The organism is Bacillus sp. FSL M8-0350 (assembly GCF_038593345.1).
Taxonomy (GTDB): Bacteria; Bacillota; Bacilli; order Bacillales; family Bacillaceae; genus Bacillus; species Bacillus safensis.
Map to the genome: position 1 here is coordinate 57672 of NZ_CP151985.1, position 57671 is coordinate 115342.

At 44.0% G+C, this 57671-nt stretch carries 45 protein-coding genes, 11 tRNA genes and 6 rRNA genes (2 of these 62 cut by a window edge); all 62 read left to right on the forward strand.

Annotation, left to right across the window (positions count from 1 at the left end; translation table 11 throughout):
* A protein-coding gene (gene ridA / locus NSS80_RS00310) for a 2-iminobutanoate/2-iminopropanoate deaminase (RefSeq protein ID WP_317222394.1) crosses the window boundary here: on the forward strand, window positions 1–247 show its 3' portion. Its footprint begins 131 nt before the window's first position; 247 of the gene's 378 nt are visible here — the last part of the coding sequence; the start codon falls outside the window, past its left edge; it ends in the stop codon at window positions 245–247.
* A gap of 223 nt (window positions 248–470) precedes the next feature.
* Window positions 471–767, forward strand: a complete 297-nt coding sequence (gene spoVG, locus NSS80_RS00315) for a septation regulator SpoVG (protein ID WP_008357439.1) — start codon at window positions 471–473, stop codon at window positions 765–767.
* A 198-nt stretch (window positions 768–965) separates the two neighbouring features.
* The gene (gene glmU, locus NSS80_RS00320; RefSeq protein ID WP_041115202.1) at window positions 966–2336 is read left to right on the forward strand and encodes a bifunctional UDP-N-acetylglucosamine diphosphorylase/glucosamine-1-phosphate N-acetyltransferase GlmU; all 1371 of its coding nucleotides are present in this window, start codon (window positions 966–968) and stop codon (window positions 2334–2336) included.
* Between the two features lie 22 nt (window positions 2337–2358).
* The gene (locus NSS80_RS00325; protein WP_024425641.1) at window positions 2359–3312 is read left to right on the forward strand and encodes a ribose-phosphate diphosphokinase; all 954 of its coding nucleotides are present in this window, start codon (window positions 2359–2361) and stop codon (window positions 3310–3312) included.
* A 138-nt stretch (window positions 3313–3450) separates the two neighbouring features.
* Window positions 3451–4077, forward strand: coding sequence for a 50S ribosomal protein L25/general stress protein Ctc (locus NSS80_RS00330; protein ID WP_034284155.1), 627 nt, complete (start codon window positions 3451–3453; stop codon window positions 4075–4077).
* Between the two features lie 140 nt (window positions 4078–4217).
* A complete protein-coding gene (gene pth / locus NSS80_RS00335) occupies window positions 4218–4784 on the forward strand; it encodes an aminoacyl-tRNA hydrolase (RefSeq protein WP_317222392.1) in 567 nt (188 codons plus the stop codon).
* A 55-nt stretch (window positions 4785–4839) separates the two neighbouring features.
* A complete protein-coding gene (locus NSS80_RS00340) occupies window positions 4840–5070 on the forward strand; it encodes an anti-sigma-F factor Fin family protein (protein ID WP_003217967.1) in 231 nt (76 codons plus the stop codon).
* 68 nt (window positions 5071–5138) lie between these two features.
* Complete coding sequence (gene mfd / locus NSS80_RS00345; RefSeq protein ID WP_317222389.1) at window positions 5139–8672, forward strand: transcription-repair coupling factor; 3534 nt, start codon at window positions 5139–5141, stop codon at window positions 8670–8672.
* Between the two features lie 139 nt (window positions 8673–8811).
* Window positions 8812–9348, forward strand: a complete 537-nt coding sequence (gene spoVT / locus NSS80_RS00350) for a stage V sporulation protein T (protein ID WP_034284159.1) — start codon at window positions 8812–8814, stop codon at window positions 9346–9348.
* Between the two features lie 187 nt (window positions 9349–9535).
* On the forward strand, window positions 9536–11137 hold the full coding sequence (locus tag NSS80_RS00355; RefSeq protein WP_342498390.1) for a polysaccharide biosynthesis protein: 1602 nt from the start codon (window positions 9536–9538) through the stop codon (window positions 11135–11137).
* The gene (gene mazG, locus NSS80_RS00360) at window positions 11127–12611 is read left to right on the forward strand and encodes a nucleoside triphosphate pyrophosphohydrolase (RefSeq protein ID WP_317222387.1); all 1485 of its coding nucleotides are present in this window, start codon (window positions 11127–11129) and stop codon (window positions 12609–12611) included. Before NSS80_RS00355 ends, mazG begins: the two co-directional genes overlap by 11 nt.
* Window positions 12608–12868 (forward strand): RNA-binding S4 domain-containing protein, encoded by a 261-nt coding sequence (locus NSS80_RS00365; protein ID WP_008341839.1) that lies wholly within the window; start codon window positions 12608–12610, stop codon window positions 12866–12868. The genes mazG and NSS80_RS00365 overlap by 4 nt, the downstream gene beginning before the upstream one ends.
* Window positions 12869–12941: 73 nt before the next feature.
* Window positions 12942–13250, forward strand: coding sequence for a sporulation protein YabP (gene yabP, locus NSS80_RS00370; RefSeq protein ID WP_024425646.1), 309 nt, complete (start codon window positions 12942–12944; stop codon window positions 13248–13250).
* Complete coding sequence (gene yabQ, locus NSS80_RS00375; RefSeq protein ID WP_041115217.1) at window positions 13247–13885, forward strand: spore cortex biosynthesis protein YabQ; 639 nt, start codon at window positions 13247–13249, stop codon at window positions 13883–13885. Before yabP ends, yabQ begins: the two co-directional genes overlap by 4 nt.
* Before the next feature lie 18 nt (window positions 13886–13903).
* Window positions 13904–14278, forward strand: coding sequence for a septum formation initiator family protein (locus NSS80_RS00380; RefSeq protein WP_003217952.1), 375 nt, complete (start codon window positions 13904–13906; stop codon window positions 14276–14278).
* 82 nt (window positions 14279–14360) lie between these two features.
* A complete protein-coding gene (locus tag NSS80_RS00385; protein ID WP_008357409.1) occupies window positions 14361–14756 on the forward strand; it encodes a S1 domain-containing RNA-binding protein in 396 nt (131 codons plus the stop codon).
* Window positions 14757–14935: 179 nt separating this feature from the next.
* A tRNA-Met gene (locus NSS80_RS00390) sits at window positions 14936–15009 on the forward strand.
* Between the two features lie 25 nt (window positions 15010–15034).
* Window positions 15035–15106, forward strand: a tRNA-Glu gene (locus NSS80_RS00395).
* A gap of 203 nt (window positions 15107–15309) precedes the next feature.
* The gene (gene spoIIE, locus NSS80_RS00400; RefSeq protein WP_317222384.1) at window positions 15310–17793 is read left to right on the forward strand and encodes a stage II sporulation protein E; all 2484 of its coding nucleotides are present in this window, start codon (window positions 15310–15312) and stop codon (window positions 17791–17793) included.
* Between the two features lie 76 nt (window positions 17794–17869).
* Window positions 17870–18607 (forward strand): VWA domain-containing protein, encoded by a 738-nt coding sequence (locus NSS80_RS00405; protein WP_034284249.1) that lies wholly within the window; start codon window positions 17870–17872, stop codon window positions 18605–18607.
* Window positions 18591–19598: a serine/threonine protein kinase gene (locus tag NSS80_RS00410; RefSeq protein ID WP_080701255.1), complete on the forward strand. Its 1008-nt coding sequence runs from the start codon at window positions 18591–18593 to the stop codon at window positions 19596–19598. Before NSS80_RS00405 ends, NSS80_RS00410 begins: the two co-directional genes overlap by 17 nt.
* 97 nt (window positions 19599–19695) lie before the next feature.
* Entirely contained in the window at window positions 19696–21099 is a 1404-nt protein-coding gene (gene tilS / locus NSS80_RS00415; protein WP_111926613.1) for a tRNA lysidine(34) synthetase TilS, read from the forward strand.
* Between the two features lie 15 nt (window positions 21100–21114).
* The gene (hpt, locus tag NSS80_RS00420) at window positions 21115–21654 is read left to right on the forward strand and encodes a hypoxanthine phosphoribosyltransferase (protein WP_008357399.1); all 540 of its coding nucleotides are present in this window, start codon (window positions 21115–21117) and stop codon (window positions 21652–21654) included.
* 95 nt (window positions 21655–21749) lie between these two features.
* Window positions 21750–23651, forward strand: a complete 1902-nt coding sequence (gene ftsH, locus NSS80_RS00425) for an ATP-dependent zinc metalloprotease FtsH (RefSeq protein ID WP_034284252.1) — start codon at window positions 21750–21752, stop codon at window positions 23649–23651.
* Between the two features lie 163 nt (window positions 23652–23814).
* Entirely contained in the window at window positions 23815–24591 is a 777-nt protein-coding gene (locus tag NSS80_RS00430) for a type III pantothenate kinase (RefSeq protein WP_024427185.1), read from the forward strand.
* A gap of 14 nt (window positions 24592–24605) precedes the next feature.
* Entirely contained in the window at window positions 24606–25481 is an 876-nt protein-coding gene (hslO, locus tag NSS80_RS00435) for an Hsp33 family molecular chaperone HslO (protein ID WP_041105733.1), read from the forward strand.
* Window positions 25482–25527: 46 nt separating this feature from the next.
* Window positions 25528–26436, forward strand: a complete 909-nt coding sequence (locus NSS80_RS00440; RefSeq protein ID WP_342498391.1) for a peptidyl-prolyl cis-trans isomerase — start codon at window positions 25528–25530, stop codon at window positions 26434–26436.
* Between the two features lie 77 nt (window positions 26437–26513).
* Entirely contained in the window at window positions 26514–27437 is a 924-nt protein-coding gene (gene cysK, locus NSS80_RS00445) for a cysteine synthase A (protein ID WP_024425655.1), read from the forward strand.
* A gap of 124 nt (window positions 27438–27561) precedes the next feature.
* Window positions 27562–28980: an anthranilate synthase component I family protein gene (locus NSS80_RS00450; RefSeq protein WP_335370923.1), complete on the forward strand. Its 1419-nt coding sequence runs from the start codon at window positions 27562–27564 to the stop codon at window positions 28978–28980.
* Between the two features lie 13 nt (window positions 28981–28993).
* Window positions 28994–29587 (forward strand): aminodeoxychorismate/anthranilate synthase component II, encoded by a 594-nt coding sequence (gene pabA / locus NSS80_RS00455; protein ID WP_024425656.1) that lies wholly within the window; start codon window positions 28994–28996, stop codon window positions 29585–29587.
* Window positions 29584–30432, forward strand: coding sequence for an aminodeoxychorismate lyase (pabC, locus tag NSS80_RS00460; protein WP_101676977.1), 849 nt, complete (start codon window positions 29584–29586; stop codon window positions 30430–30432). Before pabA ends, pabC begins: the two co-directional genes overlap by 4 nt.
* Window positions 30433–30441: 9 nt before the next feature.
* Window positions 30442–31299, forward strand: coding sequence for a dihydropteroate synthase (gene folP, locus NSS80_RS00465; protein WP_342498392.1), 858 nt, complete (start codon window positions 30442–30444; stop codon window positions 31297–31299).
* Window positions 31292–31654, forward strand: coding sequence for a dihydroneopterin aldolase (gene folB, locus NSS80_RS00470; RefSeq protein WP_144496864.1), 363 nt, complete (start codon window positions 31292–31294; stop codon window positions 31652–31654). Before folP ends, folB begins: the two co-directional genes overlap by 8 nt.
* On the forward strand, window positions 31651–32154 hold the full coding sequence (gene folK / locus NSS80_RS00475) for a 2-amino-4-hydroxy-6-hydroxymethyldihydropteridine diphosphokinase (protein WP_326254492.1): 504 nt from the start codon (window positions 31651–31653) through the stop codon (window positions 32152–32154). The genes folB and folK overlap by 4 nt, the downstream gene beginning before the upstream one ends.
* Entirely contained in the window at window positions 32106–32339 is a 234-nt protein-coding gene (locus NSS80_RS00480; protein WP_024425661.1) for a helix-turn-helix transcriptional regulator, read from the forward strand. The genes folK and NSS80_RS00480 overlap by 49 nt, the downstream gene beginning before the upstream one ends.
* Window positions 32332–33333, forward strand: a complete 1002-nt coding sequence (dusB, locus tag NSS80_RS00485; protein WP_024425662.1) for a tRNA dihydrouridine synthase DusB — start codon at window positions 32332–32334, stop codon at window positions 33331–33333. Before NSS80_RS00480 ends, dusB begins: the two co-directional genes overlap by 8 nt.
* Before the next feature lie 90 nt (window positions 33334–33423).
* Window positions 33424–34923, forward strand: a complete 1500-nt coding sequence (gene lysS, locus NSS80_RS00490; RefSeq protein ID WP_034284259.1) for a lysine--tRNA ligase — start codon at window positions 33424–33426, stop codon at window positions 34921–34923.
* 342 nt (window positions 34924–35265) lie between these two features.
* A 16S ribosomal RNA gene (locus tag NSS80_RS00495) occupies window positions 35266–36814 on the forward strand.
* A 182-nt stretch (window positions 36815–36996) separates the two neighbouring features.
* Window positions 36997–39927 (forward strand): 23S ribosomal RNA (locus NSS80_RS00500).
* A gap of 61 nt (window positions 39928–39988) precedes the next feature.
* Window positions 39989–40104, forward strand: a 5S ribosomal RNA gene (gene rrf / locus NSS80_RS00505).
* Window positions 40105–40902: 798 nt separating this feature from the next.
* Window positions 40903–40978 (forward strand) — tRNA-Val (locus tag NSS80_RS00510).
* A 33-nt stretch (window positions 40979–41011) separates the two neighbouring features.
* A tRNA-Thr gene (locus tag NSS80_RS00515) sits at window positions 41012–41087 on the forward strand.
* A 37-nt stretch (window positions 41088–41124) separates the two neighbouring features.
* Window positions 41125–41200 (forward strand) — tRNA-Lys (locus NSS80_RS00520).
* 8 nt (window positions 41201–41208) lie between these two features.
* A tRNA-Leu gene (locus tag NSS80_RS00525) sits at window positions 41209–41291 on the forward strand.
* Between the two features lie 30 nt (window positions 41292–41321).
* Window positions 41322–41393 (forward strand) — tRNA-Gly (locus NSS80_RS00530).
* 12 nt (window positions 41394–41405) lie between these two features.
* Window positions 41406–41491 (forward strand) — tRNA-Leu (locus tag NSS80_RS00535).
* A 10-nt stretch (window positions 41492–41501) separates the two neighbouring features.
* Window positions 41502–41578, forward strand: a tRNA-Arg gene (locus NSS80_RS00540).
* A 7-nt stretch (window positions 41579–41585) separates the two neighbouring features.
* Window positions 41586–41662, forward strand: a tRNA-Pro gene (locus NSS80_RS00545).
* A gap of 8 nt (window positions 41663–41670) precedes the next feature.
* A tRNA-Ala gene (locus tag NSS80_RS00550) sits at window positions 41671–41746 on the forward strand.
* Window positions 41747–41871: 125 nt separating this feature from the next.
* A 16S ribosomal RNA gene (locus NSS80_RS00555) occupies window positions 41872–43420 on the forward strand.
* A 182-nt stretch (window positions 43421–43602) separates the two neighbouring features.
* A 23S ribosomal RNA gene (locus NSS80_RS00560) occupies window positions 43603–46533 on the forward strand.
* Between the two features lie 61 nt (window positions 46534–46594).
* Window positions 46595–46710: ribosomal RNA gene (rrf, locus tag NSS80_RS00565) — 5S ribosomal RNA — on the forward strand.
* The 16S, 23S and 5S rRNA genes sit together here with 9 tRNA genes alongside, the layout of an rRNA operon.
* A gap of 177 nt (window positions 46711–46887) precedes the next feature.
* Window positions 46888–47352, forward strand: a complete 465-nt coding sequence (locus NSS80_RS00570) for a CtsR family transcriptional regulator (RefSeq protein ID WP_003217184.1) — start codon at window positions 46888–46890, stop codon at window positions 47350–47352.
* Window positions 47353–47366: 14 nt separating this feature from the next.
* Complete coding sequence (locus NSS80_RS00575) at window positions 47367–47924, forward strand: UvrB/UvrC motif-containing protein (protein ID WP_024425862.1); 558 nt, start codon at window positions 47367–47369, stop codon at window positions 47922–47924.
* Between the two features lie 4 nt (window positions 47925–47928).
* Window positions 47929–49020: a protein arginine kinase gene (locus tag NSS80_RS00580; protein ID WP_024425579.1), complete on the forward strand. Its 1092-nt coding sequence runs from the start codon at window positions 47929–47931 to the stop codon at window positions 49018–49020.
* The gene (clpC, locus tag NSS80_RS00585) at window positions 49017–51452 is read left to right on the forward strand and encodes an ATP-dependent protease ATP-binding subunit ClpC (protein ID WP_007496263.1); all 2436 of its coding nucleotides are present in this window, start codon (window positions 49017–49019) and stop codon (window positions 51450–51452) included. The genes NSS80_RS00580 and clpC overlap by 4 nt, the downstream gene beginning before the upstream one ends.
* A gap of 93 nt (window positions 51453–51545) precedes the next feature.
* A complete protein-coding gene (gene radA, locus NSS80_RS00590; protein ID WP_024425580.1) occupies window positions 51546–52925 on the forward strand; it encodes a DNA repair protein RadA in 1380 nt (459 codons plus the stop codon).
* 2 nt (window positions 52926–52927) lie between these two features.
* The gene (gene disA / locus NSS80_RS00595) at window positions 52928–54007 is read left to right on the forward strand and encodes a DNA integrity scanning diadenylate cyclase DisA (RefSeq protein ID WP_024425581.1); all 1080 of its coding nucleotides are present in this window, start codon (window positions 52928–52930) and stop codon (window positions 54005–54007) included.
* Between the two features lie 153 nt (window positions 54008–54160).
* Window positions 54161–55261 carry a PIN/TRAM domain-containing protein gene (locus NSS80_RS00600; protein ID WP_024425582.1) on the forward strand — a complete coding sequence of 367 codons (1101 nt, stop codon included), beginning with the start codon at window positions 54161–54163 and terminating at the stop codon, window positions 55259–55261.
* Window positions 55262–55274: 13 nt separating this feature from the next.
* On the forward strand, window positions 55275–55964 hold the full coding sequence (gene ispD, locus NSS80_RS00605; protein WP_024425583.1) for a 2-C-methyl-D-erythritol 4-phosphate cytidylyltransferase: 690 nt from the start codon (window positions 55275–55277) through the stop codon (window positions 55962–55964).
* Between the two features lie 3 nt (window positions 55965–55967).
* Entirely contained in the window at window positions 55968–56444 is a 477-nt protein-coding gene (ispF, locus tag NSS80_RS00610; protein ID WP_003216928.1) for a 2-C-methyl-D-erythritol 2,4-cyclodiphosphate synthase, read from the forward strand.
* Window positions 56445–56538: 94 nt separating this feature from the next.
* Window positions 56539–57671 carry the 5' portion of a glutamate--tRNA ligase gene (gene gltX / locus NSS80_RS00615; protein WP_025092232.1) on the forward strand. 319 nt of this gene lie beyond the right edge of the window, so only the first 1133 of its 1452 coding nucleotides appear in the window; it begins with the start codon at window positions 56539–56541; the stop codon falls past the right edge of the window.

Sequence of the window (57671 nt, forward strand, 5' to 3'; positions counted from 1 at the left end):
AGATATTAAAGAACAAACACATCAAGTATTCCGTAATCTTGAGGCTGTACTTGAAGCAGCAGGTGCTTCCTTTGAAACGGTCGTGAAAGCAACTGTTTTCATCAAGGATATGGAACAATTCGCTGAAGTGAATGAAGTGTACGGTGAGTATTTCCATACACATAAGCCAGCTCGTTCATGTGTGGAAGTGGCAAGACTTCCAAAGGATGCGCTTGTAGAAATAGAAGTAGTTGCATTAGTGAAATAAACAGGCACTCTCAATGAAAGCCGTTTGGTTTCATCATATGCAGGGAAAGACATCATCATGATGTCTTTTTTTATGCTGAGAATGTAAGCGTCGTCACGAATATGACAAATAATGTATAAATATCCCGATATTTCAAAAAAGTTTAAAAAAAGAGCAGGAGAATCACCACGATCGTTGAATACCTAAGTAATGCTTTTATATTGGGAAAAGGTGGTGAACTACTGTGGAAGTTACTGACGTAAGATTACGCCGCGTGAATACCGATGGTCGCATGAGGGCGATTGCATCCATCACGCTGGACCACGAATTTGTTGTTCATGATATTCGTGTGATTGATGGAAATAATGGGTTGTTTGTTGCAATGCCTAGCAAACGCACGCCCGATGGAGAGTTTCGCGACATTGCACATCCAATTAATTCAAGCACTCGGGGTAAAATCCAAGATGCTGTATTAAATGAATATCATCGCTTAGGCGAAGAGGAAGAAACAATTGAATATGAAGAAGCTGGAGCTTCTTAATCATACGTGAACCTAAAAAGACAGCTTTAAGAGAAAATGAATGTTTTCTTTTAAATGCTGTTTTTTTTGCGTTCTTTCTCTTGTTTCTTAAGTCTTTCATCTGTTAGAAAATTATTGTACTTCCTTATGTATCCTTGAAATCAGTCTTTATTTAGGATATATTTTTCTATGGATAATAGGGATATTGGAGGCCAATCAATGGATAAGCGGTTCGCAGTGATTTTAGCAGCGGGAAAAGGAACGAGAATGAAGTCAAAGCTATATAAAGTACTTCATCCAGTTTGCGGAAAGCCAATGGTCGAGCATGTGGCAGATGAAGCGTTAAAGCTTTCTTTAGCCAAGCTAGTGACGATTGTCGGTCATGGTGCAGAGGACGTGAAAGAGCAGCTTGGAGACAGAAGTGAGTATGCACTTCAAGAAGAACAGCTGGGAACAGCCCATGCCGTTAAACAAGCAAAGTCGTTCCTCGCGCAGGAAAAGGGAACAACCATTGTCATTTGTGGTGATACGCCATTATTGACAGCGGAAACAATGGAAGCCATGTTAAGCGAGCATCAAAAACATCAAGCGAAAGTCACTATTTTAACAGCACATGCGGATGATCCAACAGGCTATGGCCGTATTATTCGTGACGAAACAGGTGCTGTCGTGAAAATTGTGGAGCATAAAGATGCGAACGATGCAGAGCGTCAAGTGAATGAAATTAATACAGGGACTTATTGCTTTTCAAATGAAGATCTCTTCCGTGTGATTGAGCAAGTGTCGAATGAAAATGCACAGGGTGAATACTACTTGCCAGACGTTATTGAAATTCTAAAAAATGAAGGGCAAACAGTTGCAGCTTATCAAACACCGCATTTTGAAGAAACACTTGGAGTCAATGACCGTATCGCTCTATCACAAGCAGAGCAATTCATGAAGCGACGTATTAATCATCAGCATATGAAGAATGGTGTGACCTTGATTAATCCTGAGAACACGTATATTTCGCCAGATGCTGTCATCGGTGAAGATACAGTTATTTATCCTGGGACGGTCATCAAAGGGAATGTAAAAATCGGTGCAGACGCCACTATTGGGCCAAACACTGAAATTGTTGACAGCATCATCGGAGATCGAACAGTTATTAAGCAATCTGTCGTCTGCGATAGTGAGGTTGGAGTTGATGTGACAATTGGACCGTTTGCTCATATTCGCCCATTGTCGAAAATTGGCGATGAAGTAAAAATCGGAAATTTTGTCGAAATCAAGAAAACAGTTTTTGGAGACCGCAGCAAAGCATCTCATCTAAGCTACATTGGAGACGCAGAGGTCGGAACTGATGTAAATCTTGGCTGTGGTTCCATTACAGTCAACTATGATGGGAAAAACAAATTCTTAACGAAGATTGAAGACGGCGCATTTATTGGCTGTAATTCAAATCTCGTTGCACCAGTCACTGTCGGAAAAGGGGCATATGTTGCAGCCGGTTCAACGGTTACAGAAGATGTACCGCAGGATGCATTGTCTATTGCTAGAGCAAGACAAGTCAATAAAGAAGATTATGTGAAAAATATTCATAAAAAATAATCCAAATACCCGGAGGTTTACCATGTCTAATCGTTATGCTGATGCGAATTTAAAGATATTCTCTTTGAATTCAAACCCTGAACTTGCCAAAGAAATTGCCGATCGTATCGGAGTTGATGTAGGAAAGAGCTCTGTTAAACGCTTTAGTGACGGTGAAGTCCAAATCAATATTGAAGAAAGTATCCGCGGCTGTGATTGTTATGTTATTCAATCAACAAGTGCGCCAGTCAATGAGCATATTATGGAACTGCTCATTATGGTGGATGCGCTAAAACGCGCTTCTGCGAAAACTGTCAATATTGTGATCCCTTATTACGGATATGCACGTCAAGATCGTAAAGCAAAACCTCGTGAGCCAATCACTGCGAAGCTTTTTGCAAACTTGCTTGAAACAGCAGGTGCTACACGTGTGATTGCGCTTGATCTTCATGCGCCGCAAATCCAAGGTTTCTTCGATATTCCAATCGATAACTTAATGGCTGTGCCAATCTTAACAAACTATTTCGAACAGAAGAATTTGAATGATATCGTTGTTGTGTCTCCTGACCACGGTGGTGTGACACGTGCGCGTAAAATGGCAGACCGCCTGAAAGCGCCAATCGCAATTATCGACAAACGCCGTCCAAAGCCAAACGTTGCTGAAGTCATGAACATTATTGGTAACATTGAAGGCAAAACGGCGATTCTGATCGATGATATTATTGATACGGCTGGTACTATTACACTTGCTGCAAATGCGCTAGTCGAAAATGGAGCAGCTGAAGTATATGCTTGCTGTACGCACCCAGTCTTGTCTGGACCAGCAGTAGAACGCATCACAAACTCTAAAATTAAAGAATTAGTTGTAACAAACAGTATTCAATTAACTGATGACAAGAAAGTTGGAAAATTCATTCCGCTTTCAGTTGGGCCTTTGCTTGCAGAAGCCATCATCCGTGTACATGAAGAAGAATCTGTGAGCTACCTTTTTAGCTGATTATCTGATTAAAAAAGGCCCTAGGCATCAAGCTTAGGGTCTTTTTGCTATCATCATTCACGGCAAATAGGTTTAAAATGATTCGGTTATGGGTAATTATGAGAGTAGTGACAAAAAAGAAATAGGATGGTGCTGAATATGGCAACTTTAAAAGCAAATAAAAGAACTGATTTCAAACGTTCCACACTGCAAAAAATCCGTCATTCAGGACACGTTCCTGGTGTCATATACGGAAAAAATACAGACAATCTGGCTGTTTCATTAGACAGCATCGATTTATTAAAAACCTTACGTGATGAAGGGAAGAATACAATCATCACCTTAGATGTGGGTGGTGAAACGAAATCTGTGATGGTGACAGAATTACAAACAGATCCGCTGAAAAACGAACTTGTTCATGCTGATTTCCAAGTCGTTGACTTACAGCGTGAAATTGAGGCAGATGTACCAATACAGCTGATTGGCGAGTCTAAAGGGGTAAAAGATGGCGGTGTGCTTCAGCAGCCACTATTTGAACTATCTGTTACAGCGAAACCAAAAGATATTCCGCAGAATATTGAAGCTGATATTACAAACTTAGAAGTCAATGATGTCTTAACAGTTGCTGATCTGCCTGTTCAGTCATCTTATCAAATCAATAACGATCCAGAAGAAGTCGTTGCCTCCATTCTGCCGCCTCAGCAATCAGAGGTTCCTGAGCCAGATAGCGAAGAAGAGCCGCAAGAGCCTGAGGCCATTAAAGAAAAGGATGACGATGGAGAATAACTGGTCATTTAGAGACGTAACCCTCCCGCGGTTGCGTCTTTTGTGCTAGAATGAAAAGAATTCATACGTTTTTACATGAGGCAATCTGATTGGCTCATTTTTTAGGCGTGTGCTGTGTGACAAAGGAGGTTATTGGTTTCATGATTGCATTCGTTGGATTAGGCAATCCAGGAAAAGAATATGAAAAAACAAGACATAATGTCGGGTTTATGACAATAGATGAATTATCGAAAAAATGGGACATTCCTTTAAATCAATCAAAATTCCATGGACAATTTGGAACTGGGTTTGTTTCGGGGCAAAAGGTTCTACTTGTAAAGCCGCTTACATATATGAACTTATCAGGAGAATGTGTGCGTCCGCTGTTGGACTATTACGATATTCCCCTCGAACATTTGAAAGTGATCTATGATGATCTTGATTTGCCAACTGGACGGATTCGCTTACGTACAAAAGGAAGTGCAGGCGGGCATAATGGAATCAAATCATTGATTCAGCATTTAGGCTCACCTGAATTTGACCGATTCCGTATCGGCATTGGACGTCCTCAAAACGGCATGAAGGTCGTTGATTACGTACTAGGACGTTTCTCAGAAGAAGAACAGCCTGACATCGCATCAGCCATTCAATCGTCTGTCGAGGCCTGTGAAGCGGCTTTAAAAAAGCCGTTTTTAGAAGTGATGAATGATTTTAACAAGAAGGTATAAGAATGATAAGCGAAGCACATACTGATCATAAAATCTCAGCATGGGAGGATCACGTATGGCTTTGCATTATTACTGCCGCCACTGTGGTGTAAAGGTTGGCAGTCTAGATGAATCCGCTGTCCAAAGTGAAGCACTTGGATTTCATCACTTAACAAATGAGGAAAGAAACGATATGATTTCTTATAGGGAAAATGGTGATTTACATGTACAAACCATTTGTGAGGATTGCCAAGAGGCGCTCGAAAGAAATCCTGATTACCATCAGTATCATACTTTTATTCAATAAAAAAGCTTTGGTGTAGATATTAGACCAAAGCGTTTTTCTGTTTTAAACAAACAGGGAGGAGGAGCCAAATGAAAAACATACAATCATTTATCAAACAAAGTGATGATTTTCAGTCCATTTTTAATGGGCTAAAGGAAGGGTTAAAAGAACAGCTGCTTGCCGGACTATCAGGCTCCGTCAGATCTTTATTTACAGCCGCGATATCAGACGAACTGAAGCGGCCGATGTTTATTGTGACTCACAATTTATATCAGGCGCAGAAGGTTACAGATGATCTAGCAAGTGTGATGCCAGATCGCTCGGTTCTTCTTTATCCTGTCAATGAACTCATCGCTTCAGAAATTGCAGTGGCAAGTCCTGAGCTGAGAGCACAGCGTTTGGATGTCTTGAATCGACTTGCGAATGGAGAAAACCCCATTATCGTCACTCCCGCTGCTGCGGTTCGCAGGATGCTTCCGCCAGTTGAGCTCTGGAAGGAGAGTCAGATCCATTTAAAGATCGGTGAAGAAATTGATTTGGAGGCGTTTTCAAAACAGCTCGTACAAATTGGTTATGACCGGACGTCGATGGTTGCAGCGCCCGGAGATTTTAGTGTGCGCGGAGGAATTATCGACATCTATGCGTTAACGGAAGATCATCCAATCCGTATTGAACTGTTTGATACAGAAATAGACTCGATTCGAACGTTTCATTCGGATACACAGCGTTCATTAGAAACCCTTCAAGAAATCAAAATAGGTCCTGCAAAAGAGTTAATTGTGAGAGGTCCTGAACGAGTGAGAGCCATTGAACAGCTTGATCAAGGGCTGGCGAAGAGCTTAAAGAAATTCAACTCAGATCAGCAAAAAGAACTGCTTCATCAAAATATATCTGCTGATCGCGAGAAGCTGTTAGAAGGCATCGTGACACAGGAAATGACGAAGTACCTGTCCTATTTCTATGAAAAGCCTGCTAGTTTGCTAGATTACACATCGCAGGATACGATTATTATTTTAGATGAAATCAGCAGAATTCAGGAGATGGAAGAACAGCTTGAACAGGAAGAAGCCGATTGGACAATTAGTCTGCTTGAAGAAGGCAATATTCTTCATGATTTATCTCTATCTTTCCCGTTCCAAGAACTGATCAATCAGCAATCGAGATCCATTCTGTACTACTCTTTGTTCCTGAGACATGTCCAGCAGACAAATCCGCAAAATATCGTCAATGTATCTAGTAAGCAAATGCAGAATTTCCACGGACAGATGAATGTGCTGGCGAGTGAAATTGAACGCTATAAAAAACAGCAATACACGGTTGTCTTCTTAGGTGCTGATGAAGAGCGGACAGAAAAGCTGTCGTCTGTTCTGCATGATTATGACATTGAAGCCGCTCTTGCTAAACCGGACGCTGAGCTTGTGAGCAGACAGGTGTATATTTTACAAGGTGAGCTGCAAACAGGCTTTGAACTGCCGTTATCAAAAATTGCTGTAATCACAGAAGGTGAACTCTTCAAGAAACGTGTGAAAAAACAGGCGCGTAAGCAAAAGCTGACCAATGCAGAGCGGATCAAGAGCTATTCAGAGCTTCAAGTCGGCGATTATGTGGTGCACATTAACCACGGGATCGGTAAATATTTAGGAATTGAAACGCTTGAAATCGGCGGCATTCATAAAGATTATTTAAATATTCATTATCAAGGAAGCGACAAGCTTTATGTACCGGTTGAACAAATTGATCAGGTGCAGAAATATGTAGGATCAGAAGGTAAAGAACCAAAGCTGTACAAACTAGGCGGCAGCGATTGGAAACGCGTGAAGAAAAAAGTTGAAACATCTGTACAGGACATCGCAGATGATCTGATTAAACTGTACGCAGAACGCGAGGCAAGCAAAGGATATGCTTTCTCGCCTGATCATGAGATGCAGCGCCAGTTTGAATCTGCGTTCCCTTACCAGGAAACAGATGATCAAATCCGTTCGATTCACGAAATTAAACAGGATATGGAGCGGGAACGTCCAATGGACCGTCTGCTTTGTGGAGATGTGGGTTACGGAAAAACGGAGGTGGCTATTCGTGCGGCCTTCAAAGCGATTGCTGACGGAAAGCAGGTAGCCCTGCTTGTTCCGACAACCATCTTAGCACAGCAGCATTTTGACACAATCATGGACCGATTCCAAGACTACCCTGTCAAAATTGCGCAGCTGAGCCGTTTCCGTACAAGAAAAGAAACAACTGAAACGTTAAAAGGGCTGAAAAACGGAACGATCGATATGGTTATCGGCACACACCGCCTTCTTTCAAAAGACATCGTCTACAAGGATTTAGGACTGTTGATCATTGATGAGGAACAGCGTTTTGGTGTGACGCATAAAGAGAAAATTAAGCAGATGAAAGCCAATATTGACGTACTGACATTAACAGCTACCCCAATTCCGCGTACGCTTCATATGTCCATGCTTGGCGTACGGGATTTATCAGTGATTGAAACACCGCCTGAAAATCGATTCCCTGTTCAAACCTATGTGGTCGAGTACAATGGCGCTCTAGTCAGAGAAGCGATTGAGCGAGAATTAGCACGCGGCGGTCAAGTGTACTTCCTTTACAACCGTGTTGAGGATATTGAACGAAAAGCAGACGAAATCTCCATGCTAGTCCCAGACGCAAAAGTCAGTTATGCGCACGGGAAAATGAGTGAGAACGAGCTTGAATCAGTGATGATCAATTTCCTTGAAGGTGAATCAGATGTATTGGTCAGTACCACCATCATTGAAACGGGAGTCGATATTCCAAATGTGAACACGCTCATCGTCCACGATGCCGATAAAATGGGGCTCTCTCAGCTGTACCAGCTAAGAGGACGAGTCGGGCGTTCGAACCGTGTCGCTTATGCTTATTTCACGTATCGAAAAGATAAAGTTCTTTCTGAAGTTGCGGAGAAAAGACTTCAAGCCATTAAAGAATTCACAGAGCTCGGATCTGGGTTTAAAATTGCGATGCGTGATTTAACAATTCGAGGAGCAGGGAACTTACTTGGTGCTCAGCAGCATGGCTTCATTGATTCGGTTGGATTCGACCTCTATTCTCAAATGCTGAAAGAAGCCATTGAGGAAAGAAGAGGCGATACAACGGCTCAAGATAAGTTCGAGCCAGAAATTGATCTGCAAATTGATGCTTACATCCCAGACACTTATATTTCGGATGGCAAGCAAAAGATTGAAATGTATAAACAGTTCAGAGCAATTGGATCGATTGAAGAGAGAAAAGAGCTTCAGGATGAAATGATCGACCGATTTGGTGAATATCCGCAAGAAGTGGCTGACTTGTTTACGATTGCGACAATGAAGGTGTACGCTGTCCAGGAACGTGTCGAGCTGATCAAGATGGAGAAAGGCATTGTCAGAATGACCCTTGATGAGAAAGCAAGCGGTGAAATCGACGGTCAAAAATTATTTGAGCTCGGCAGTAAATATGGACGTGAAATCGGGTTAGGAATGGAAGGCAGCAAACTGATTATTTCTGTCCAAACGAAAGGCAAGAAGACAGAGGAATGGCTTGAGGTTGTTCTTAACATGCTTCGAGGCCTTCAAGATGTGAAAAAAGAAACCATTCCATCTTCATAAAATTTTGTTTGTCTCTCGTGTATATTACGTTTGATGTGACGGATACTAAACTCAGGGTCAAGTGGTGAATGTTGCATAAAGTGGACGCTTTTGTTCCATTCACCCAACACATCATCAAACGAAAGAGAGGCAGCAGTGAATGAAAGCAACTGGAATTGTACGCCGCATCGATGATCTAGGTAGAGTGGTTATTCCGAAGGAGATTCGCAGAACATTGCGCATTCGGGAAGGAGATCCGCTTGAGATTTTCGTCGACCGCGATGGAGAAGTGATTTTGAAGAAGTATTCGCCGATTAGTGAGCTAGGAGACTTTGCGAAGGAATATGCTGATGCATTATTCGACAGTTTGGGTCATTCCATCCTGATCTGTGATCGAGATACGTATATTGCTGTATCCGGCAGTTCGAAAAAAGAGTACTTAAACAAATCCATCAGTGATTTACTTGAACGAACAATGGATCAGCGTAATTCTGTGTTAGAAGAAAGCAAAAAAGAAATTCAACTTGTCGATGGTATTGATGATGACGTATCTTCTTATACCATTGCACCTATTGTTGCAAACGGAGATCCGATTGGCGCCGTCGTCTTATTTTCTAAAGAGCGTTCAATGGGAGAAGTGGAGCATAAAGCGGCAGAGACAGCAGCTGGCTTCTTAGCCCGTCAAATGGAACATTAGGTCTAATAACTCTATATCATTTTGATAAAACGAAAGAATGCCGATGAAATCATTTGATTTTGTCGGTTTTTTATATGGAATGAAACAAAACGAGACATGTGCCGTCTACTCCTTAGAAAGGAACGTCTTTTTCACGTATGATATAATGAGTGCGTTTAACTGTAGATCTATTTTAAAGGAGTCATCCATGAAAAATGCTGTGAATCAGCCGCACTGGCTTTTCCAGGGTGCGGTGATTTTGACCATCGCAGGCTTGTTATCAAAGGTACTAAGTGCCGTTTACCGTGTCCCGTTTCAAAACATCGTAGGGGACACAGGGTTTTATATTTATCAGCAGGTATATCCTTTCCTTGGCATTGCCATCATGCTTGGTACAACAGGTTTTCCTGTCATGGTGTCCAAGCTTTTGAGTGAGCATGGGGAAGAGAATCGACGGATCATTACAAGGGTATCCTTGGTCTATATCACTTTACTGAGCCTGGTCTTATTTCTTTGTCTTTACATAGGAGCAGGCACAATTGCGGGTCTTATGGCAGACAGTCAATTAATTCTGCTCATCCAGATGAGTGCTTTTGTGTTTCTATTTCTGCCGCTCACTGTGATGCTGAGGGGAGTTTTTCAGAGTGACGGTCTGATGCTTCCAACGGCTGTTTCTCAGTTGGTTGAGCAGCTCATCAGGGTAGGTGTCCTGCTTGTTTTATCCTTCTATTTCGTGAGGCACGGCTATTCGCTTTATGAAACAGGGGCGGGTGCAGTGTTCTCTTCTATCGCGGGAAGTGCGGCCTCGCTCATTTTGCTTCTTTTCCTTTGGCTGACCTATCGAAAGCAGTCTGCTGCAAGTATGTCAGGCAAACAGACACTTCGAAAAAAAGATGTTATGAAGAGTTTGGTGCTGTATACATTGACGATTTGTGTCAGCGGTTTGCTCATTTTATGGATGCAAATGATTGATGCTTTTCATCTGTATGCGTTGCTGCGCAGCGAGGGTCTCAGTGAAGCGGCGGCAAAGGCAGCGAAAGGTGTATATGACCGAGGCCAGCCTTTCTTACAGCTCGGAACGGTGTTTGCCATCAGCATCGGAACCTCACTTGTGCCATTTTTATCGGCAGCCATGAGGAATGGAGAGCATGAAACGATACAGCAAAAAGTTCGGTCATCGGTTAAGACCACGTCGGTATTAGGGATAGGGTCAGCGGTTGGACTGATTTGTATTTTAGCACCAGTCAATACAATGCTTTTTCGTAATGACTTAGGCACCGATGCCTTGCAAATATTCTGTATATCGATCGTCTTTACGTCGATTGCCATTACGCAGGCGGCTTTACTGCAAGGGCTCGGGCATACTGTATATCCTGCTGTTGTGGTGGTTCTCAGCGTGCTGGTGAAATGGATTTTAACGATTGCGCTTGTACCGTTATTTGGTATCCACGGTGCCGCGTGGTCAACTGTATGTGGTTTTCTCACAGCAGCCGTGCTCAATGCCGTTTATTTGAAGCATAAAGGATGGATTTCGTTGAGAGAGCTGTTCCCGGTGAAAATTCTTTTATCAGCCGCCTTCATGGCTGTGGTCTTAATAGGATATCAGGCTCTGTTTTCATGGGTGATTCCCTTTGAAAAACGCCCGTTTTCCGTTTTAGAGAGCCTGACATCAGTTTTTATTGGTGGTTTCGCCTTTTTATATAGTATTCTTAAGCTAGAAGTATTTACGGACGAGGAATGGAGACTCATTCCATTAGGAGAAAAGATTTTATATTTTAAACAGATGAGAGGGAATCAAAATGGCAGGTAAGATTACCGTCGTCGGTCTCGGGGCAGGCGACATGGATCAGCTGACGCTCGGTGTATATAAGCAGCTGAAGCAGGCGAAAGAAGTATTTATGAGAACGCAGGATCATCCGCTTACCGCAGAGTTAATGCAGGAGGTCCCATCTCTCACCTTTTTTGATGAAATTTATGAAAAGCACGATCAGTTTGATCAGGTGTATCAGGAAATTACCGAAATATTATTTGCAGAGGCAGCGGAAAAAGACATTGTGTACGCTGTACCTGGTCATCCATTTGTGGCAGAAAAGACCGTACAGCTGCTCGTCGCCGGGCAGAAAGAGCGCGGGATTGAGGTGTCTGTCGCTGGTGGACAAAGCTTTCTAGATGCGACATTCAACTCCTTGCAGATTGACCCCATCGAGGGATTACAATTCGTTGATGCAGGGGATATGAGAGCGGATGATCTGAAATTAACCCAGCACGTCCTGATTTGTCAGGTATATGATCAGATGACAGCTTCGAATGTGAAACTCACGCTGATGGAAAAGCTCCCTGACGATTATGAAATTTATATTGTGACAGCAGCTGGAAGCAGTCAGGAACAGATTACTGCCGTTCCTTTATTTGAACTTGATCGAGATGTGTCGATAAATAACTTAACGAGTGTTTATGTTCCTCCAATTCAAGATGAACAGATGCTTTATCAACAATTTGACACCTTCCGTGACGTCATACGTATATTAAGAGGTCCGGGCGGCTGTCCATGGGATCAAAAACAAACCAATGAATCACTCAAACCATATTTAATTGAAGAATGCTATGAACTGCTTGAAGCGATAGATGAAGATGACCCAGATCATATGGTGGAAGAGCTTGGTGATGTGCTGCTGCAGGTGCTGCTTCACGCTCAAATTGGCGAAGATGACGGTTATTTCTCAATCGATGACGTCATTCAGCATGTCACAGAAAAAATGATTCGGCGGCACCCCCATGTGTTTGGTGACACGAATGTTTCTGAGGCAGCAGATGTGGTTGCCAACTGGGAAAAAATCAAGCAGCAGGAGAAGCCAGAGCGGACCGGTTCTATTTTGCAATCGATTCCGGCGACACTTCCAGCACTAACAAAGGCATATAAGCTCCAAAAGAAAGCTGCCAAGGTAGGCTTTGATTGGACAGATGTTCAAGATATTTGGAACAAATACGAAGAAGAAAAGCAGGAATTTCTCGATGAAGTGGCAGAGAAGACGAACGATGGTGCAACGAAGCAGATGAAAGATGAATTTGGAGATCTTTTGTTTGTTCTCGTCAATATTGGCCGGTTCTATCACTTAGAGCCTGAAACGGCGCTCGCTTCTGCCAACACAAAATTCATACGGCGCTTTCAGCATATCGAACAAAAAGCAAAGGACATAGGCCGTTCATTAGATGACTTAACGCTAGAGGAAATGGACGATCTATGGAACGATGCAAAACGCATAGAAAGAGGTGAAGACACATGAGACTAGATAAATTTTTAAAAGTGTCCCGTTTAATTAAAAGAAGAACATTGGCAAAAGAAGTAGCTGATCAAGGCAGGATTTCTATTAACGGAACACAGGCGAAAGCAAGCTCTGACGTGAAAGAAGGAGATGAGCTGCAAATCCGCTTTGGTCAAAAACTAGTGACTGTTCAAGTCAACGAGTTAAAGGACACGACGAAAAAAGAAGAAGCGGCTGGCATGTATACTGTGCTAAAAGAAGAAAAAACAGCAGAATAGGGCTTGTTCTAAATGACCCTCTGATCACATACAATGCAGTAACATGCAAGTATGAGATATGGGGGATGTATAGATGAATCAATATTATAATCAACCTCAAGGCACGAAGCTGTCATCAGACGCGGAGCATAATGTCACAATGCGAAACAGAAAGCATTTAGATATTACTGGTGTCAAACAAGTGGAAAGCTTTGATAGTGAGGAATTTCTGCTGGAGACGGTCATGGGGATTCTCGCCATCCGCGGAGAAAATCTGCAAATGAAAAACCTAGACGTCGAAAAGGGCGTTGTGTCGATTAAAGGGCGTGTTTTTGATTTAATCTATGTGGATGAGCAGCACGGGGAGAAAGCTAAAGGATTTTTTAGCAAGCTGTTTAAATGACGCTGACAGTCCAGTTTTATACGATGCTTTCCATGGCGGCGATGGGCATCTGGCTGGGCGCATCGCTTGATACGTACAAGCTGTTTGTGAATCGGGAAAAAACAGCAAAATGGCTTTTGGTTATCCACGATCTCCTTTTTTGGATGGTACAGGGTCTCTTATTCTTTTACGTCCTGCTGCTGACAAATGAGGGAGAATTCAGGCTTTATATTTTTCTAGCCGTTGCTCTAGGTTTCTCGATGTATCAGGCATTGATGAAACATCTGTATCTTAAGATTCTCAAGTTTATCATGATGTGTGTATATCAGACCGTTCTCTTCCTGAAAAGGCTGGTCATGTCGATTGTCTTCCAGCCGATCCGCTGGATGATCACATTGGTCATAAGTGCTATACTGTTCTTGCTCCACTCGCTCTTACGTCTAGTTCGTTTTACGTTTCGGCTCGTGTGGAAGGTGCTGTCGATTGTTTGTTATCCGCTCATCTGGTTACTCAATGTGACCATTATTCATCGGATTCCCGAAAAATGGCGAACATCAATGAGATTGTTTTTCTCAAAAGGAGCAGGAATTTTACAAGGGGCCAAGAAATTATCTGGTACCATCAAAACGAAATGGAAACAATTCTGGACAAAGTGAGAGAGGAGGCCTTCAATCTTGAACAAGAGAAAAAGAAATATCGCACAAATTCAAAATGATTACCAAAAACAAATGGAACAGCAAGCGCAGCGCTTAAAACGCAAACGTCGCGGACTCCTTAGAAGGCTTACCGTGTTTGGTGTAATCGTGCTCATGTTTGCTGTCTTGGTGACAAGTGCCCTCTGGTCGCAATCGTCTTCACTAAAGGAAAAAGAAGAGAAGAAGGTTGCGCTCGAAAAAGAGTTGAAGCAATTACAAACAAAGCAGGAAGATATTTCTGATGAAATTAAGAAGCTGAAAAGCAAGGAATACGTACTCGAACTGGCACGACGGGACTATTATATGTCCAAAAAAGGCGAAAAAATCTTTGATGTGGGCAATAAGAGTGATTAGCCTTGTTGACACTTAAAATTCAGTTTATGTATAATTGAACAAATGAGATTTTTTTATAAGTCTAAGGAGGAGCACTTTTTTTATGTCGATTGAAGTTGGCAGCAAGTTACAAGGGAAAGTTACGGGCATTACAAATTTTGGAGCTTTTGTGGAGTTGCCAGGCGGTTCAACTGGTCTCGTTCATATCAGTGAGGTAGCCGATAACTATGTAAAAGATATTAATGAGCATTTAAAAGTCGGTGAACAAGTTGAAGTGAAAGTGATTAACGTTGAAAAAGACGGTAAAATCGGCTTGTCCATTAAAAAAGCAAAAGATCGTCCTCAACAACAATCAAGACCAAGCAGAAATGATTTCCGTCCGAAGGAATCGTTTGAACAAAAAATGAACAAATTCTTAAAAGATAGCGAAGATCGCTTAACATCTTTAAAACGTAACACGGAATCAAAACGTGGGGGGCGCGGAGCAAGAAGAGGTTAACTTGTTGCTGCTTTCTATATATTTTCACAACAAAGCATCTGCTGTGTTCAGCAGGTGCTTTTTTTCATGATCCATACGACATTTTTTGAGATTTCGTCATTTAATTTAAAACTTTCTATTGACGGACAAGCGAATCCTTTGTATTATAGTTCTTGTGCTTCTTAGCGCATTTTCATTATGGCGGTGTAGCTCAGCTGGCTAGAGCGTACGGTTCATACCCGTGAGGTCGGGGGTTCGATCCCCTCCGCCGCTATCCTTTTAACTAGAACATAAAGCAAGGCCCGTTGGTCAAGCGGTTAAGACACCGCCCTTTCACGGCGGTAACACGGGTTCGAATCCCGTACGGGTCATCTTCGAAACAGCTTTCTATAGGAAAGCTGTTTTTTTGTGCCTTCGTAAAATTCTGATGAAAGACATCGACTTTCATGAAAGTATGCCTCTTTGACGAATAAAGCGTCGAACGTTTTATGGAAACGACAACTTCTTTTGACAAAATTTCTTTTTCACCTTCGCTATAATGACAAGCAACGAATATCAGGTGGGGGATGAGAAGATGGAAAAACTAGAAAGAAGAACTGATTTAACAGGAGCGGGGTTTGAAAGAATCAGTGCGGGATTAAAAAAGATGAAAAACCTGTTTCTTCATCACACGCATTCTCTTTTTTTCTATAAAGGGTTTATTTATGTTGTTCTAGGCTTTTTATTAGGACGAGCCTTTATATTATCTGAAATTATGCCGTTTGCTCTGCCTTTCTTTGGCTCCATGCTGCTTATTAAAAGAGATAAGGCGATGCTTGCTTGTCTAGCTTTACTCGCAGGGGCGATGACGATATCACCTCAAAATGCATTGTTTGTGTTTGCGTCGCTGCTCATGTTTCTCCTTATGACAAAGGTGGTTTCTTTCATCATCAAAGACCCAGTGAAAACATTACCGGTTGTCATTGTTCTCTCAATGCTGATCACCCGAGGAGCGTTTGTTTACCTAGAGCAAGGTGCTGTGCAAAGCTATGATTACGTCATGGCGGGTGTCGAAGCAGGACTTGCCTTCATTTTGACTCTGATTTTTCTTCAAAGCCTGCCGATTTTTACAGTCAGGAAAATTAAACACTCTTTAAAGGTCGAAGAAATTATTTGTTTTATGATTTTAATTGCCTCCGTTTTAACTGGCCTTGCTGGGATCACATTTCAAGGAATGCAGGCAGAGCATATTTTGTCACGTTATGTAGTGCTGACGTTTGCCTTTATTGGCGGAGCCAGTATTGGTTGTACGGTCGGTGTTGTAACAGGATTAATTCTCGGTCTCGCTAACATCGGAAACCTTTATCAGATGAGTCTTCTTGCCTTTTCAGGCTTATTAGGCGGATTGCTGAAAGAAGGGAAAAAAGCAGGGGCAGCCATCGGCTTAATCGTGGGTTCCTTACTCATTTCACTGTACGGGGAAGGTTCAGCAGGTCTCATGACCACACTGTATGAATCACTTATAGCGGTTGCGCTCTTTTTGCTCACGCCGCAATCAGTCACCTCCAAGGTAGCGAAATACATTCCTGGTACGGTAGAGCATGTACAAGAGCAGCAGCAATATGCTCGGAAGGTACGAGACGTGACAGCAAAAAAGGTAGATCAGTTCTCTCATGTATTTCATGCGCTGTCTGAGAGTTTTGCGACATTTTACGAATCTATTCCTGAAGAGAAGAAGCAGGAAGAGGATGTAGATCTTTTTTTAAGTACGATCACAGAACGATCCTGTCAAACGTGCTATAAGAAAAATAAATGCTGGGTGCAGAACTTTGATACAACCTATGAACTAATGAAACAAGTTATGCATGAATCTGATGAAAAAACGTATGAGCATAACCGAAAATTGAAAAAGAAATTTAGTCAGCACTGCTCAAAATCAAAACATGTCGAGGAATTGATCGAAGAGGAGATCGCTTACTATAAAGCCAATCAGACATTGAAGAAAAAAGTCCAAGACAGCAGACGTCTTGTGGCTGAACAGCTGATGGGGGTCTCGCAAGTAATGGAGGATTTTTCCCGGGAAATAAAACGAGAAAGAGAACAGCACTTTATTCAGGAAGAGCAGATGATAGAAGCGCTTCAGCACTTTGGCATTGAAATCCAGCAAGTAGAAATCTATAGCTTGGAGCAGGGAAATGTGGATATTGAAATGAGAATCCCATATTGCCAAGGGCATGGGGAATGTGAAAAAATCATTGCGCCAATGCTTTCAGATATATTAGAAGAACAGATTTTAGTCAAAGCAGAACAGTGTGCAGAGCATCCAACAGGCTATTGCCACGTTGTATTTGGCTCTGCTAAATCATACCGAGTGGCTACAGGCGTGGCACATGCAGCAAAAGGCGGAGGACTGGTATCTGGAGACAGCTACAGCATGATGGAGCTTGGTGCGGGCAAGTATGCTGCAGCTATTAGTGATGGAATGGGCAACGGAGCACGGGCTCATTTTGAAAGCAATGAAACGATTAAGCTGTTAGAAAAAATATTGGCGTCAGGTATCAATGAAAAAGTGGCGATTAAAACCATTAATAGTATTTTATCTTTAAGAACGACGGACGAGATCTACTCAACATTGGATTTATCGATCATTGATTTACAGGATGCGAGCTGTAAGTTCCTCAAAATTGGTTCAACACCCAGCTTTATTAAACGGGGTGATCAGGTGATGAAGGTACAAGCAAGCAACTTGCCAATCGGTATTATTGATGAATTCGAAGTCGAGGTTGTGAGTGAACAGATGAAGGCAGGAGATCTATTGATTATGATGAGTGACGGCATTTTTGAAGGGCCAAAGCATATTGAAAATCATGATCTGTGGGTGAAACGGAAAATGAAAAGCTTTAAAACAGAAGATCCCCAAGAAATTGCTGATTTATTAATGGAAGAGGTCATTCGAACAAGAGCAGGCCAAATTGATGACGATATGACAGTTGTTGTCATCAGGCTCGACCACAACACACCAAAATGGGCTTCCATTCCGACCGGTACATTCTATCTTGAGAAACAAGAGATTTCTTAAAATATCGTATAATATGAATTTCTTCTGGCGATGATGGGGATATAAGCATTCAGTTACAATCCCAGGAGGAATGAAGATGCGAAAAGGTCACGTCAACCAAATCTTATTGATTACAGATGGCTGCTCAAATCACGGGGAAGATCCGCTTGCGATTGCCTCATTGGCAAAGGAACAAGGGATTACAGTCAATGTCATTGGCATTATGGAAGAAAACAGACACGATCATGAAGCGATGAAGGAAGTAGAGGGGATTGCTCTCGCAGGCGGAGGCATCCATCAAGTTGTCTACGTCCAGCAGTTATCTCAAACAGTACAAATGGTCACAAAAAAAGCGATGACACAAACCCTGCAAGGTGTTGTGAATAAAGAATTGCAGCAAATTCTCGGCAAAGATGCTGAAATTGAAGAACTTCCACCTGATAAGCGCGGGGAAGTAATGGAGGTTGTAGATGAGTTAGGAGAGACGGTTCACCTTCAAGTACTCGTGCTTGTTGATACAAGTGCAAGTATGAAACCGAAGCTGCCGACCGTAAAAGAAGCACTCATCGACCTTTCCATCAGTTTAAATTCAAGAATTGGAGAAAATCAGTTTGGGATGTGTGTATTTCCCGGGAAAAACTCAGATGCTGAAATTGTGTTGAATTGGACGCCTCGATTCGATTCATTATCATCTATTTTCCCAAAACTGACCACTGGAGGAATCACCCCAACGGGACCAGCGCTTCGGGAAGCACTTCAGCATTTCAAATCAGTTCGTTCACGCAAAGGGCTGCTTGAAGCAAAGGAAGAGCATGATGATGAATTCGGCTTCTAACATACCGTTAGGCACGGTGATTCAAGGGAAATGGCACCACCATCATTACCGTATTGTAAAAGAGCTTGGAAAAGGGGCGAACGGTGTTGTCTATCTGGCCGAATCGCCACATGGGCAAGCGGCCCTTAAAGTGAGTGATGACAGTATGCTCATTGCATCTGAAGTCAATGTTTTAAAATCCTTTTCAAAGGCTCCTGTGAAAACCATGGGGCCTTCTTTTTATGATATGGATGATGCGATTTATCCTGGTATGCCTCAAAAACGCTCTTTTTATGTGATGGAATATGTCAGAGGCCCATTACTGCTTGAATTTGTGAAACAAAAGGGTGATGAGTGGATTGTGGTTTTAATGATTCAGCTTTTATCTAGCTTGGCTCATTTACATCAGGAAGGCTGGATTTTTGGTGATTTAAAGCCGGATAATCTCATTGTTTCTGGGCCCCCGGCCACGATCCGGTGCATTGATGTGGGAGGAACGACGAAAGCGGGCAGGGCAATTAAGGAGTATACCGAGTTTTTTGATCGAGGCTATTGGGGATTCGGTACACGAAAAGCTGAACCAACTTATGATTTATTTGCTCTGACGATGGTGATGGTGAACTGTGCGTATAAGAAAGAATTCAAAAAAGGAGCAGAACCAGAAAAGCAGCTTTATCGAGCTATTGAAGGACATCCTTTATTAAAGCGATATGAAAGGGTGTTAAAGGCTGCTCTACAAGGTAAATATCAATCAGCAGCAGACATGAAAAGTGCGATGCTGAAAGAAGGACAGCTGATTGCATCAAGGAAATCGCGCCAGAAGAAGCAGCAGCAAAAAAACGCGCCAAAACCTGCTGTTAATCAAAATCAACAAGTGACCTCACGATCGCGGGCTGCAGCAGCAAAAAGAACGTCAGTGCGTAAAAAATCAGGCGGACTTTTTGAAACCATTCTTATCGTGTGCAGTGTACTCGCTCTTTACTGTGCATATGTGGTTTTGTTCCTGTTGTAGAGCCGGAAAAAAGCAGGCTTCTTCTTTGCTTGGAGCTACTGAAAGTGATAGGATATGTATATCTTTAAATTACCTGCTCTTTTGTGAGGAGGAAGTTGTGAGTAGAATTGAATCTTTTTTGAAAAAACATGATGTTTACCTTGAAAATACGACAGTCATTGTCGGGGTTTCCGGCGGACCGGATTCCATGCTCTTACTGCATGAACTTAACAAGCGCCGCAAAGGTTCCTATCAGCTGATTGCAGCCCATGTAGATCACATGTTCAGAGGAGAAGAGTCCTTCGCTGATTTGGCATTTGTTGAGGCTTACTGTAAGGAGCACGAGATCCCTTTTGAATCGTCCCGCATACAGGTCACCCAATATGCAAAAGAAAACCGCTTAAACAAACAGGCAGCTGCAAGGGAGTGCAGATATGCTTTCTTTCGTCAATTGATGGAGCAATACAACGCTCAATTTATAGCGCTTGCACATCATGGAGACGACCAAGTAGAAACAATGATGATGAGACTTGTGAGAGGGACTGTTGGTATTGGACTCGCGGGTATCCAAGCAAAACGTCCTTTTCAAGGCGGATGGCTGATTCGTCCGCTCATTGGATACTCTAAAGACGACGTGCTAAAAGCTTGTGAAAAAGAACATGTCCCCTATGTCATTGATCAAAGCAATCATACGGATGACTACTTGAGAAACCGGGTAAGAAGACATATTCTTCCCGTATTAAAAGAAGAGGCACCTCATGTACATGAAAGCTTTCAGTTTGTAAGTGACATGCTGACTGAGGATGAGCAATACTTGCAGGCTTTAACAAAGGAACAAATGAACCAAGTGATAACGAGTCAATCGCCTAAGCAAATTGAGATCAAAACGAAGCCTTTGCTTGACCTGCCTTTGCCTTTACAAAGAAGAGGCATTCAACTAATATTAAACTATCTTTATGAAAACACTCAATCAGCGTTTTCAAACCAGCATATTCTAGGGACTTTAGACTGGTTATCTCATACAGATCAACCGTCTGGATCATTAGATTTGCCAAAAGGTTTACAAGCTGTCAAGTCTTATGATCACTGTATGTTTACCTTTGAACGATCGCATGTATTAGACCAGTCTTATGCTCTTCACTTAAAGGTTGAGCTCGGAGAAGAGCTTTTTCTCCCAAATGGACAGTCTATCGTCGTATCAAATCATGTTCCGAAGGATGCACGGAACGGAAACCATTTTTTCTTGCTTCAAAAAGATCATGTTCGTCTCCCTTTGATCATTCGCTCACGAAAAAATGGTGATCGAATCAAACTTAAAGGGATGAATGGGTCAAAAAAGGTGAAGGATATATTTATTGATAAAAAAGTGCCTCTTGCAGAAAGAGACAGCTGGCCGATCGTCACTGACTCGGATCATCAAATCATCTGGATCCCAGGTCTGAAAAAATCCGTTTTTGAAGAAATTGATATGACAAACAGCGATCTCATTGTATTACAATATAGACAGCACGAAAATTTGTAGGGGGCAAGCAAAAGCATGAAACAAGATATTGAAAAGATTTTGATCTCAGAAGAAGAGATCCAGCAAAAAGTGAAGGAACTGGGTGCAACATTAACCAGTGATTATGATGGTAAATTTCCCCTGGCTATTGGTGTTTTGAAAGGGGCTCTTCCATTCATGGCAGACCTGATCAAACACATTGATACATATTTAGAACTTGATTTTATGGATGTATCTAGCTACGGAAAGTCTACCGTATCTTCTGGAGAAGTAAAGATCATTAAGGATCTAGATACTTCTGTTGAAGGAAGAGATATTTTGATTATGGAAGATATCATCGACAGTGGGTTAACTTTGAGCTATCTGGTAGAGCTTTTCCGATACCGTAAAGCAAATTCCATTAAAATTGTGACATTGCTTGATAAACCAAGCGGCCGCAAAGCAGACATCAAAGCAGATTATGTTGGATTTGAAGTGCCAGATGCATTTGTTGTCGGCTATGGATTGGATTTCGCTGAACGTTACCGAAACCTCCCGTATATTGGAGTGTTAAAACCATCTGTTTACGAAGGCTGATCAGCATACGTATACATGAGGTTATTGGTTGTGTTGGAATGATTTTCTATGATACTATTGAACATAGTTGTGCTTACTGTGGGAGGAGGTAAGGAATGAATCGGGTTTTTCGTAATACGATTTTTTATATACTTATTTTATTACTTGTGATAGGGGTCGTCAGTTGGTTAGGATCCCCAAATCAAAAGCCTGAGAACATGTCTTACAGCAAATTTTCGCAAAATCTAAGTGCGGGAAAAGTGGAGAGTATCTCCATTCAGCCTGTAAGAGGGGTTTATGAAATTCGTGGTCAATTAGATGGCGCGAAGAAAGATCAATACTTCATTACCCATGTTCCAGATGGTCAAGGTGTTGACCAAATTTACAGTGCACTGAAGAATACAGATGTAAAAGTAGAACCAGCACCTGAAACAAATGGATGGCTGCAAGTTCTGACAACCATCATTCCGTTTATCATCATCTTTATCCTGTTCTTCTTCTTATTGAACCAAGCTCAGGGCGGCGGAAGCCGAGTCATGAACTTTGGTAAGAGTAAGGCGAAGCTTTACACAGAAGAGAAGAAACGTGTGAAATTTAAAGATGTTGCCGGTGCAGATGAAGAGAAGCAAGAGCTTGTAGAAGTGGTTGAATTCCTGAAGGATCCACGTAAATTTGCGGAGCTTGGCGCAAGAATCCCTAAAGGGGTTTTACTAGTAGGACCTCCAGGTACAGGTAAAACATTGCTTGCGAGAGCATCTGCAGGAGAAGCAGGCGTTCCTTTCTTCAGCATCAGTGGTTCTGACTTCGTCGAGATGTTCGTCGGTGTCGGTGCATCACGTGTACGTGATTTATTCGAAAATGCGAAAAAGAATGCACCTTGCTTAATCTTTATTGATGAGATTGATGCAGTTGGTCGTCAGCGTGGAGCCGGTCTTGGCGGTGGTCATGATGAGCGTGAACAAACGCTTAACCAGCTTCTTGTTGAAATGGATGGTTTTAGTGCCAACGAAGGTATTATTATCATTGCTGCGACGAACCGTGCAGATATTCTAGACCCTGCATTGCTGCGTCCGGGACGTTTTGACCGTCAAATTACGGTTGACCGCCCAGATGTTATTGGCCGTGAAGAAGTACTGAAAGTTCATGCGAAAAACAAACCGCTTGACGAGTCAGTCAACTTAAAAGCCATTGCAAGCAGAACACCAGGGTTCTCTGGAGCAGATCTTGAGAACTTACTAAACGAAGCAGCACTTGTTGCTGCCCGTCAAAACAAAAAGAAAATCGATATGCGTGATATCGATGAAGCGACTGACCGTGTCATCGCTGGGCCGGCGAAGAAAAGCCGCGTCATTTCGAAGAAAGAACGTAATATCGTGGCTTACCATGAAGCAGGTCATACCGTCATTGGTCTTATCCTAGACGAAGCAGATATGGTGCATAAAGTAACGATCGTTCCTCGAGGTCAGGCAGGCGGATATGCGGTCATGCTTCCAAGGGAAGACCGTTATTTCCAAACGAAGCCAGAGCTTCTTGATAAAATTGTCGGCTTGCTCGGCGGTCGTGTTGCAGAGGAAATTACGTTTGGCGAAGTAAGTACAGGCGCTCACAACGACTTCCAGCGTGCAACAGGCATTGCAAGAAGAATGGTTACAGAGTTCGGTATGTCTGATAAACTTGGTCCGCTTCAATTCGGTCAATCACAAGGAGGTCAAGTATTCCTTGGCCGTGACTTCAATAATGAGCCGAATTACAGTGAAGCGATCGCTTACGAAATTGACCAAGAAGTTCAGCGTTTCATTAAGGAGAGCTATGAACGTGCGAAGCAAATTCTCACTGAGAATAAAGATAAGCTAGAAATCATCGCACAGGCCCTTCTAGAAGTTGAAACTTTAGATGCTGAGCAAATTAAATCTCTTTACGAAACTGGAAAGCTTCCAGAGCGTGTATACGCAGATGACGAAGAGAAAAACGATGATGTGAAAGTAAACATCAAGAAAAAAGAAGATGAGGAGATCTAATCTCCTTCTGTGAAAGCTGCCGGGATCACCGGCAGCTTTTTTTATTTCGATTCATGAATGGATCGGTTTCGAATTGTTTACAAATGGAACTCAATTCGTGTATGGTATGATAGAAAGTCGAAAAATGCTCTTTTTTGAGAAACTATTCAAAGTGGTGATGAAGTTGTTACTCGTGATAGATGTAGGAAACACAAATACCGTTTTAGGTGTTTATCATAATGGCGATCTAAACTACCATTGGCGAATTGAAACAAGCCGTCATAAAACAGAAGATGAATTTGGTATGTCCATCAGGGCTTTATTCGATTATGTGGGGCTGATGTTTGACCAAATAGAAGGGATTATCATCTCGTCTGTTGTCCCGCCTATGATGTTCGCACTTGAAAGAATGTGCGAAAAGTATTTTCACATAACACCCCAAATTGTAGGGCCTGGAATGAAGACTGGTTTAAACATTATGTGTGACAATCCAAAGGAAGTCGGGGCAGATCGAATTGTCAATGCAGTAGCAGCCATTCACCTATATGGGGCGCCTCTTATTGTGGTAGACTTTGGAACAGCAACAACCTACTGTTATATCAATGAACAAAAACAATACATGGGTGGAGCGATTGCACCGGGTATTACCATTTCAACTGAGGCTTTATATACAAGAGCGGCGAAGCTGCCGAGAATTGAAATTGTCCGTCCAGATCACATTGTTGGAAAAAACACCATCAGTGCGATGCAATCCGGCATCCTTTATGGATATGTTGGCCAAGTCGAGGGAATAGTGAAACGGATGAAGCAGCAGGCCAAACAAACACCGAAAGTCATTGCAACAGGCGGTTTGTCTACATTGATTGGAAATGAATCAGACTGTATTGATATTGTCGATCCGTTCCTCACATTAAAAGGATTGCAGCTCATTTATGAACGTAATCGTGTCGGTGTATTATAGGAGGTTTAAATCAAATGGATTACTTAGTTAAAGCGTTAGCATATGACGGAAAAGTCCGCGCATATGCTGCAAACACAACAGATACAATCAACGAAGCACAAAGAAGACATCATACGTGGCCGACTGCATCAGCAGCCATCGGCAGAACGATGACAGCAACAGTCATGATGGGTGCTATGCTGAAAGGTGAGAATAAGCTAACTGTCAAAATAGAAGGCGGTGGACCAATCGGCGCCATTATTGCTGATGGAAATGCAAAAGGCCAGGTACGAGGATATGTCTCAAACCCACAAGTTCACTTTGACTTAAATGAACATGGCAAGCTGGATGTGAGACGTGCAGTCGGAACATCTGGAACGTTAAGTGTTGTCAAAGATATCGGGCTGAAGGACCACTTTACAGGACAAACGGAAATCGTCTCAGGTGAAATTGGAGATGACTTCACTTATTATCTTGTTTCTTCTGAGCAAGTGCCTTCCTCTGTAGGCGTAGGTGTCCTTGTCAATCCAGATAATTCGATCCTCGCAGCAGGCGGTTTCATCATTCAATTGCTGCCTGGTACAGAAGATGCTGTCATTGAAAGGCTAGAAAAGCGCCTGTCAACCATTGAACCAATCTCTAAACTCATTGAAAAAGGGATGACACCAGAACAAATATTAGAAGAAGTACTCGGTGAAAAGCCTCAAATTTTAGAAACTGTACCCGTCGAATTTTCTTGTAACTGCTCAAAAGAACGGTTTGCAAATGGCATTATCAGCCTAGGAAAAGCCGAAATTGATGATATGATTGAACAAGACGGACAAGCAGAAGCTCAATGCCATTTTTGTAACGAAACGTATGTATTTACAAAAGAAGAGCTAGAAGAGCTACGTGAAGAATTAACCCGCTAAGCTCTAAGCAGCGGGTTTTCTTTTTAGAATGGAAAGGAGCCGAAAGATGAGACTAAAAGCAAGAGTGGTATGGACATTTATCCTCGTGTTGCTCATGATTAATGCCGTTGTCATTGCATATGTATTAACAAAGTCACAAATGTCACAGGCCTCTTCTAACGGGAAGAGCGGTGAAGAAATTGCGTCAATTGGAAAAGAGAAGGTGACGCGTCAAGAATGGCTAAAGAAAATGGAAGACCGCTACGGAAAGGCGACACTTGAGCAAATGATCAATCAAAAGGTGGTCAATCAGCTTGCCAAGCAAAACAAGCTGGAGGTGTCTTCAAAAGAGATCAATCGTGAATTGCTCATGCTCAAAGCGGTGTCTAATAATTTCTATGAAGATGGACATACAAGTGAGAAGGAATGGAAAGAACAGATTCGTTATCAAATTTTATTGGAGCAGCTTTTAACAAGAGATGCCGTCGTTTCTGAAAAAGAAGCGAAATCGTTTTATGAAAAAAACAAGGACTTATATCAATATGATGATTCATACCGCATTCGCCATATCGTCGTGAAGACAAAGAGCGAGGCTGAAAATGTATTGAAAGATTTAAAAGGTGGATCTAGCTTCGAAGCCGTAGCAGCTGAACGTTCAATCGACCGTTACACCTCACCATACGGCGGAGATCTTGGATTTGTGACAGAAGAACAGGAAAGTATTCCGGCCCTATACATACAAGAAGCTCAAAAGCTTCAGCCAGATGAATGGACGAAAGAGCCGATTCAGACCAAAAACGGGTATGCCATTATTCAGTTAAAAGAAAAATTAAATGGCCGCTCTTTCTCCTACGAAGAAGTCAAAGATCAGATTAAAAGGCAGATCGCTATGGAAGATCTAGGTGAAAAGGTGAATGTCAAAACCCTGTGGAAAGAAGCAAAAGTCACATGGTTTTACGATGGCGAGCAGGACTAAAAGCATTGACAAAATTTTTTGAAATTGATAATTTAATATTAATACAATAAAATTACTCGGAGATAGAGGTGTTAGTGATGGCTCGTATTGCAAATTCAGTTTTTGAACTAATAGGAAATACACCAGTCGTTAAATTAAACCGTTTAGTAGATGAAGACAGTGCGGATGTCTACTTGAAACTTGAATATATGAACCCGGGCAGCAGTGTCAAAGATCGTATTGCTTTAGCGATGATCGAAGATGCTGAAGCAAAAGGAACATTAAAAGCTGGCGATACGCTTATTGAACCAACAAGCGGAAACACAGGAATTGGCCTTGCAATGGTAGCGGCTGCTAAAGGAATTAACGCGATTTTGGTTATGCCGGACACAATGAGTCAGGAGCGCCGCAACCTTTTACGCGCTTATGGTGCAGAGCTTGTCTTAACACCAGGTGCAGAAGGAATGAAAGGCGCCATCAAAAAAGCGGAAGAATTGGCAGAGGAGCATGGTTACTTCATGCCTCAGCAATTTAGCAACGAAGCCAATGCGGAGATTCACCGTCGTACAACTGGGAAAGAAATCCTTGAACAATTTGACGGCGAGCTTGATGCATTTATTGCAGGTGTTGGTACGGGCGGTACGATTACAGGTGCTGGTGAAGTCCTAAAAGAAGCCATCCCATCCATCCAGCTTTATGCAGTAGAGCCGACAGATTCCCCTGTATTGTCAGGCGGGAAGCCGGGTCCGCATAAAATTCAAGGAATTGGAGCAGGTTTTGTTCCTTCAATCTTGAACACAGAAATATATGACGGCATCATCCAAGTGAAAAACGAAGATGCATTTGAGCTTGCAAGAAAAGCAGCGAAAGAAGAAGGAATTCTTGGCGGTATTTCTTCAGGAGCAGCTATTTACGCAGCGCTTCAAACAGCGAAGAAGCTTGGTAAAGGGAAAAAGGTTCTCGCCATCATACCAAGTAATGGAGAGCGTTACCTCAGTACACCTCTTTATCAATTCGATTAAACCAATCACCCCAGCATTTGCTGGGGTTTTTTCATGAATTCTGAAGATGGAAAGGAAATACTGTTTTCTAAATAAATTGGATTGCATTACAATAAGATTAATGAAAATGAAAAAGGATGATAACATGACACAACGCAGGCCGATGGGCATCAAAATTCCTTTTACGAAAGATGCATTCTTGAAAAGATACGAACAATTAACTGCTCGTGAAACACATCATGTGCTTCTTGAAAGTGCGCGCGGCGGTTCATATAGCATCGCTGGTATTCACCCGATCGCTAAAGCGAAGGGGAAAGATGGGATGACGACCATCCATTATCAAGATGAGGTGCTGTTCAAAGAAGGTGATCCATTCAGAGCGTTTACGGATTGGTTTCAAACCCTTCAAACCGAAACGAACGACGAATACCCCGACTTTCAAGGCGGAGCGATTGGGTTTTTAAGCTACGATTATGCTAGATACATCGAGCATTTTAAGATGCTGGCAATTGACGACCTTAAAACACCAGACCTTTATTTCCTCGTATTTAACGATGTTGCAGTCTTTGATCATGAAGAAAACGCGCTGTGGCTGATCACGCACATAGAGGAAGCGGAATCAGGGAGTGAAGCGAACCAAAGGCTTGAAGAATGGAAGCGAAAATGGACAAGCTCTTCAGAAGAATCAGCACAATCACCTGTCAATGAATCTTCCACAGAATTTGTACCAGCAGCACCTTTCACTGAAGAAACCTTTGGGGAAGCAGTAGAGAAAATTAAGCAATATATCGCAAATGGTGATGTGTTCCAAGTGAACTTATCCATCAGGCAAGATGAACAGCTTCACACTCATCCGTATGATTTATACAAAATGTTACGTCAAGTAAATCCGTCTCCCTACATGTCTTACCTGCATACGCCTGACTTCCAGATTGTTTGTGGATCTCCAGAGCTGCTTATTAAGAAAAAAGGAACTCAGCTAGAAACAAGACCAATTGCGGGAACAAGATCACGAGGCAAAGACGACGCTGAGGATCAAGCGCTGGCAAAAGAGCTCATTGAAAATGAAAAAGAACGCGCAGAGCATGTGATGCTCGTTGATCTTGAGCGGAATGATCTTGGACGCGTATCCACTTATGGATCCGTAAAAGTGAACGAATTTATGGCGATTGAGAAATATTCGCACGTGATGCATATTGTATCCAATGTACAAGGAGAGCTGCGTGATGAATGTGACGCGGTAGATGTCATGAGAGCTGTATTCCCAGGTGGAACGATTACAGGTGCTCCAAAAGTGAGGACGATGGAAATCATAGAAGAACTTGAGCCAACAAGACGTGGGCTTTATACTGGATCTATAGGCTGGTTTGGATTCAATCAAGATATGCACTTTAATATCGTCATTCGTACTGCGTATTGTACAGAAGGAAAAGCCTTTATGCAGTCAGGTGCGGGGATCGTCATAGATTCTGTCCCTAAACACGAATATAAAGAATCGATTAAAAAAGCCTATGCAGTGAAAAAAGCATTACAGCTGAGCAAAGAAGAGACTATTTTGAGTTAGAGGTGAGCAGAGTATGATTTTAATGATTGATAATTATGATTCATTTACGTACAACCTGGTCCAGTATTTAGGTGAGCTTGGAGAAGAATTGATCGTGAAACGGAATGATCAAGTAACCATTCAAGAAATTGAAGAGCTCAAGCCGGATTTTCTCATGATTTCTCCAGGACCATGCAGTCCTGATGAAGCGGGAATTAGTATGGAGGCGATCAAGCACTTTGCAGGAAGCATTCCAATCTTCGGTGTGTGTCTAGGTCACCAATCCATCGCGCAAGTCTTTGGCGGGGATGTCGTTCGAGCAGAGCGCCTAATGCACGGTAAAACGTCAGAGATTAAACATGATGGAAAAGGTGTTTTCACAGGACTTCAAAATCCGCTCGTCGCAACGAGATATCATTCATTAATTGTCAAAAACGAGACGCTGCCAGAGTGCTTTGACGCAACAGCCAGCACAAAGGAAGGCGAGCTCATGGCGATTCGTCATAAAGAACTGCCGATTGAAAGTGTGCAATTCCATCCTGAATCGATTATGACGTCCTTCGGCAAAGAAATGCTGAAAAATTTCATTGAAACCTATCGTAAAAAGGGGCATGAAGTAAACGCATGATCATTTATCTGAACGGTCAGTATATAGAGGAGAAAGACGCGACTCTTTCTCCTTTTGATCATGGTTTTCTATATGGCATCGGTGTATTCGAAACATTTACCAGCCTGGCAGGACAAGTCTTCCTGTTAGATTGGCATCTTGAAAGGCTCAATCAATCATTACGTGACCTTTGCATCGAATCCACAATAGAGAAACCATTTGTACTCGACATCATTCATACTTTACTAAATAAAAACCAAATAGCCGGCGGCCATGCGAGAATTCGCTTGAATGTTTCTGCGGGCAGAGGCAATGGGTTTTCTGCAGACCCTTATGAAGAGCCTGTCGTTTTTGTCATGATCTCTCCATTCCGTCCAGAATCTATTTTGGATGAGAAAAAGGGATTCGTTCTTCAAACAAGAAGGAACACACCGGAAGGGCCAAGGCGCCTCAAGTCTCATCACTATATGAACAACCTGCTCGCGAAAAGAGAAGTGGGGAACGACCCGGCGTTAGAAGGCATCTTTTTAACAAAAGAAGATGATGTGGCAGAAGGCATTACCTCGAATGTATTTTGGCGAAAAGATGATGTGGTCTATACACCGTCACTTGATACAGGCATTTTAAATGGGGTCACTCGTCGATACTGTATGGAAACGCTCCACGCGATGGGGGTCTCGCTAAAGGAAGGACGATACCCAGTCTCACATTTGCTCTCAGCTGATGAGGCATGGATGACCAATTCTGTTCAGGGAGTTGTACCTTTCGGGTGTATAGGAGACATCCACTTGCCCACAAACAGCCGGATCATCTCAACAAAGTTAAGAATGCAATACACAAAAGAACGTCAAGACCATAAAGAGTAGGTGGACACAATGACACAACAATTGATAAAACAGCCTAAAATCATTCAGGCCAAGCATCACACCCTTAGCTATGAAGAAAAGACATTGGTCATGGGCATTTTAAATGTCACTCCTGACTCTTTTTCAGATGGAGGAAAGTTTAATCAAGTAGATAAAGCGCTGGCTCATGCAGCGCAGCTGATAGAAGACGGGGCGCATATTATTGATATTGGCGGAGAATCGACTCGCCCAGGAGCGGCACTTGTCTCGGAAGAAGAGGAGCTTTCAAGGGTCATTCCTGTCATTGAGAAAATCACAAAAGAATTAGATATACCTATCTCTATTGATACGTATAAAGCCCGTGTTGCAGATGAAGCGGTGAAAGCTGGAGCCTCTATCATTAATGATGTATGGGGAGCGAAGGCAGATCCCCAAATGGCACATGTGGCGGCGAAGCACAATGTCCCAATCATTTTAATGCACAATCGGCCAGAACGAAACTACACACATCTGATTTCAGATATGATCGCCGATTTGAAAGAAAGTGTCCAAATTGCCCAGCAAGCGGGTGTCCGTGATGACATGATCATATTAGATCCAGGTGTAGGATTTGCGAAAAATAAAGAGGACAACCTGAAGGTCATGAATGAACTCGAACATTTTTGTCACCTTGGGTATCCACTGCTGCTGGCTACATCTCGAAAACGATTCATTGGTGCTGTCTTAGACCTGCCGCCTGAAGAACGTACTGAAGGAACAGGTGCGACGGTCTGCCTTGGGATTCAAAAGGGCAGTTCGATGGTCCGTGTACATGATGTAAAAGAAATAGCAAGAATGGCAAAAATGATGGATGCCATGCTGAATAAGGGAGGCGCTTATCATCGATAAAGTATATGTAAAAGGAATGGAATTTTACGGGTACCACGGTGTATTTGCAGAAGAAAATAAATTAGGGCAGCGATTCCGCGTGGACTTAACAGCTTCACTTGATTTAAGTAAAGCCGGACAAACTGATGACCTCAATGAGACCATCAACTATGCAGAGCTTTACCAAATCTGCAAAAGCATTGTAGAAGGCGAGCCGGTCAATCTTGTTGAAACACTGACAGAAAGAATTGCAAACCAAGTGTTAAAGGACTTTCCGACAGTTCAGGAATGTACAGTGAAGGTGATCAAACCAGATCCGCCAATTCCAGGACATTATCAGTCCGTTGCAATTGAAATGACGAGATCGCGCACATGAACAATACAGCATACATCGCATTAGGCTCAAACATAGGTAAAAAAGAAACCTATTTAAAAGAAGCCGTCAAAAAACTGCATGAACATCCAGAGGTTCAAGTGGAATTAATCTCATCGATATATGAAACAGCACCTGTAGGCTATAAAAACCAAGATGACTTTTTAAACATGGCCGTGAAAATTACCACTTCACTTCGTCCGGAGGAACTACTGTCTCTTACTCAGAAAATCGAGCAGGAGTTAGGCAGAACAAGAGAAGTGAGATGGGGACCGCGAACGGCTGACCTTGACATTTTACTTTATAATCGTGAAAATATTGAAACAGAACAACTTGTAGTGCCGCATCCCAGAATGTACGAACGTTTATTCGTTCTTGTCCCGATGAGTGAGATTTGCCCAGAAATCGGCGAAGTACAAATAAATGCCGTAACAGACCAAGAAGGTGTAAGCATATGGAAAAAGACATGTGGGGTAGAAGAATTCGTGCATACCGAAAGCTAAAAGGGTATACTCAGGAAGGGTTCGCGAAAAGACTAGGCATCTCTGTCTCTGTCTTAGGAGAAATTGAGCGAGGCAATCGATTACCAACAAACCAATTGGTTGGTCAAATAGCAGATGCTTTAAATATAACGGTGGAAGAACTATCGCCAATTCTTGAAGAAGAAAGGAGGGGGAAAAATGTTTAAAATCGGAGATATCGAGATTAAAAACAAAGTAGTGCTCGCACCAATGGCTGGTGTGTGCAACTCTGCCTTCAGACTGACGGTGAAAGAGTTTGGAGCGGGCTTAGTCTGCGCTGAAATGGTCAGTGACAAAGCGATCCTGATCAACAACGCGAGAACAATGGGTATGCTATACATTGATGAACGGGAAAAGCCTTTGAGCCTTCAGATATTTGGAGGGGAAAAAGACACACTCGTCGAAGCGGCAAAGTTCGTAGACCAGAATACCACAGCTGATATTATTGATATCAACATGGGCTGTCCTGTACCAAAGATTACGAAATGTGATGCAGGAGCGAAATGGCTCCTTGATCCAAACAAGATTTATGAAATGGTCTCTGCTGTCGTAGAAGCTGTAGACAAACCAGTTACAGTGAAAATGAGAATGGGCTGGGACGAAGACCATATCTTTGCTATCGACAATGCCCGTGCTGTTGAACGAGCTGGTGGACAAGCGGTTGCGCTTCACGGACGGACACGCGTGCAAATGTACGAAGGAACAGCGAATTGGGATATTATAAAAGAGGTTAAACAATCTGTATCAATTCCTGTCATCGGCAATGGCGATGTCAAAACCCCTCAAGATGCAAAACGTATGCTTGATGAAACAGGTGTGGACGCTGTTATGATCGGAAGAGCCGCACTTGGAAACCCGTGGATGATTTATCGAACGGTTCATTATTTAGAAACGGGTGAACTGAAAGAAGAGCCAAACGTGCGTGAGAAAATGTCAGTGTGCAAACTTCACTTAGACAGACTCATTGACCTGAAAGGCGAGCATGTCGCTGTTAGAGAAATGAGAAAGCATGCAGCATGGTACTTAAAAGGGGTCCGCGGCAACGCTGACGTAAGAAACCAAATCAATCAAAGTGAAACGAGAGCGGAGCTTGTACAAGTTCTTGATGACTTTACGATCGAAGCCGAGGCAAAAGAGCTTCAAAGTATAAAAGTAGGATAAGACTATCTTTCTTTTTGTAGCTCACTGCTAGTGCATGTACTGGCAGTTTTTCTGCTTTTCTCTGCAAAATACATTATTGGAGTGATATAAATGAGTAATGAAGGGCTTAATAACGAAGAATTAAATGACCAATTCCAGGTCAGACGTGACAAAATGAATAAAATGAGAGAAGAGGGTATCGATCCATTCGGTGAACGATATGACCGTTCTCATCAATCTGCGCAAATTATCGCTGAATATGACGAGTTTTCTAAAGAAGACTTAGAAGGAAAAGCGGCTCAAGTAACAATCGCTGGTCGTATGATGACAAAGCGCGGAAAAGGAAAAGCTGGCTTTGCGCATATTCAAGACCTAGAAGGACAAATTCAAATCTATGTTCGTAAAGATAGTGTAGGGGAAGAAGCTTATGAATTATTCAAAAGCTCAGACCTAGGCGATATCATTGGTGTAACAGGAACTGTTTTTAAAACTAATGTAGGAGAACTTTCTATTAAAGCGACTAGCTTTGAGGTTCTGACAAAAGCACTTCGCCCGCTTCCTGATAAATATCATGGATTAAAAGATGTTGAACAACGCTATCGTCAGCGCTACCTGGACCTCATTGTAAATCCAGAAAGTAAGCAGACGTTTATTATGCGAAGCAAAATCATTCAATCCATGAGAAGATACTTAGATTCTAAAGGATACTTAGAAGTTGAAACACCAACAATGCACAGCATTCCTGGTGGTGCATCAGCGCGTCCTTTCATTACTCATCACAATGCACTTGATATGCCGCTTTATATGCGTATTGCGATCGAGCTGCACTTAAAACGCCTAATTGTCGGTGGTCTAGAGAAAGTATATGAGATTGGCCGCGTATTCCGTAATGAAGGGGTATCGACTCGCCACAACCCAGAATTCACTATGATTGAGCTGTATGAAGCATACGCAGACTACAAAGACATTATGAATCTGACTGAAAACTTAATTGCTCATATTGCCCAAGAGGTGCTGGGAACAACAACCATTCAATATGGAGAAGATGAAATTGATCTCAAACCTGAATGGAAGAGACTGCATATGGTTGAAGCAGTCAAAGAAGCAACAGGTGTAGACTTCTGGCAGGAGATGTCTGTAGAAGAAGCAAAACAGCATGCTGCTGATCATGGTGTTGAAATCACGAAAAATATGACAGTAGGTCATATTATCAATGAGTTCTTCGAGCAAAAAGTAGAAGAAACATTGGTTCAGCCTACATTCATTTACGGACATCCAGTGGAGATTTCTCCATTAGCTAAGAAAAATCCTGAAGACCCTCGCTTCACAGATCGCTTTGAGCTGTTTATCGTACGCCGTGAGCATGCAAATGCATTCACAGAGCTAAACGATCCAATTGATCAAAGAGAACGCTTTGAAGCTCAATTAAAAGAACGTGAAGAAGGAAATGACGAAGCACACCTAATGGATGACGATTTTGTTGAAGCATTAGAATACGGCATGCCTCCAACAGGTGGTTTAGGAATCGGGATCGACCGATTAATCATGCTTTTAACAAATTCTCCATCAATCAGAGATGTACTGCTTTTCCCACAAATGAGAAACCGCTAATACATCAATCAAAGCGCCATTTTATCTATGGCGCTTTTTATTTTTCATAAAATGAAACTTTTTTTAAAAAAACTATTGCAAGGAAAGAATCCAGATGGTATATTATTATTCGTTGCCGCAAAACAGCAACGAGGTTAAAAAAAGAAATTGAAAAAAGTTCTTGACTTTAACCGACGCAAAATGTTAAGATATTAAAGTCGCTTACGAGCGATAACGAAAATGATCTTTGAAAACTAAACAAGACAAAACGTACCTGTTAATTCGAGTTTTTATAAAAAAATCCTATGAAACTTCATAGGTAGTCAGTCAAACTGGCGAAAAGCAAAACTTCGGTTTTGTATTTTTTCGGAGAGTTTGATCCTGGCTCAGGACGAACGCTGGCGGCGTGCCTAATACATGCAAGTCGAGCGGACAGAAGGGAGCTTGCTCCCGGATGTTAGCGGCGGACGGGTGAGTAACACGTGGGTAACCTGCCTGTAAGACTGGGATAACTCCGGGAAACCGGAGCTAATACCGGATAGTTCCTTGAACCGCATGGTTCAAGGATGAAAGACGGTTTCGGCTGTCACTTACAGATGGACCCGCGGCGCATTAGCTAGTTGGTGGGGTAATGGCTCACCAAGGCGACGATGCGTAGCCGACCTGAGAGGGTGATCGGCCACACTGGGACTGAGACACGGCCCAGACTCCTACGGGAGGCAGCAGTAGGGAATCTTCCGCAATGGACGAAAGTCTGACGGAGCAACGCCGCGTGAGTGATGAAGGTTTTCGGATCGTAAAGCTCTGTTGTTAGGGAAGAACAAGTGCGAGAGTAACTGCTCGCACCTTGACGGTACCTAACCAGAAAGCCACGGCTAACTACGTGCCAGCAGCCGCGGTAATACGTAGGTGGCAAGCGTTGTCCGGAATTATTGGGCGTAAAGGGCTCGCAGGCGGTTTCTTAAGTCTGATGTGAAAGCCCCCGGCTCAACCGGGGAGGGTCATTGGAAACTGGGAAACTTGAGTGCAGAAGAGGAGAGTGGAATTCCACGTGTAGCGGTGAAATGCGTAGAGATGTGGAGGAACACCAGTGGCGAAGGCGACTCTCTGGTCTGTAACTGACGCTGAGGAGCGAAAGCGTGGGGAGCGAACAGGATTAGATACCCTGGTAGTCCACGCCGTAAACGATGAGTGCTAAGTGTTAGGGGGTTTCCGCCCCTTAGTGCTGCAGCTAACGCATTAAGCACTCCGCCTGGGGAGTACGGTCGCAAGACTGAAACTCAAAGGAATTGACGGGGGCCCGCACAAGCGGTGGAGCATGTGGTTTAATTCGAAGCAACGCGAAGAACCTTACCAGGTCTTGACATCCTCTGACAACCCTAGAGATAGGGCTTTCCCTTCGGGGACAGAGTGACAGGTGGTGCATGGTTGTCGTCAGCTCGTGTCGTGAGATGTTGGGTTAAGTCCCGCAACGAGCGCAACCCTTGATCTTAGTTGCCAGCATTCAGTTGGGCACTCTAAGGTGACTGCCGGTGACAAACCGGAGGAAGGTGGGGATGACGTCAAATCATCATGCCCCTTATGACCTGGGCTACACACGTGCTACAATGGACAGAACAAAGGGCTGCAAGACCGCAAGGTTTAGCCAATCCCATAAATCTGTTCTCAGTTCGGATCGCAGTCTGCAACTCGACTGCGTGAAGCTGGAATCGCTAGTAATCGCGGATCAGCATGCCGCGGTGAATACGTTCCCGGGCCTTGTACACACCGCCCGTCACACCACGAGAGTTTGCAACACCCGAAGTCGGTGAGGTAACCTTTATGGAGCCAGCCGCCGAAGGTGGGGCAGATGATTGGGGTGAAGTCGTAACAAGGTAGCCGTATCGGAAGGTGCGGCTGGATCACCTCCTTTCTAAGGATATATGGAGCAGCGTACGTTTTCGTCTTGTTTAGTTTTGAAGGATCATTCCTTCAAAACATGTCTCTAGCGAGACAGGATTGTTCTTTGAAAACTAGATAACAATAAGTAATACATTCACATTGAATGCAATGCAAAGTTCATCACACATAGTGATTCTTTCTAAAGTAAGAAATGGTTAAGTTAGAAAGGGCGCACGGTGGATGCCTTGGCACTAGGAGCCGATGAAGGACGGGACGAACACCGATATGCTTCGGGGAGCTGTAAGCAAGCTTTGATCCGGAGATTTCCGAATGGGGAAACCCACTGCTCGTAATGGAGTAGTATCCATACTTGAATACATAGAGTATGAGAAGGCATACCCGGGGAACTGAAACATCTAAGTACCCGGAGGAAGAGAAAGCAAATGCGATTCCCTGAGTAGCGGCGAGCGAAACGGGAACAGCCCAAACCAAGAGGCTTGCCTCTTGGGGTTGTAGGACACTCTATACGGAGTTACAAAGGAACGATATAAGCGAAGAGGTCTGGAAAGGCCCGCCAAAGAAGGTAACAGCCCTGTAACTGAAATGTTGTTCTCTCCAGAGTGGATCCTGAGTACGGCGGAACACGTGAAATTCCGTCGGAATCCGGGAGGACCATCTCCCAAGGCTAAATACTCCCTAGTGACCGATAGTGAACCAGTACCGTGAGGGAAAGGTGAAAAGCACCCCGGAAGGGGAGTGAAATAGATCCTGAAACCGTGTGCCTACAAGTAGTCAGAGCCCGTTAACGGGTGATGGCGTGCCTTTTGTAGAATGAACCGGCGAGTTACGATCCCGTGCAAGGTTAAGCAGAAGATGCGGAGCCGCAGCGAAAGCGAGTCTGAATAGGGCGCATGAGTACGTGGTCGTAGACCCGAAACCAGGTGATCTACCCATGTCCAGGGTGAAGTTCAGGTAACACTGAATGGAGGCCCGAACCCACGCACGTTGAAAAGTGCGGGGATGAGGTGTGGGTAGGGGTGAAATGCCAATCGAACCTGGAGATAGCTGGTTCTCTCCGAAATAGCTTTAGGGCTAGCCTCAAGGTAAGAGTCTCGGAGGTAGAGCACTGATTGGACTAGGGGCCCCTACCGGGTTACCGAATTCAGTCAAACTCCGAATGCCGATGACTTATCCTTGGGAGTCAGACTGCGAGTGATAAGATCCGTAGTCGAAAGGGAAACAGCCCAGACCGCCAGCTAAGGTCCCAAAGTATACGTTAAGTGGAAAAGGATGTGGAGTTGCTTAGACAACCAGGATGTTGGCTTAGAAGCAGCCACCATTTAAAGAGTGCGTAATAGCTCACTGGTCGAGTGACTCTGCGCCGAAAATGTACCGGGGCTAAACGTATCACCGAAGCTGCGGACTGTTCTTACGAACAGTGGTAGGAGAGCGTTCTAAGGGCTGTGAAGCCAGACCGGAAGGACTGGTGGAGCGCTTAGAAGTGAGAATGCCGGTATGAGTAGCGAAAGACGGGTGAGAATCCCGTCCACCGAATGCCTAAGGTTTCCTGAGGAAGGCTCGTCCGCTCAGGGTTAGTCGGGACCTAAGCCGAGGCCGAAAGGCGTAGGCGATGGACAACAGGTTGATATTCCTGTACCACCTCCTCACCATTTGAGCAATGGGGGGACGCAGGAGGATAGGGTAAGCGCGGTATTGGATATCCGCGTCCAAGCAGTTAGGCTGGGAAATAGGCAAATCCGTTTCCCGTAAAGGCTGAGCTGTGATGGCGAGCGAAATTTAGTAGCGAAGTTCCTGATTCCACACTGCCAAGAAAAGCCTCTAGCGAGGTGAGAGGTGCCCGTACCGCAAACCGACACAGGTAGGCGAGGAGAGAATCCTAAGGTGATCGAGAGAACTCTCGTTAAGGAACTCGGCAAAATGACCCCGTAACTTCGGGAGAAGGGGTGCTTCTTAGGGTGTTAAAGCCCCGAGAAGCCGCAGTGAATAGGCCCAGGCGACTGTTTAGCAAAAACACAGGTCTCTGCGAAGCCGTAAGGCGAAGTATAGGGGCTGACGCCTGCCCGGTGCTGGAAGGTTAAGAGGAGCGCTTAGCGTAAGCGAAGGTGCGAATTGAAGCCCCAGTAAACGGCGGCCGTAACTATAACGGTCCTAAGGTAGCGAAATTCCTTGTCGGGTAAGTTCCGACCCGCACGAAAGGCGCAACGATCTGGGCACTGTCTCAACGAGAGACTCGGTGAAATTATAGTACCTGTGAAGATGCAGGTTACCCGCGACAGGACGGAAAGACCCCGTGGAGCTTTACTGCAGCCTGATATTGAATGTTGGTACAGCTTGTACAGGATAGGTAGGAGCCTTGGAAACCGGAGCGCTAGCTTCGGTGGAGGCATCGGTGGGATACTACCCTGGCTGTATTGACCTTCTAACCCGCTGCCCTTATCGGGCAGGGAGACAGTGTCAGGTGGGCAGTTTGACTGGGGCGGTCGCCTCCTAAAATGTAACGGAGGCGCCCAAAGGTTCCCTCAGAATGGTTGGAAATCATTCGCAGAGTGTAAAGGCACAAGGGAGCTTGACTGCGAGACCTACAAGTCGAGCAGGGACGAAAGTCGGGCTTAGTGATCCGGTGGTTCCGCATGGAAGGGCCATCGCTCAACGGATAAAAGCTACCCCGGGGATAACAGGCTTATCTCCCCCAAGAGTCCACATCGACGGGGAGGTTTGGCACCTCGATGTCGGCTCATCGCATCCTGGGGCTGTAGTCGGTCCCAAGGGTTGGGCTGTTCGCCCATTAAAGCGGTACGCGAGCTGGGTTCAGAACGTCGTGAGACAGTTCGGTCCCTATCCGTCGCGGGCGCAGGAAATTTGAGAGGAGCTGTCCTTAGTACGAGAGGACCGGGATGGACGCACCGCTGGTGTACCAGTTGTTCTGCCAAGGGCATCGCTGGGTAGCTATGTGCGGACGGGATAAGTGCTGAAAGCATCTAAGCATGAAGCCCCCCTCAAGATGAGATTTCCCATTCCGCAAGGAAGTAAGATCCCTGAAAGATGATCAGGTTGATAGGTCTGAGGTGGAAGCGTGGTGACACGTGGAGCTGACAGATACTAATAGATCGAGGACTTAACCTATATTCTAATGTGAAGCATGAACATTGTTATCTAGTTTTGAGAGAACATTCTCTCCATCAGGTTTGGTGGCGATAGCGAAGAGGTCACACCCGTTCCCATACCGAACACGGAAGTTAAGCTCTTCAGCGCCGATGGTAGTTGGGGGTTTCCCCCTGTGAGAGTAGGACGCCGCCAAGCTTCTATAAGGATCAGTTCCAGTCGGAACTGGTCTTTTTTGTGTTTTGCATGACTTGCTTCTATGTAATAGGTTCTTAAAGTGAAAATACGTTGTTCCCTCGTTGATTGCTAAATGAATCAAAATTTACGCTCTTTCAATTTAACATGTCGGTCATCATATGAACCAGCAGCTCAAATTATCAAGGGTCTACACTAAAAGCATAGAAAACCTCACCTTCGGCTAAATAGATATAGAAAGGCGATGTATAGGGCACTAAATAGAAAGACTTCATCCCGAAGGGGATGGTCAGCTATTGTTGCATTTCCAATTTAAAAAGATAGAAGAAGTGAAAGAAACAATACTCATTTTATTTCTCCTGTTAAAATTATTTGAAGCAATAGAAAAATGATGTGAAACGATTTTGTTGAAAAATAGTAAAGACCAGCAGTATTTTCACACTTTTTTATGCAAAAAAGATTTCTCAGAAAAATAAAATAATAACAAGATTTCTTTTTTGAATGTTTTTATCCAGAGATATATGAAATAAAATCAAGGGTATGAAAGCTTCGAAATAGCTGTTTTCAAAGGAATAAAGCCTTATTAGTACTCTTTTTAACAAAAAAACATAAAAAAATGAAAAAAAGGCTTTTAAAATGATGAGACAAGTGGTAAACTTCTTTAGGTGCCTTAACGAAAAGGTGAAAAAACAGCTTTAAAATAAATTCAAAAATTATTTTAAAAAAGTCTTTACAAACAATATCTTATCGTTATATAATACTATTTGTCAGATCGAGAGACACTTCGAAACGACACAATATGGAGGATTAGCTCAGCTGGGAGAGCATCTGCCTTACAAGCAGAGGGTCGGCGGTTCGAGCCCGTCATCCTCCACCATATTTATTCTTACATAATGTTAGGGTAGATAAAGCCGGTGTAGCTCAACTGGTAGAGCAACTGACTTGTAATCAGTAGGTTGGGGGTTCAAGTCCTCTTGCCGGCACCACTTTCATATGGTAAGATAGACAAGTCGCTTTTAAAGCGAGCCATTAGCTCAGTTGGTAGAGCATCTGACTTTTAATCAGAGGGTCGAAGGTTCGAGTCCTTCATGGCTCACCATGTTTCATGCGGGTGTGGCGGAATTGGCAGACGCGCTAGACTTAGGATCTAGTGTCTTTATGACGTGGGGGTTCAAGTCCCTTCACCCGCATTGCCAAATAAAATAAAGAAATCCTGTAATGCGGAAGTAGTTCAGTGGTAGAACACCACCTTGCCAAGGTGGGGGTCGCGGGTTCGAATCCCGTCTTCCGCTTATACCATCCACGCCGGGGTGGTGGAATTGGCAGACACACAGGACTTAAAATCCTGCGGTAGGTGACTACCGTGCCGGTTCAAGTCCGGCCCTCGGCATTATAAATAAGCGCCCGTAGCTCAATTGGATAGAGCGTTTGACTACGGATCAAAAGGTTAGGGGTTCGACTCCTCTCGGGCGCGCCATTAAGATCGGGAAGTAGCTCAGCTTGGTAGAGCACTTGGTTTGGGACCAAGGGGTCGCAGGTTCGAATCCTGTCTTCCCGACCATCTTTTATGGGGCCTTAGCTCAGCTGGGAGAGCGCCTGCCTTGCACGCAGGAGGTCAGCGGTTCGATCCCGCTAGGCTCCACCAATATGATCTTTGAAAACTAAACAAGACAAAACGTACCTGTTAATTCGAGTTTTTATAAAAAAATCCTATGAAACTTCATAGGTAGTCAGTCAAACTGGCGAAAAGCAAAACTTCGGTTTTGTATTTTTTCGGAGAGTTTGATCCTGGCTCAGGACGAACGCTGGCGGCGTGCCTAATACATGCAAGTCGAGCGGACAGAAGGGAGCTTGCTCCCGGATGTTAGCGGCGGACGGGTGAGTAACACGTGGGTAACCTGCCTGTAAGACTGGGATAACTCCGGGAAACCGGAGCTAATACCGGATAGTTCCTTGAACCGCATGGTTCAAGGATGAAAGACGGTTTCGGCTGTCACTTACAGATGGACCCGCGGCGCATTAGCTAGTTGGTGGGGTAATGGCTCACCAAGGCGACGATGCGTAGCCGACCTGAGAGGGTGATCGGCCACACTGGGACTGAGACACGGCCCAGACTCCTACGGGAGGCAGCAGTAGGGAATCTTCCGCAATGGACGAAAGTCTGACGGAGCAACGCCGCGTGAGTGATGAAGGTTTTCGGATCGTAAAGCTCTGTTGTTAGGGAAGAACAAGTGCGAGAGTAACTGCTCGCACCTTGACGGTACCTAACCAGAAAGCCACGGCTAACTACGTGCCAGCAGCCGCGGTAATACGTAGGTGGCAAGCGTTGTCCGGAATTATTGGGCGTAAAGGGCTCGCAGGCGGTTTCTTAAGTCTGATGTGAAAGCCCCCGGCTCAACCGGGGAGGGTCATTGGAAACTGGGAAACTTGAGTGCAGAAGAGGAGAGTGGAATTCCACGTGTAGCGGTGAAATGCGTAGAGATGTGGAGGAACACCAGTGGCGAAGGCGACTCTCTGGTCTGTAACTGACGCTGAGGAGCGAAAGCGTGGGGAGCGAACAGGATTAGATACCCTGGTAGTCCACGCCGTAAACGATGAGTGCTAAGTGTTAGGGGGTTTCCGCCCCTTAGTGCTGCAGCTAACGCATTAAGCACTCCGCCTGGGGAGTACGGTCGCAAGACTGAAACTCAAAGGAATTGACGGGGGCCCGCACAAGCGGTGGAGCATGTGGTTTAATTCGAAGCAACGCGAAGAACCTTACCAGGTCTTGACATCCTCTGACAACCCTAGAGATAGGGCTTTCCCTTCGGGGACAGAGTGACAGGTGGTGCATGGTTGTCGTCAGCTCGTGTCGTGAGATGTTGGGTTAAGTCCCGCAACGAGCGCAACCCTTGATCTTAGTTGCCAGCATTCAGTTGGGCACTCTAAGGTGACTGCCGGTGACAAACCGGAGGAAGGTGGGGATGACGTCAAATCATCATGCCCCTTATGACCTGGGCTACACACGTGCTACAATGGACAGAACAAAGGGCTGCAAGACCGCAAGGTTTAGCCAATCCCATAAATCTGTTCTCAGTTCGGATCGCAGTCTGCAACTCGACTGCGTGAAGCTGGAATCGCTAGTAATCGCGGATCAGCATGCCGCGGTGAATACGTTCCCGGGCCTTGTACACACCGCCCGTCACACCACGAGAGTTTGCAACACCCGAAGTCGGTGAGGTAACCTTTATGGAGCCAGCCGCCGAAGGTGGGGCAGATGATTGGGGTGAAGTCGTAACAAGGTAGCCGTATCGGAAGGTGCGGCTGGATCACCTCCTTTCTAAGGATATATGGAGCAGCGTACGTTTTCGTCTTGTTTAGTTTTGAAGGATCATTCCTTCAAAACATGTCTCTAGCGAGACAGGATTGTTCTTTGAAAACTAGATAACAATAAGTAATACATTCACATTGAATGCAATGCAAAGTTCATCACACATAGTGATTCTTTCTAAAGTAAGAAATGGTTAAGTTAGAAAGGGCGCACGGTGGATGCCTTGGCACTAGGAGCCGATGAAGGACGGGACGAACACCGATATGCTTCGGGGAGCTGTAAGCAAGCTTTGATCCGGAGATTTCCGAATGGGGAAACCCACTGCTCGTAATGGAGTAGTATCCATACTTGAATACATAGAGTATGAGAAGGCATACCCGGGGAACTGAAACATCTAAGTACCCGGAGGAAGAGAAAGCAAATGCGATTCCCTGAGTAGCGGCGAGCGAAACGGGAACAGCCCAAACCAAGAGGCTTGCCTCTTGGGGTTGTAGGACACTCTATACGGAGTTACAAAGGAATGATATAAGCGAAGAGGTCTGGAAAGGCCCGCCAAAGAAGGTAACAGCCCTGTAACTGAAATGTCGTTCTCTCCAGAGTGGATCCTGAGTACGGCGGAACACGTGAAATTCCGTCGGAATCCGGGAGGACCATCTCCCAAGGCTAAATACTCCCTAGTGACCGATAGTGAACCAGTACCGTGAGGGAAAGGTGAAAAGCACCCCGGAAGGGGAGTGAAATAGATCCTGAAACCGTGTGCCTACAAGTAGTCAGAGCCCGTTAACGGGTGATGGCGTGCCTTTTGTAGAATGAACCGGCGAGTTACGATCCCGTGCAAGGTTAAGCAGAAGATGCGGAGCCGCAGCGAAAGCGAGTCTGAATAGGGCGCATGAGTACGTGGTCGTAGACCCGAAACCAGGTGATCTACCCATGTCCAGGGTGAAGTTCAGGTAACACTGAATGGAGGCCCGAACCCACGCACGTTGAAAAGTGCGGGGATGAGGTGTGGGTAGGGGTGAAATGCCAATCGAACCTGGAGATAGCTGGTTCTCTCCGAAATAGCTTTAGGGCTAGCCTCAAGGTAAGAGTCTCGGAGGTAGAGCACTGATTGGACTAGGGGCCCCTACCGGGTTACCGAATTCAGTCAAACTCCGAATGCCGATGACTTATCCTTGGGAGTCAGACTGCGAGTGATAAGATCCGTAGTCGAAAGGGAAACAGCCCAGACCGCCAGCTAAGGTCCCAAAGTATACGTTAAGTGGAAAAGGATGTGGAGTTGCTTAGACAACCAGGATGTTGGCTTAGAAGCAGCCACCATTTAAAGAGTGCGTAATAGCTCACTGGTCGAGTGACTCTGCGCCGAAAATGTACCGGGGCTAAACGTATCACCGAAGCTGCGGACTGTTCTTACGAACAGTGGTAGGAGAGCGTTCTAAGGGCTGTGAAGCCAGACCGGAAGGACTGGTGGAGCGCTTAGAAGTGAGAATGCCGGTATGAGTAGCGAAAGACGGGTGAGAATCCCGTCCACCGAATGCCTAAGGTTTCCTGAGGAAGGCTCGTCCGCTCAGGGTTAGTCGGGACCTAAGCCGAGGCCGAAAGGCGTAGGCGATGGACAACAGGTTGATATTCCTGTACCACCTCCTCACCATTTGAGCAATGGGGGGACGCAGGAGGATAGGGTAAGCGCGGTATTGGATATCCGCGTCCAAGCAGTTAGGCTGGGAAATAGGCAAATCCGTTTCCCGTAAAGGCTGAGCTGTGATGGCGAGCGAAATTTAGTAGCGAAGTTCCTGATTCCACACTGCCAAGAAAAGCCTCTAGCGAGGTGAGAGGTGCCCGTACCGCAAACCGACACAGGTAGGCGAGGAGAGAATCCTAAGGTGATCGAGAGAACTCTCGTTAAGGAACTCGGCAAAATGACCCCGTAACTTCGGGAGAAGGGGTGCTTCTTAGGGTGTTAAAGCCCCGAGAAGCCGCAGTGAATAGGCCCAGGCGACTGTTTAGCAAAAACACAGGTCTCTGCGAAGCCGTAAGGCGAAGTATAGGGGCTGACGCCTGCCCGGTGCTGGAAGGTTAAGAGGAGCGCTTAGCGTAAGCGAAGGTGCGAATTGAAGCCCCAGTAAACGGCGGCCGTAACTATAACGGTCCTAAGGTAGCGAAATTCCTTGTCGGGTAAGTTCCGACCCGCACGAAAGGCGCAACGATCTGGGCACTGTCTCAACGAGAGACTCGGTGAAATTATAGTACCTGTGAAGATGCAGGTTACCCGCGACAGGACGGAAAGACCCCGTGGAGCTTTACTGCAGCCTGATATTGAATGTTGGTACAGCTTGTACAGGATAGGTAGGAGCCTTGGAAACCGGAGCGCTAGCTTCGGTGGAGGCATCGGTGGGATACTACCCTGGCTGTATTGACCTTCTAACCCGCTGCCCTTATCGGGCAGGGAGACAGTGTCAGGTGGGCAGTTTGACTGGGGCGGTCGCCTCCTAAAATGTAACGGAGGCGCCCAAAGGTTCCCTCAGAATGGTTGGAAATCATTCGCAGAGTGTAAAGGCACAAGGGAGCTTGACTGCGAGACCTACAAGTCGAGCAGGGACGAAAGTCGGGCTTAGTGATCCGGTGGTTCCGCATGGAAGGGCCATCGCTCAACGGATAAAAGCTACCCCGGGGATAACAGGCTTATCTCCCCCAAGAGTCCACATCGACGGGGAGGTTTGGCACCTCGATGTCGGCTCATCGCATCCTGGGGCTGTAGTCGGTCCCAAGGGTTGGGCTGTTCGCCCATTAAAGCGGTACGCGAGCTGGGTTCAGAACGTCGTGAGACAGTTCGGTCCCTATCCGTCGCGGGCGCAGGAAATTTGAGAGGAGCTGTCCTTAGTACGAGAGGACCGGGATGGACGCACCGCTGGTGTACCAGTTGTTCTGCCAAGGGCATCGCTGGGTAGCTATGTGCGGACGGGATAAGTGCTGAAAGCATCTAAGCATGAAGCCCCCCTCAAGATGAGATTTCCCATTCCGCAAGGAAGTAAGATCCCTGAAAGATGATCAGGTTGATAGGTCTGAGGTGGAAGCGTGGTGACACGTGGAGCTGACAGATACTAATAGATCGAGGACTTAACCTATATTCTAATGTGAAGCATGAACATTGTTATCTAGTTTTGAGAGAACATTCTCTCCATCAGGTTTGGTGGCGATAGCGAAGAGGTCACACCCGTTCCCATACCGAACACGGAAGTTAAGCTCTTCAGCGCCGATGGTAGTTGGGGGTTTCCCCCTGTGAGAGTAGGACGCCGCCAAGCTTCTATTAGGATCAGTTCCAGTCGGAACTGGTCTTTTTTGTGTTTTTGGGAGGTTTGACACCATATAAATGTGGAAATAATATTGTTAGTTGAGCGATTATCTTGAAAAATTGATCGAAAAAATTTATAGTAAGATTAAAGTCAAATATAGTCAAAGTCAATGGAGGAGGAGGCGGAGTGGCACAAAATATTTCTGATATCATCGAGCAGTATTTGAAGGAAGTCTTGGATCAGAACGGTCGAGAAATATTAGAAATTAAACGCAATGAAATTGCAGATAAGTTTCAATGCGTACCTTCACAAATAAACTATGTTATCAATACACGCTTTACGAGCGAGAGAGGCTATATCGTTGAAAGTAAGCGTGGCGGCGGTGGCTATATCCGCATCATTAAAGTCAAAATGAATGATGAAGTCGACTTATTGAACAATATTATTTCCCAAATATATCATCGTTTATCACAGGCTGCATCTGATCATATCATCATGCGTCTTGTTGAAAATAACATTTTATCTGAAAGAGAAGCTAAGATGATGATTAGTGTCATGGACCGTTCTGTATTGCATATTGATTTACCTGAACGTGATGAACTGCGTGCTCGGATGATGAAAGCGATGTTAAATGCTTTGAAATTAAAGTAAAGCGGGTGAAAAGATTGATTTGTCAAGAATGTAATGAGAGACCAGCCACTTTTCACTTTACGAAAGTTATAAATGGAGAAAAACAAGAAATGCACATATGTGAACAATGTGCAAAAGAAAACAGTGATTCATATGCTATGAGTGGAAACCAAGGTTTCTCGATTCACAACTTATTATCAGGCTTATTGAATATTGATCCTAGCTTCACCACAAGTGCGAACAAGGGCTCGTCTATTTTTCAAGAAGCGAAAGAAGTGGATCAATGTCCTAAGTGTGGCTTAACCTTTCAGCAGTTCAGAAAAACAGGCCGATTTGGCTGTGCAGAATGCTATCGTACATTTGATCAGTATCTGAACCCTGTTTTACGGAAAGTCCATAGTGGAAATACAGTCCATAATGGAAAAGTACCAAAACGAATTGCCGGCAGCCTGCATGTTCGCCGGAAACTTGAGTTAATGCAGCAAGAGCTGAAGCAGCTGATTGAACAGGAAGAGTTCGAAAAGGCAGCGGAAGTTCGAGATCAAATTCGTGCATTAGAGCATGAGCAATCTCAACAGAGGGAGGGAGATTAACGTCATGTCGCTCCAGCATTTTATTCAAGACGCTCTTAGTCAGTGGATGAAACAAAAAGGACCAGAAAGTGACATTGTTCTAAGTAGTCGTATCCGGCTAGCTCGCAATCTAGAGCATGTTCGTTTCCCAACTCAGTTTTCTCAAGCTGAAGCTGAAGCTGTTCTCCAGCAATTCGAGCAAAAGTTTGCTAGCCAGGAAGTGAAGGACATTGGAAACTTTGTTCTGATTCGAATGAATGAAACGCAGCCTTTAGCAAAGAGGGTACTTGTTGAGAAGCATTTGATTAGCCCCAATTTAGCTGAATCAAGATTTGGTGGCTGTTTGCTTTCTGAAAATGAAGAAATCAGTGTAATGCTGAATGAAGAAGACCATATTCGAATCCAATGCTTATTCCCAGGTTTTCAGCTAGCCAATGCACTAAAAGCGGCTAATCAGGTAGATGACTGGATTGAAGAGCAAGTGGATTACGCGTTTTCTGAAAAGCGAGGATACTTAACAAGCTGTCCGACCAATGTAGGTACAGGTATCAGGGCTTCGGTCATGATGCATTTACCAGCATTAGCGCTCACAAGACAAATGAATCGGATTATTCCGGCCATTAATCAATTAGGTCTTGTGGTCAGAGGAATTTATGGTGAGGGCAGCGAAGCAATAGGGAACATCTTTCAAATTTCAAATCAAATGACACTTGGTCAATCAGAAGAAGACATTGTAGATGACTTGAATAGTGTGACCGCTCAGCTCATTGAACAAGAGCGATCTGCACGAAAAGCGTTATATCAAACATCTAAAATTGAACTTGAGGACAGAGTGTACCGCTCTTTAGGGATTTTGGCCAATTGTCGTATGATTGAATCAAAGGAAACAGCGAAGTGTTTGTCAGATGTGCGGCTTGGAATTGATTTAGGTATCATTAAGGGGCTTTCAAGTAATATACTGAATGAACTCATGATTTTGACTCAGCCCGGCTTCCTTCAACAATATTCAGGAGGAGCCTTAGAGCCAAATGAACGAGATATAAAACGAGCAGCGATTATTAGAGAAAGGCTGCGCTTAGAAATGCATAGGAATGGACAGGAGGATGAAACGATATGATGTTTGGAAGATTCACTGAAAGAGCTCAAAAGGTATTAGCACTTGCACAAGAAGAAGCCATTCGCCTAGGCCATAAGAATATTGGTACTGAGCACATTTTACTTGGCCTTGTACGTGAAGGTGAGGGCATCGCTGCCAAAGCGTTAGAAGCACTGGGCCTTGTTTCAGATAAAATCCAAAAAGAAGTCGAAAGCTTGATTGGAAGAGGGCAAGAGGTGTCTCAAGCTATTCCTCATTATACGCCTAGAGCGAAGAAGGTCACTGAGCTTTCAATGGATGAAGCAAGAAAGCTAGGTCATTCCTATGTAGGGACAGAACATATTCTATTAGGTCTTATTCGTGAGGGAGAGGGTGTCGCTGCCCGTGTCTTAAATAACCTCGGAGTGAGCTTAAATAAAGCACGCCAGCAAGTCCTGCAGCTGCTTGGAAGCAATGAAACAGGTGCATCTGCGGCAGGCTCTAATAGCAATGCAAATACACCAACACTAGATAGCCTGGCAAGAGATTTAACAGCTATCGCAAAAGAGGACAGCTTGGACCCTGTCATTGGCCGAAGCAAAGAAATTCAACGTGTCATTGAGGTCCTAAGTAGAAGAACAAAAAATAACCCTGTGCTGATTGGTGAGCCTGGTGTTGGTAAAACAGCCATCGCAGAAGGTCTTGCACAGCAAATTATTCATAATGAAGTGCCTGAAATCCTGCGTGATAAACGAGTAATGACCCTGGATATGGGAACTGTTGTAGCTGGTACGAAATATCGTGGTGAATTCGAGGATCGTTTGAAAAAAGTGATGGACGAAATTCGCCAGGCAGGAAATATCATTCTCTTTATCGACGAGCTTCATACACTTATTGGTGCTGGTGGAGCAGAAGGCGCGATTGATGCGTCTAATATCTTGAAGCCATCCCTAGCACGTGGAGAACTTCAATGTATTGGGGCGACAACGTTAGATGAGTACCGTAAATATATTGAAAAGGATGCTGCGCTTGAACGACGTTTCCAGCCAATTCAAGTAGATCAGCCGTCTGTTGATGAAAGTATTCAAATCTTAAGAGGGCTTAGAGACCGGTATGAAGCACATCACCGTGTGTCTATTACAGATGAAGCGATTGAGGCGGCGGTGAAGCTGTCTGACCGTTATATTTCTGACCGATTCCTTCCAGATAAGGCGATTGATTTAATTGATGAGGCAGGTTCGAAAGTCCGTTTACGTTCGTTCACAACACCGCCTAACCTAAAAGAATTAGAGCAAAAGCTGGATGAAGTACGCAAGGAAAAGGATGCGGCAGTTCAAAGTCAAGAATTTGAAAAAGCAGCTTCTCTTCGCGATACAGAACAGCGTTTGCGTGAAAAAGTAGAAGTTACAAAGAAATCATGGAAAGAAAAGCAGGGACAAGAGAATTCAGAGGTATCTGTAGATGATATCGCAATGGTCGTTTCCAGCTGGACGGGAGTGCCTGTTTCGAAAATTGCTCAAACGGAGACAGATAAGCTTCTGAATATGGAACAATTGCTCCACTCTCGCGTGATCGGACAGGATGAAGCGGTTGTCGCTGTAGCAAAAGCGGTGAGACGTGCGCGTGCTGGCCTGAAAGATCCGAAGCGCCCAATCGGCTCCTTTATCTTCTTAGGTCCAACAGGGGTTGGTAAAACGGAGCTTGCAAGAGCACTTGCTGAGTCTATTTTCGGTGATGAAGAAGCAATGATCCGTATTGATATGTCTGAATACATGGAGAAGCACTCTACATCCAGACTTGTTGGGTCACCTCCAGGCTATGTGGGCTATGATGAAGGTGGACAGCTGACTGAAAAAGTGAGAAGAAAACCTTATTCTGTCGTTCTTTTAGACGAGATTGAAAAGGCGCATCCAGATGTATTTAATATCTTACTGCAAGTGTTAGAAGATGGTCGTCTGACTGATTCTAAAGGGCGTACCGTTGACTTTAGAAATACGATTTTGATTATGACATCAAACGTTGGAGCTAGTGAGCTGAAGCGCAATAAATATGTTGGCTTTAACGTGCAGGATGAAAGTCAAAATTACAAGGATATGAAAGGCAAAGTGATGGGCGAGTTGAAACGTGCGTTTAGACCTGAGTTTATCAACCGTATTGATGAAATCATTGTCTTCCACTCGCTTGAGAAGAAACATCTCAAAGAGATCGTGTCTCTCATGTCTGATCAATTGACAAAACGATTAAAAGAACAAGACCTATCAATTGAATTGACGGAAGCAGCAAAAGCGAAGATTGCCGACGAAGGAGTAGATCTTGAGTACGGTGCGCGTCCGTTAAGAAGAGCGATTCAAAAGCATGTAGAAGATCGACTTTCTGAAGAGCTTCTGAAGGGGAATATTGAAAAAGGTCAACATATCGTATTAGATGTGGAAGATGGAGAAATTGTCGTAAAAGCGACGGCTGCTACGAACTAATATAGTAAGAAAAAAGTGTGAGGCATACCAGTAAGGTGTATGCCTCCCTTTACTTATTTTCTGACCAGTATAAGGAGTTGTATTCTTCAATCTATGGCTAAGACAAAATCAAAATTTATATGCCAATCGTGCGGTTATGAGTCAGCCAAATGGATGGGGAAATGTCCAGGCTGCGGCACGTGGAACAGTATGACAGAAGAGGTCGTTCGCAAAGAGCCGGCAAACCGTCGAAGTGCTTTTAATCATTCTGTTCAAACCATTCAAAAACCTTCACCTATATCTGCAATTGAAACATCCGAAGAACCCCGAATTAAAACAAATTTAGAAGAATTTAACCGAGTATTAGGAAGTGGAATTGTCAAAGGTTCTCTTGTTCTCATCGGCGGAGATCCTGGGATTGGGAAGTCCACATTGTTATTACAAGTATCAGCACAGCTCTCAGACAAAAATCAGAATGTGTTATACATATCTGGTGAGGAGTCCATTAAACAAACGAAGCTAAGAGCGGACCGCCTTGGCATTGAAAGCACCTCTTTACATGTTTTGGCTGAAACCGATATGGAGTATATAACGTCTGCTATACAGGAGATGAAACCTGCGTTTGTTGTGGTGGATTCGATTCAAACCGTTTATCAAAGCGATATTACTTCAGCTCCCGGCTCTGTATCTCAAGTTAGAGAATGTACAGCGCAGCTGATGAAGATTGCCAAAACAAATGGTATTCCTATTTTTATCGTTGGTCACGTGACCAAAGAAGGCTCGATCGCAGGCCCACGCCTTTTAGAGCATATGGTGGACACAGTTCTTTATTTTGAAGGCGAGCGTCATCATACGTTTCGTATTTTACGGGCGGTCAAAAACCGATTTGGTTCAACGAATGAATTGGGAATTTTTGAAATGAGAGAGGAAGGGCTCACGGAAGTATTAAACCCATCAGAAATCTTTTTAGAAGAGCGGTCGGCAGGTGTATCTGGTTCGTGTGTTGTTGCCTCAATGGAAGGAACAAGACCCGTACTTGTCGAGATACAGGCATTAATTTCCCCGACAAGCTTTGGGAATCCGCGAAGAATGGCCACTGGCCTTGATCATAATCGAGTATCGCTGCTCATGGCAGTTTTAGAAAAACGCGTGGGGCTGCTGCTGCAAAACCAAGATGCGTATTTAAAGGTCGCAGGCGGTGTGAAGCTTGACGAACCGGCGATTGACTTAGCTATTGCCGTCAGTATTGCATCAAGCTTTAAAGATGCAGCGCCGCATCAAGCGGATTGCTTTATAGGAGAGGTCGGTCTGACGGGAGAAGTCAGAAGAGTATCAAGAATTGAACAGCGAGTGCAGGAAGCTGCAAAACTAGGATTTAAGCGAATGTTTATTCCTCAGGCGAATATAGACGGATGGAAAAAGCCGAGAGGGATTGAGTTAGTTGGTGTAGAAAATGTAGCGGAGGCACTTCGAATTTCACTAGGGGGATCATAGAAATGGAAAAAGAGAAAAAAGGAGCGAGAGAACTCGATCTCTTAGATATTGTACAGTTTGTGGCACCAGGAACACCTCTGCGGGCAGGGATTGAAAACGTCCTGAGAGCCAATACTGGCGGGCTCATTGTTGTTGGTTATAATGACAAAGTAAAGAGTGTGGTAGATGGAGGATTTCACATTAATTCAGCCTTCTCCCCAGCACATTTATATGAATTGGCGAAGATGGATGGAGCCATTATTCTTAGCGATTCTGGTCAAAAAATCTTGTATGCGAATACACAGCTGATGCCAGATGCAACCATTCATTCATCGGAAACAGGCATGAGGCACCGGACGGCTGAACGTGTAGCAAAGCAGACAGGCTGCTTAATTATTGCTATTTCTGAACGGAGGAACGTCATTACCTTATACCAAGGGAATCGTCGTTATACGCTGAAAGATATTGGCTTTATTTTAACAAAGGCTAATCAAGCCATTCAAACACTTGAGAAATATAAAACGATTTTAGATCACGCCATTTCTGCGTTAAGCGCCCTAGAATTCGAAGAGCTTGTGACCTTTGGGGATGTATTATCCGTGCTGCACCGCTACGAAATGGTACTCAGAATCAAAAATGAAATCAATATGTATATCAAAGAGCTTGGAACAGAGGGACACTTGATCCGTCTGCAGGTCAATGAATTGATTACAGATATGGAGCAGGAAGCGGCTTTATTTATTAAAGATTACGTGAAAGAAAAGATTAAAGATCCGTATGTGCTGCTTAAACAACTTCAAGATATGTCGAGCTTTGAGCTTTTAGATGATTCCATTCTGTACAAGTTACTTGGATATCCCGCTTCTACAAATATTGACGAATATGTGTACACAAGAGGATACAGATTGCTCCATAAAATCCCTAGACTGCCAATGCCAATCGTCGAAAATGTGGTTGAAGCATTCGGTGTGCTAGATCGAATTATGGAAGCAGATGTACAAGAATTGGATGAAGTAGAAGGAATTGGAGAAGTAAGAGCGAAAAAGATAAAAAAAGGTTTAAAAAGGTTACAAGAAAAACATTATATCGACCGTCAGCTTTAAGAAGAGAAATTTTCCTCTACTACGGTTAAAAATGGATGAATATGGGTATATTAATGATGGTTTTGTTTTCTGTTGCTCATGATAGGAAACTTAAACATATATCAATGTCAGATGAAGGTGGATTGACAGATGAAAAATAAAGGAGGTGAAGGTATGTTAAAAAGAATCGTTCAGGCGTTTTTTATCATTTTGGGTGCAGTTGTGGGGATTTTTATCATTCCAGAGTTATTTCTGCTTTTAAATGTAAAGGACATACCTTTCATAACAAATGCTTACTCTTCAGCACTAATAGGAGCCGTTGTGTTCTTCATCATTGGTAAATGGTGCACAGGTTATGTGGTAAATTGGGTGAAATGGATCGAGGATTCTCTATTGAAGGCGCCTCTTCCTGATCTTATATCTGGAAGTTTCGGATTAGTATTTGGACTTATTCTAGCATATCTTATTGTAAACGTGATCCCGCTAAACAATATCCCATATCATATTTTTGGTACCATTATTCCGATTTTCCTGGCTTTCTTTTTAGGATACCTTGGGTTTCAGGTAGGCTTTAAGAAGAAGGATGAAATGATAGGGCTGTTCTCCCGATCTGCAAAGGTCACAAAGAAAAAAGGAGCAGCTGATGATGAACCTGAAATAGAAGATAAAAAGCTGAAAATTTTAGACACAAGTGTTATCATTGATGGAAGAATCGCAGATATTTGCCAAACTGGATTCTTAGAAGGTGTCATGGTCATTCCTCAATTTGTACTCGAGGAATTACAGCATATTGCAGACTCTTCAGATGTATTAAAGAGAAATAGAGGCCGAAGAGGTCTTGATATTTTAAATCGTATTCAAAAAGAATTGGATATCAAAGTTGAAATTTACGAAGGTGACTTCGAAGACATTCAAGAGGTTGATAGCAAGCTTGTGAAGCTGGCGAAATTAACTTCAGGTGTTGTTGTGACCAATGATTTTAATTTAAATAAAGTATGCGAACTTCAAAAAGTAGCAGTGTTAAACATCAATGATCTAGCCAATGCCGTTAAACCGGTTGTACTGCCTGGGGAAGAAATGAAGGTACAGGTCATCAAAGATGGGAAAGAGCATAACCAAGGTGTTGCTTACTTAGATGACGGGACGATGATTGTGGTCGAGGAAGGACGCAATTACATTGGAAAAGACATTGACGTGCTCGTCACAAGTGTGCTGCAGACTGCTGCTGGAAGAATGATTTTTGCGAAGCCAAAACTTCTGGAGAAGGCGCTCTAAAGGGAGAACGAACATGTATTATGAAGTAGTTATTCCGGCTGCGGGGCAGGGGAAACGAATGAAGGCCGGCCGCAATAAGCTTTTTATTGAGCTGAAAAGAATGCCGGTCATCATTCATACACTAAAGGTGTTTGACGCTCATGCGCAATGCAAACGAATGATCCTAGCGATCAATGAAGAGGAGCGTCAAGACTTTGAAAGGCTACTCAAGGTACACGCTTTTCAAACGCCTGTTTCACTTGTCACTGGCGGTGAAGAACGTCAGCAAAGTGTATACGAAGGATTAAAGGCTGTGAAAGATGCGGACATCGTGCTTGTTCATGATGGGGCAAGGCCTTTTATTAAGCATACACAGATTGACTTGCTCGTTAAAGCGGCGATTGAAAAAGGCTCCGCAGTTGTAGCGGTACCAGTGAAAGACACAATCAAACGCGTTCAAGAAGGCAAAGTGGAACAAACCATTGAACGTCAGAGCTTGTGGGCAGTCCAGACCCCACAAGCTTTTCGTCATTCTATTTTAAAAGAGGCGCATGAATATGCGGAGCGGACAGGCTTCCTTGGAACAGACGACGCCAGTCTTGTTGAACAATTACAAGGTGAGAATGTGTATATTGTCCAAGGAGACTATACCAATATTAAGCTGACAACACCGGATGATTTATTGGTTGCCAAGGCAATTATGGATGCGGAAAGAGGGTACTAGATCATGTTGAGAATAGGACAAGGTTTTGATGTACATCAATTAACAGAGGGAAGACCTCTAATTATCGGCGGGGTCACCATCCCTTATGAAAAGGGACTGCTAGGTCATTCAGACGCTGACGTACTGCTTCACACAGTGGCAGATGCATGCCTGGGTGCGATTGCTGAAGGAGATATCGGCAGACATTTCCCAGACACAGATCCTGAGTTTAAGGATGCAGATTCTTTTAAATTATTGCAGCATGTGTGGGCACTTGTGAAAGAAAAGGGCTACACACTTGTGAATATTGACTGCACCATCATGGCGCAAAAGCCTAAAATGGCACCTTACATTCAACCAATGTGTGAGAAAATTGCAGAAGCGCTTGAGGCCGATGTCACACAGGTGAATGTCAAAGCAACAACGACAGAGAAACTCGGATTTACAGGAAGAGGAGAAGGAATTGCCTCTCAGGCAACAGTGCTTCTTCAGAAAAAGTAAAATCCATTTTGATGAGAATAGGTTTTGATGATAAAATACGTTTATAAAAAATTGGTGTCAGACAACATGATGCAGATGAAAGGAAGTTAAACTCATGGGAAATGAAGTGCGTGTTCGTTATGCACCGAGTCCAACTGGTCATTTACATATTGGGAATGCTAGAACGGCTCTTTTCAACTATTTGTTCGCACGCAGCCAAGGCGGCAAATTTATTATTCGAATCGAGGATACGGACCAAAAGCGTAATGTAGAAGGCGGGGAGGAAAGCCAGCTTCGCCACCTGCAATGGCTCGGTATTGATTGGGATGAGAGCATTGATAAAGATGGCGGTTACGGTCCTTATAGACAATCAGAGCGTAATGATATTTACAAAAAATATTATGACGAGCTGTTAGAGAAGGACTTGGCGTATAAGTGCTATTGTACGGCAGAAGAGCTAGAGGCCGAGCGTGAAGCACAAATCGCCCGCAGTGAAATGCCTCGATATTCTGGTAAATGCAGTCATTTATCAAAAGAAGAAGAGGACAAACTGATTGCTGAAGGAAGAGAGCCAAGCATCCGCTTCCGAGTGCCAAAAGGAGAAATCATCAAATTTGACGACATGGTCAAAGGTGAAATTTCATTTGAAACAGACGGCATTGGTGACTTTGTTATTGTGAAAAAAGATGGCACGCCAACTTATAACTTTGCCGTAGCCGTGGATGATCATTTGATGAAAATGACTCACGTTCTTCGCGGAGAAGATCATATTTCAAATACCCCTAAACAAATCATGATTTTTCATGCATTTGGCTGGGATGTTCCGCTATTCGGACATATGACGTTGATTGTGAACGAGAACCGCAAGAAATTAAGTAAACGTGATGAATCAATTATTCAATTCATCGAGCAATATAAGAATTTAGGCTATTTACCTGAAGCCCTGTTTAACTTCATTGCATTACTTGGATGGTCTCCAGTAGGCGAAGAAGAACTGTTTACAAAAGAGCAATTCATCGACATTTTCGATGTAAACCGACTTTCTAAGTCACCAGCTCTATTCGATATGCATAAACTAAAATGGGTGAACAACCAATACGTAAAAGCACTTGATCTTGATCAGGTTGTGGCACTAACACTTCCGCATCTTCAAAAAGCAGGCAAGGTAAGTGAGCAGCTGACTGAAGAAGAAAACACGTGGGTACGCAAGCTTATTTCTCTGTATCACGAACAATTAAGCTACGGAGC

Bases quoted from the DNA above. Each gene is read 5' to 3' on its own strand.
- lysS (WP_034284259.1), top strand. From the start codon at position 33,424: ATGAGTAATGAAGGGCTTAATAACGAAGAATTAAATGACCAATTCCAG.
- NSS80_RS00330 (WP_034284155.1), top strand. From the start codon at position 3,451: ATGGCAACTTTAAAAGCAAATAAAAGAACTGATTTCAAACGTTCCACA.
- pabC (WP_101676977.1), top strand. From the start codon at position 29,584: ATGATCATTTATCTGAACGGTCAGTATATAGAGGAGAAAGACGCGACT.
- pth (WP_317222392.1), top strand. From the start codon at position 4,218: ATGATTGCATTCGTTGGATTAGGCAATCCAGGAAAAGAATATGAAAAA.
- glmU (WP_041115202.1), top strand. From the start codon at position 966: ATGGATAAGCGGTTCGCAGTGATTTTAGCAGCGGGAAAAGGAACGAGA.
- NSS80_RS00440 (WP_342498391.1), top strand. From the start codon at position 25,528: ATGAGACTAAAAGCAAGAGTGGTATGGACATTTATCCTCGTGTTGCTC.
- dusB (WP_024425662.1), top strand. From the start codon at position 32,332: ATGTTTAAAATCGGAGATATCGAGATTAAAAACAAAGTAGTGCTCGCA.
- disA (WP_024425581.1), top strand. From the start codon at position 52,928: ATGGAAAAAGAGAAAAAAGGAGCGAGAGAACTCGATCTCTTAGATATT.
- folP (WP_342498392.1), top strand. From the start codon at position 30,442: ATGACACAACAATTGATAAAACAGCCTAAAATCATTCAGGCCAAGCAT.
- NSS80_RS00355 (WP_342498390.1), top strand. From the start codon at position 9,536: ATGAAAAATGCTGTGAATCAGCCGCACTGGCTTTTCCAGGGTGCGGTG.
- NSS80_RS00365 (WP_008341839.1), top strand. From the start codon at position 12,608: ATGAGACTAGATAAATTTTTAAAAGTGTCCCGTTTAATTAAAAGAAGA.
- ispD (WP_024425583.1), top strand. From the start codon at position 55,275: ATGTATTATGAAGTAGTTATTCCGGCTGCGGGGCAGGGGAAACGAATG.
- NSS80_RS00385 (WP_008357409.1), top strand. From the start codon at position 14,361: ATGTCGATTGAAGTTGGCAGCAAGTTACAAGGGAAAGTTACGGGCATT.
- NSS80_RS00325 (WP_024425641.1), top strand. From the start codon at position 2,359: ATGTCTAATCGTTATGCTGATGCGAATTTAAAGATATTCTCTTTGAAT.
- yabP (WP_024425646.1), top strand. From the start codon at position 12,942: ATGAATCAATATTATAATCAACCTCAAGGCACGAAGCTGTCATCAGAC.
- pabA (WP_024425656.1), top strand. From the start codon at position 28,994: ATGATTTTAATGATTGATAATTATGATTCATTTACGTACAACCTGGTC.
- NSS80_RS00600 (WP_024425582.1), top strand. From the start codon at position 54,161: ATGTTAAAAAGAATCGTTCAGGCGTTTTTTATCATTTTGGGTGCAGTT.
- radA (WP_024425580.1), top strand. From the start codon at position 51,546: ATGGCTAAGACAAAATCAAAATTTATATGCCAATCGTGCGGTTATGAG.
- NSS80_RS00480 (WP_024425661.1), top strand. From the start codon at position 32,106: ATGGAAAAAGACATGTGGGGTAGAAGAATTCGTGCATACCGAAAGCTA.
- spoVT (WP_034284159.1), top strand. From the start codon at position 8,812: ATGAAAGCAACTGGAATTGTACGCCGCATCGATGATCTAGGTAGAGTG.
- hslO (WP_041105733.1), top strand. From the start codon at position 24,606: ATGGATTACTTAGTTAAAGCGTTAGCATATGACGGAAAAGTCCGCGCA.
- NSS80_RS00450 (WP_335370923.1), top strand. From the start codon at position 27,562: ATGACACAACGCAGGCCGATGGGCATCAAAATTCCTTTTACGAAAGAT.
- spoIIE (WP_317222384.1), top strand. From the start codon at position 15,310: ATGGAAAAACTAGAAAGAAGAACTGATTTAACAGGAGCGGGGTTTGAA.
- cysK (WP_024425655.1), top strand. From the start codon at position 26,514: ATGGCTCGTATTGCAAATTCAGTTTTTGAACTAATAGGAAATACACCA.
- NSS80_RS00410 (WP_080701255.1), top strand. From the start codon at position 18,591: ATGAATTCGGCTTCTAACATACCGTTAGGCACGGTGATTCAAGGGAAA.
- yabQ (WP_041115217.1), top strand. From the start codon at position 13,247: ATGACGCTGACAGTCCAGTTTTATACGATGCTTTCCATGGCGGCGATG.
- mazG (WP_317222387.1), top strand. From the start codon at position 11,127: ATGGCAGGTAAGATTACCGTCGTCGGTCTCGGGGCAGGCGACATGGAT.
- hpt (WP_008357399.1), top strand. From the start codon at position 21,115: ATGAAACAAGATATTGAAAAGATTTTGATCTCAGAAGAAGAGATCCAG.
- clpC (WP_007496263.1), top strand. From the start codon at position 49,017: ATGATGTTTGGAAGATTCACTGAAAGAGCTCAAAAGGTATTAGCACTT.
- NSS80_RS00340 (WP_003217967.1), top strand. From the start codon at position 4,840: ATGGCTTTGCATTATTACTGCCGCCACTGTGGTGTAAAGGTTGGCAGT.
- folK (WP_326254492.1), top strand. From the start codon at position 31,651: ATGAACAATACAGCATACATCGCATTAGGCTCAAACATAGGTAAAAAA.
- NSS80_RS00580 (WP_024425579.1), top strand. From the start codon at position 47,929: ATGTCGCTCCAGCATTTTATTCAAGACGCTCTTAGTCAGTGGATGAAA.
- ispF (WP_003216928.1), top strand. From the start codon at position 55,968: ATGTTGAGAATAGGACAAGGTTTTGATGTACATCAATTAACAGAGGGA.
- ftsH (WP_034284252.1), top strand. From the start codon at position 21,750: ATGAATCGGGTTTTTCGTAATACGATTTTTTATATACTTATTTTATTA.
- mfd (WP_317222389.1), top strand. From the start codon at position 5,139: ATGAAAAACATACAATCATTTATCAAACAAAGTGATGATTTTCAGTCC.
- NSS80_RS00405 (WP_034284249.1), top strand. From the start codon at position 17,870: ATGCGAAAAGGTCACGTCAACCAAATCTTATTGATTACAGATGGCTGC.